The organism is Bacillus sp. AF62 (genome assembly GCF_050312695.1).
GTDB lineage: Bacteria > Bacillota > Bacilli > Bacillales > Bacillaceae_G > Bacillus_A > Bacillus_A cereus.
On sequence record NZ_JBNPJZ010000052.1, the window covers coordinates 1 to 55,386 of the forward strand.

Consider the following 55,386-nt stretch of genomic DNA (forward strand, 5'->3'; position numbering starts at 1 on the left):
TTGCCCCCTGTACAATACAGAGTTCAATCCTTATTAGCTGCTTAAATATGTGTCCAACTTTTTGGGTCCAGTTCAAAATTGTAATAAACTATTAGAGGTTTTTAGGAAGAATACTCAAGATTTGAGGATTGAGTTTAAAACATATGAATCTTAGGTAGTTTGAATTGGAGATGTAAAATGAAAGCGAATAAAGTATTTGAGCGCGTATGTAATCTAATATCTGAAAAGTATTTAGATAATGGTTGGAAATATTCTAAGTCGGGTCATTGGATGAGTAAAAAAGATAAAAATTTCATTTATAAGGTATTCTTTTATACAAGTTGGAATAATATATCTGATAAAAATGTAGTATTTTATGGTGAATGCGCAATTCTTCCTTTAAAATCTAAAGATAAAATATTTCATATTAATACACGTCAGTGCAATGTACCAAGCAATCAGTTATATTGGAACATAGCAAATGAGGAAGAGTGGGAGCGGACAGTTAACGAATTCACCAATTGGTTAAATAGTGTATTTATGCCAATTGTAGAAAGGTGCACGAATGATTTGAACAACTTTGTAAAAGAGGTTGTTGAAAGGGGTTTTTATCCTCAAAAGGGTTATATGGTAGATATTAATTTTATATTAAAGCACGGGTCACGTGAATTGGCAGAGGAAGCTATCAAAAGATACTATGACAGTTTGGAAGAGTCAATAAAAAAAGAATTTAAAGATAACTATGAAAGTATGGTGTATGGTAATGAAGCAGTTAGTGCATATGGTAATAACATGATGAGAAATTACACCAATTTTAGAACTATCATAGATAATAAAATACGTGTTACTTTATAGTACATCAAATGGTTTGACTTAGTAAGCGATAATTGGTAATCCAATTATCGCTTTTGGTTTTAAATAAGGGTACGGGTAATAATTCTTCGAGTAAGGATGTTTATGGACCTTATTATGATGAGGCAAAAAAATTACACGAAACTAACCCTGATTGGTATCCTAATCCTGATGAATCTACCCTAGTAAAGGGTAAAGGGTAAAGAACTAAAGGAAACAAGAGCAGACTATCAAGCGTTGGTTAGAAGAGGGGAACTTGAAAAAGGTCACCATGTACAAGGTTTATCTTTTGGGGAAGAGAATGTAAGTTCAAATATAAAGAATACAGGAGAATCGACTATTCGTCGAGAGCAAATTGATGATTTGAATTTGAATTTTTATCATGAAATGGGTTATGGTAAAGAAAATGCTAAGGTACTAAAAATACATGAGAATGAAAAGGGGATTATTGTATTTGGTAATAATCCACAACATACTGAGGTTACTGTTTTTCAAAATAAAGTTCTGAAATGGCAACGAGAAAATGGAAAGAGATAATTTAATGAAAGTAGGTGCATTTATGGGAGAAACGAGAAATCTTATGAATAGTATATGGTTTGGAGAAAAAACAATTTTAGCTAAATCGGAAATAAAAGAAAAAATTTTAAAATCTTTAACAGAAACGGAAGTTTTATTTAACTTAATAGAATTATTTAAAACGGGGGATTTTACTCAAAAACCACTATTAGTTCAATTAATGAATCAGACTAAAGATGAAGCGGTTCTGAATTTATGTATTAGAGTATTTTTATCTGTCGCAACACATGAAGACTTAAGGGATTCAAATAATCTCCGTTTTCTTAGTGAGGTAACTGAAGAAACAGTAGACACTTTTGCATCAGCAGCCACAACCTCACTTTCTCTTGAGGTAATTCCATATTTATTGGCTTTACTTGAAGAGTGGGAGGAATTCAGTGATACACCTACTATTATAAGAGATTCAATTGATTCCTTTATTAATTTTGAAGATCAAATTGGTGAAGATGCAACTATAGATGAAATTGGAAATTTTTATTTTAAGTATTGTCAGGAGAAGGATACAAATAGTTATTATTTTCAACAGAATTTAGCTTTTCCTGAAGACTTAGCTAAAAAATTGATTCAGCGGGTTATGATTGCTGCTGATAATGAGGAGCAATTAAAAATGGAATTAATACCATCTTTATTATCAATTTGGACTGGTGAAAGAGTACCTGCGGATTACAACACTATTATTAGTGCAAGTAATTATAAAGATTTTATTGACTATATAAACGAACTTTCAAGTGAAAACTGGGAAAAGGGACAAAAATATTTTTATGGATATAAGCTTTAACTATAATAACCTATGAAAAACAAAGTATATGTGAAGTGGATAGGAAAAAATAATAGGGTGTTTGAAAATACATACTCTATGATGGTTGTACCATCATAGAGTATTATGTGCAATGATAGAATAGAAAACGAAGTACGAGCTTAGGTGAGATGATATTTTACTGGGCAATGAATATAAACACACGGTATGTATACTAAACTAACAAAATCGTACAAACTCGTAAGTTTTTACATAGTAGTTGTCACGGCATATAAAAGGTGCCATACTGTTTACTGCAAAACTTACAAATACATGTTACTTAAAAACATTTGAACTTAAAGCACTTGATTGTCAACTAAAGGAAACAAGTGCTTTTTTGCGTTTTAGGATAGAAATAGGTAGACACATTATAATTTTATAAGTGCACGAAGTATTAAATTTTTATAGATTGTAGTGGCGTTGTACAGTGTATAACGAGAGTGGAAGAAAAAATAAAGGGTTGTATTATTTTTTGAAGTCATCGTAAAGTACGTTTTAACGGAAGGACAAGTACGTGATGGACTACAAGCGCTATTGTCCGATATGGCGAAAGTATTAATACAACGAGAACTAAAGAAATATGAAGTAGATGTGAAGGCGATTGAACAATCTATAGTATTTACACATGATCCAAATGACTTTTTGGTGAATGGCATGTTAGAGCTATTAGACCAATATTAACGTCTTGAGAAATCTTTTTCGACAAAAAAATAATATATCCCTTGACAGTTACAAATATAACCGATATACTTCATATTAATTTCAAAAGAAAATATATTCTAAATATTAAAATGTGTTGAATAGGAGTAGTAAGGTCATGTATTTGTACAGAGAGCTATGGGTTGGTGCGACATAGTCAAATGACATCCTGAACTCGCCTAGGAGCAGTAAGGTGGAACGGAATCACATTCTTAGTAAATCTTAACGGTTAACCTTCGATATTAGGTTTGTAATCAAACGATTACTACTAAGGTGGATTCATAATGGAATCAATAAGGGTGGTACCGCGTTAAGTAAATGGCTTAGCGTCTCTTTAAATAGAGATGCTAGGCCATTTTTTTATTATATGGAAGAAGAAATGGAGGGTTTATTTGGATAGGTCTATAAAATTTATTTATTTATATAAAAAGATTTAATTAGGAGGAAAATGAGATGAAACAGACGGAGCAATGGACTTCGAAATTAGGTTTTATAATGGCAGCAGCCGGATCAGCAATTGGACTTGGTGCGATATGGAAGTTTCCTTATATCGCTGGGAAGAGTGGGGGAGGAGCGTTCTTTTTAATCTTTATATTATTTACTGTTTTAATTAGACTACCGCTACTTATAGCTGAATTTATGATTGGACGCAGTACGCAGAAACAAGCAGTTGGAGCATTTAAAAGCATCGCACCAAATACAGGATGGCACTGGATCGGACGCCTTGGCGTTGGAACGTGTTTTATACTACTTTCGTTTTATAGTGTTGTAGGTGGATGGGTATTAATTTATTTATTCAGAGGAATAACTGGACAACTGATTACTCCAGGACAAAATTACGGTGCGTTATTTACTGAAACAATTGGGAATCCCACTTGGGCTATTATGGGACATTTCGCTTTTATGTTCATTACGATATGGGTTGTATCAAAGGGTGTACAAAACGGAATTGAAAAAGCAAGTAAATATATGTTGCCAGTATTGTTCGTTTTATTTGTCGCTCTTATTATTCGTTCGTTAACACTTGATGATGCAATGAAAGGTGTGAAGTTTTTCTTACAACCAGATTTCTCAAAGATTACTTCGGAAAGTATTTTGTTCGCAATGGGGCAATCATTCTTTGCAATTAGTATCGGGATTTCAATTATGGTTACGTATAGTTCCTATTTAAATAAAAAAGAAAGTTTACCAAAATCAGCAATAACAATTGTTGGATTGAATTTATTTGTTTCTTTATTTGCGGGTCTTGCCATTTTTCCGGCCGTATTTTCATTAGGAATGGAGCCGACAGAAGGACCTGGATTACTATTTATCGTATTACCATCTGTATTTAGTCAAATCCCATTCGGTGGATTTTTCTTAACAGTATTCCTTGCACTATTTACATTTGCGACATTAACATCGGCATTTTCTCTACTAGAAACTGTTGTTTCAGCATTAGCAAATGGTGAACAAGAAAGAAGAACGAAACTATCATGGATCATTGGTTTCTGTATTTTCTTAGTAGGTATACCATCTGCGTTATCATTTGGAGTATGGAGTGATATTACGATTTTTGGAAAGAATATTTTTGATGCGGTAGACTTTTTATCTAGTAATATATTAATGCCACTTGGAGCACTATTTATTAGTATTTTCGTTTCATTCAAAATGGAGAAGAAGGTACTAGAAGCAGAGTTTTTTGTAGGTGGTAATTATGGAAAGAAAGTATTTACTTGTTGGGCATTTTTACTTCGATTTGTAGCGCCACTTGCAATAATTATCGTCTTCTTAAATGTAATAGGGATTATTTAACATTAAATGTTATAATATTCAGTAAAAAAGGGGAGGTGATGATCATAAAGGCAAATTTGATAGAAGCAGGGAGATACATGAATATTAGAGGGAAAAAGCTATACGTTGAAACGCATGGAAATCCTAAAGATAAACCAGTCTTATATTTGCATGGTGGACCAGGAGAGAGTTGTTATGATTTTTCATTTCATCAAGCGGAACGTTTAAAAGATTCTCTATATGTAATTATGATAGATCAAAGAGGTGTTTGTCGTTCAGAAAAAATTACTGAGGACGAAGCTTTTGGATTAAATGATTTGATTGAAGACTGTGAGGAATTAAAAAAAGTATTACAAATTGAGAAGTGGTCTATAATTGGACATTCTTTCGGTGGATATGTAGCATTGCTTTATGCGTCGATATATCCAAGTTCAATAGAGAAAATAATATTTGAAGGACCAACTTTTGATTTTGCATTAACAAGTAGAGCTTTGTTGCAAAAGACAGGGCATTTATTAAAAAAATATGGAAAAGAAGAAGTAGCAGAAGAGTCTCTTGCTTATTCATCTAGCAATGCTAGTTCAAAAGAGTTGTTAGAAGCTTATATAAGACTAAGCAATGAATTAGAAGAAAAAAGAATGGAGATTTACAATAATAAGGAAGATAGGACAGATGAGAGTTTATACAGTGATGAAGAGTGGGAAATATTTTCAAATCGTTCTCAAATTCATTTTAATAGATTAAAATTAGAGGGTGCATGTCATAAATCATTATTATATAAAATAAAAGAAGTACAGAATCCAATGTTATTAATTGTAGGAAAACATGATGTAGTAACGTGTGAAAAACAAATTGAAACATTTAATAAAGATGCTCAAAACGGTAAGTGTATCGTATTTGAAGAGAGTGGTCATTCACCTCACTATGAGGAAGCAGATAGATTCGCAGAAACAATTATTCATTTTTTGAAATGAAGAAAAGGGTGCTTCTATAAATGAGGGGCACCCTTTTTATATTTCTGGATAAGCGATTGTTATGTTAGGCCATTTAATTTGCCAATTCTTTTTTATAACTCTATTTTTGTACATATGTATACGTTCTTTTGTTTCAAGAAAATGAGCTGTTGGTTTCACTTGTAGTGAAAGTACATCTTCGATTCCGCATGGAGATGCTAATATAATATTGTTTTGGTCATCTAATGTAACTCCTAATGCCGTTGCTGTTTCAGGAAATTTAGAAATAGCATCAACAGAAGAAGAATATGGCGGCATGTTATTCATTACATGCATACGAGCTTGATTTTTTATTGACCAAGGGATAGTGGCATCCATATTCATTAGTTTCGTTTCTAATAACTTTTCATATGTTTCGTCTTTATGTAGACAATCGTAATAAATAACATCTACATCAGGCGTATCTGTTCTTATTTCGTAGTCGTGTAAAGTATCCCAAATTTTAGAACGAACAAAGCCGGCACAAACCCACCAATCAGGTAGCTCTAGTGATTTTGCCATTTGTAATACAGTCATCATCCATTCGTCGTTTTCTATTAAGCGAATGATATCTTGTTCTGTTTGTATAGTCATTTGTTATCTCACCTGCTTTTTTTAGAGTGTGGATTTAATTCATAAGCTTTATAATCCATGTGATCCAGTAAGCACCTGGTATGAATAACAGTTGAGCTAGTAATGTACCAAAAAGTCTAGAAATCATTAGCCAAGCATACATTTTACTCATTGCTTCAGCACCTTCTTCTGATTGAAGAGCTCGCTCTGTTAAAAGAGCAATACGTGGATCTAGTAGCACTGTTAATAAAATAGTAGCAAAACCATTAATAAGACCAGAAGCTGTAGTGGCTTTTGTTGCGAAAGCTGGAATTAAAAAAGAAGCATATAGTGCGGAAAGAACCCCCGCTGTATAAATTGCAGTAGCGAACATGTTAATAAGCATTATACGCTTTGGAATACCGCCGATACGCAATCTATGAATCATTTCTAACTTTGGAAAGCGGACATATTTTTTTGTGTACTTTAATTTTTGAATGTTATTCGTTTTCATCATTCGAATGAAAGAACCGTCTGTTTCAAAGTTTTGAATGACATATCCAAATAGTTTTGTCAAAGTTGGATACAGTATAATCGCAAGCAATGTACCGATAGAAGCAGATAATAGTACAAGACGTATAATATGCTCTAAATCAATAGAAGGATCTAGTTTTGCTTCGTCAACAATCCCGCCAAGTAAAAAGGCTTGTAGTAAGTTTGATGTTCTTGAAATGAGTAATACGATTCCTACGACGGATAATGCGACAGCAATCTTCTTTAAACGAACCCCGGCTAATCGAATACTATAAGAGCTTGTTTCAACTGCGTGGATCACAATTGTGAAAGCCATTATAAAAATTAACGTAATTGACATTTGTTTCACCAGTTTCTATTAAAATAATTGTAACTTTTTTACTGTATCATATCTATCGTATTTTGTAACTGAAAGTATGTGACATATGGAAATTGATTTTTCGAAAAAATAGATAATGATAGTATAATAGGGAGAAGTGGAAGAGATGTTAGCAGTTATTTATACAGCACATTAAGTGGAGGAATGAAACATGTATAAAACATTTCTATTTGATTTAGATGGAACTTTAACGGATCCGAAAGAAGGGATTGTAAACTCGGTTTTATATGCATTAAAAAAAGTAGGAATTGAAGAAGTACATGTAAGTGAGTTAGATTCATTTATAGGTCCTCCTATTCAGCAATCATTCATAGAGAGATATAATATGAGTGAAGGAGAGCTTGAACGTGCTGTTTTTTACTTCCGTGAGTATTTAAAGCAGCGTGGATTGTTTGAAAATAATGTATATGAGGGGATTCTGAAGCTCTTGCAACAATTAAAAAGTTCAGGGAATCGCATATTTGTAGCAACTTCAAAGCCCACTGTATTTGCGAAACAAGTTATAGAGCATTTTCAATTGACGAATTATTTCGAAGATATCATTGGAAGTAATTTAGATGGTACAAGAATAAAAAAAGATGAAATAATTGCTCATATTTTACAAACAAATGAAGAACTAAATAAAGAAGAAATGATAATGATCGGTGATAGAAAGCACGATATAATAGGTGCGAATCAAAATGGAATTGCTTCAATTGGTGTTTTATATGGCTATGGCTGTGAGAAAGAACTGACTGAAGTTAGTGCGACTTACATAGTGAAAGATGTTGAAGAACTGTATCATTTTTGTGTAGAAAAAAGTTTAATAAATTAGTAAATATAGATACTAGCAATCCCTTTTTAACGTATGATGAGGAATTCGTTTCTGTTTAAAGGGATTTTTCATATGTAATCGAATATTTATAATTAGACATTTTTAGCATGAAAAAATTGTATGAATAAGAGGAGGGATGTCAGAATTAAAAGATTAGTAGAAGTTTATCAATAAATTTTAGAATATTCTGTTTAATGGAGGGGTAAAATTGGAGTTAGTTATTATATTATTAGCACTAAGTTTACTTATGTTCGTAGCATACAGAGGCTTTTCTGTTATTTTATTCGCACCGATATTTGCATTATTTGCAGTATTTTTGACAGAACCTAGTTATGTATTACCTTTCTTTTCTAATATCTTTATGGAGAAAATGGTTGGTTTTATAAAGCTATATTTTCCTGTGTTTTTATTAGGAGCAATATTTGGAAAAGTAGTGGAAATGTCAGGAATTGCGGATTCTATTGCAAAAACGATTATTGAGTTAGTCGGTGAAAAACGTACTATATTAGCGATTGTATTAATGGGGGCTATTTTAACGTATAGTGGTGTTAGTGTGTATGTAGTAGTGTTTGCTGTTTATCCGTTCGCAGCTAAGTTGTTTCGACAAGCTAATATTCCAAAACGTTTAATCCCTGGAACGATTGTTCTTGGAGCAGTAACGTTTACAATGGATGCACTACCTGGATCACCACAAATTCAAAATGTAATACCTACAACATTTTTTAAAACGGATATTTATGCTGCACCGATACTTGGGATTGTAGGAGCAATTTTTGTTCTTACATTAGGTTTACTATATTTAGAGAGTAGACGTAAGAAGGCAAAAGCGGTAGGTGAAGGATATTTTGATTTTAATGACGGAAATACTGAAATGGCAGCATCTTTGCAATTAGAACAAAAAAATATGCCATTAATTAATAACATTGAAATCACAAGAGCACAACAACTTATTGCATTTATACCACTTATTTTAGTAGGTGTAATGAATAAAGTGTTTACTATTATGATACCGAAGTGGTATCCAAGCGGTTTTGATTTTTCTGCAATTGGTATGAAAGCATTTGGAAAAGTAGAATTAAGTGCAGTAGTAGGAATTTGGTCTGTAGAATTGGCACTTTTTATAGGGATCTTAACAACGTTATTATTATATTGGAAGCGAGTAGTAACAGGTTTCCAAGCTGGATTGAATACAAGTATTGGTGGAGCGCTACTTGCAACGATGAATACAGGAGCTGAGTTTGGATTCGGTGGTGTCATTGCAGCACTTCCAGGCTTCGCAATTATGAGAGATGGTATCTCTGCTACTTTCACAAATCCGTTAGTGAATGGTGCAGTAACGACGAATATTTTAGCTGGAATTACAGGCTCTGCATCAGGAGGTATGGGAATAGTATTAAGCGCAATGGGAGATAAATTTATTGCAGCGGCCAATCAATTTGATATTCCATTAGAAGTTATGCACCGTATCGTATCAATGGCATCAGGAGGAATGGATACACTACCGCATAACGGGGCTATTATTACTATTCTTACAGTAACAGGATTAACACATAAACAGTCCTATAAAGATATATTTGCTATCACAATTTTGAAAACGGTTGCTGTATTTTTAGTTATCGCGTTCTATACTTTAACAGGACTCTATTAAAAATTCGAATCGTAAAGATTCATCAAATCGATAATTTATATCATAAAATATTAATTAGGATAAGAAGGGGTGGAGTACTTGCAAGAAGTTTCTGAGTTTCGTATGCCAAAGTCGGTATTATATGGAAGGAATTCGCTTGAAAAACTGGGGGAACAATCAAAAAAGTTAGGGAAAAGAGCTTTTATAGTTACTGATACAATTATGGAGAAATTAGGATATGTTGAAAAGTGTATACAACAACTAAATAAGAAAAGTATTACTGTTAGTACATATAATAAAGTAGATGCTGAGCCTACAAATATACACGTGTTAGAAGCGTTATCTCTTTGTAAAGAGGAAAAGTGTGATTTTATTATCGGTATTGGTGGTGGAAGTTGTATTGATGCTGCGAAAGCAGTAGCGGTTTTATATACAAATGGTGGAGAAGTTGAGGATTATGTCCAAAAGGATATTGAAATAGAAAACAATCCACTACCACTTATTGCAATTCCAACAACTTCTGGTACTGGATCGGAAGTTACAAGTGTAGCAGTAATAACGAATAAAAAAACAGATGTAAAAATGATGATGAAGCATCCTAGTTTTATACCGAAAGTAGCAATTATAGATCCAGTTTTGACAAGTTCATTACCAACACAAATTACGGCAGCAACAGGAATAGATGCATTATGTCATGCGATTGAAGCGTATATTTCTAAAGTTTCACAACCACTTACAGATGTACTTGCTCTTTCAGCTATTGAAAGTATTATGAAATATTTACGTATAGCATATGAAGATGGACGTAATATGGAGGCAAGAGAAGCGATGATGATTGCTTCCTTACAAGCTGGAATTGCATTTTCTAATGCATCAGTTACATTAGTTCATGGAATGTCAAGGCCAGTGGGAGCATTATTTCATGTACCGCATGGAATATCAAATGCCATACTATTACCTACAGTGTTAGAGTTTACAAAAACAAGTGCAATGAAAAGGTTAGCAAAAATTGGACGTAGTTTAAATAAGGATTTGTATTCGAATTCTGATGAGGAAGTAGCAGACTACACGCTTGGTGAAATAAAAAAACTTTGCTTTGATCTTCGTATTCCAAATTTAAAAGAATACGGAATCGATGAAATTGAATTTGAAAATGCTATTTCTAAAATGGCATCAGATGCAATTGAAAGTGGTAGCCCAGCTAATAACCCACGTGTTCCATCATATGATGAAATCAAAGAGCTGTATCGAGAGTGTTTTAATTATAAGTATAAAGAATTCATAAAAAAATCAGATTATTAATTTCGGAATATTCTATAAAAATTCCCTTGGAAATGAAAGTAGAATTATTCTTTATTATTTCCGTATTTTCCGTTAAAACAAGACTTTATATTCCAAACTTAAAGTCTTGTTTTATTATGTATAATATACATAATAAAACATTGTTATTAGTTTTATAAAAATAGTTTAGGTAGGTGTTTGTATGAAAACGATAGGTCTTATAGGTGGTATGAGTTGGGAATCAACTTCTGAATATTATCGAATTATTAATGAAGAAATAAAAGAGAGATTAGGAGGGCTACATTCAGCAAAATGTTTGATTAATAGTGTGGACTTTGAAGAGATTGAAAGATTCCAGTCTAGAGGAGATTGGAATGGAGCAGGTGAAGTTTTAGCGAATGCGGCGTATTCATTACAGAAGGGAGGAGCAGACTTTATAATCATTTGTACAAATACAATGCATAAGGTAGTTGGAAAAATAAAGGAGAAAATTGATATTCCAGTCTTACATATTGCCGATGCAACTGCAAAAGAAATTAAAAGAAAAGACATTCAAAAGGTTGGTCTGCTTGGAACTAAATATACAATGGAGCAAGATTTCTATAAGTCACGTATTGAAGAGCATGATATAAAAGTAATAGTACCATCAGAAAAAAATAGAAAAGAAATAAATAAAGTAATATATACAGAATTATGTTTAGGAAAAATAGTATCTCAATCTAGAGAATATTATAAAAGAGTCATCGAAGAGTTAGTGCAAAAAGGAGCACAGGGAATCATATTAGGTTGTACAGAAATAGGGTTATTAATAAAGCAAGAAAACGTATCTGTCCCGATATTTGATACGACTCATATACATGCAATTGAAGCAGTCAAGATAGCTCTAGATAAATAGATTATAATTATATTATGTAAACTTAATTCATATATCTGGAAAACATTCAGAAAATATTTTATAATGTAAGTGGTTACATTTAAGGGGGAATGCGTATGTTTTCAGTTCAACCAATCGCATTTGTACATAATGAAAGAAAGGAAATAAAAGATGATGAGTGGGGAGAAGTAAGATCCCGTATAACTTTAACTGAAATGTATGCAGAAGAAAGTATACAAGGGATTGAAGATTTTTCCCATATTGAAGTTGTTTTTTATTTTCATAAAGTAACTGACGAGCAAATTCAGTATTTTGCTAGACATCCTAGAAATAATAAAGATTATCCTGAAGTAGGTATTTTTGCACAGCGCGGAAAAAATCGCCCGAATCGCATAGGTGTAACAATTGTAAAGGTGATCAAAAGAGAAGGTAAATCAATTATTGTTGAGGGATTAGATGCTATTAATGGTACTCCTATATTGGATATAAAACCAATAATGAAAGAGTTTATGCCGAAAGAAGAAATACACCAGCCTAAATGGGCAACGGATATAATGAGACTGTATTGGAAGGGGAATGGAGTAAAATGAGAATATATGAGGCAACAATTGCAGATTTAGATGGACTAGCATCAGTTTTTAATAACTATCGCATGTTTTATAGGCAGGATTCTGATTTAGAAGGTGCAAAAGTATTTTTACGAAATCGAATTGAGAGAAAAGAGTCCGTTATTTTCGTAGCAGTTGAAGACGGCGAATATATTGGGTTCACACAACTATATCCATCATTTTCTTCCATTTCAATGAAAGAATTATGGATTTTAAATGATTTATTTGTACAAGCGGCGAAGCGTGGAGCCGGAACAGGTAAAAAATTATTAGAAGCTGCTAAAGAATACGCATTAGAGAATGGAGCAAAAGGTGTAAAATTGCAAACAGAGATTGATAATTTATCAGCACAACGATTATATGCTGAAAATGGTTATTTGAGAGATAATCGTTATTTCCATTACGAATTAACGTTTTAAAAAATTAAGTTGAAAGAGACATTTTCAAGAAAAAGAATTTCTTTGTAATGAGAAATTCTTTTTTATTTTTGCCTAAATTAAACATGACGAAAACGATATTTATTTATTGTTAAACGATAAATAATATGATAAAATTATGTTATCATTAAAAAAATGAGGTATTGTAAATGAATCTTAAACGAAGTTCAACAACGTTCTTAAAAGTAATTATTTTTCTTGTTGGAATTGCAGTACTTGCTTTATGCATATTTTTAGTGCCGGAAATGGCGAATTTCGCAGCAAATTTGTATCCTAATATTGCTCCGATGAAATATCTTGTTTTCATTGTGATGTATGGAGCAGCTGTGCCTTTTTACGTTGCTCTTTATCAGGCTTTCAATCTTTTACAGTACATTGATGAGAACACAGCGTTCTCGGAATTATCTGTAAAGGCGTTAAAGAATATAAAGCGCTGTGCAATTACAATCAGTGGTTTGTATGTATTAAGTTTGCCACTTTTTCATTTTATAGCGAAAAAAATGGACCCTCCTATTGGGTTAGTGGGACTTATTATCGTTTTTGCTTCGCTCGTTATCGCTGTTTTTGCTGCTATTCTTCAACGCCTTCTACAAGAAGCAATTAACATAAAATCAGAAAATGATTTGACGGTCTGAGGTGGCGGATATGACAATTATTATTAATATTGACGTCATGTTAGCAAAACGAAAGATGAGTGTAACGGAACTTTCGGAGAAGGTTGGAATTACGATGGCGAATCTTTCTATTTTGAAAAATGGGAAAGCAAAAGCGGTTCGTTTTTCAACATTAGAAGCGATATGTAAAGCTTTGGAGTGTCAGCCAGGGGATATTTTGGAGTATAAAAACGATGAGAATACTCAATAAAAAAAGATAACAAATGTAAATAATAGAAGTCAATAAAGAAGGGATAGCCACTAAGCTATTCCTTCTTTACGTTAATTGCTGTTACTAATAAAAAATAAAATTTGAATTGCAATGTTTGCTTATCAAAAGGGAACTTGCTACCTTTTGAGGTAATCCGTTTTGTGGAAGACAATTATTTGCCAAAAAGGCTATTTTAACTATGTTTTAAATTATTTTGAGTGCATCAAAATCTTCATTTGTATTATAGTTGATTTAAAACCCAGTTTGTTGCATCTTCAAAGTTATCTGCAATGTAGTTTGGTTCAATATGTGCCCATTTGTCTCGGTACGTATGCAAAGCATCATACCCAGCGCCTGTTCGGACTAGAATCGTAGTTGCATTTACTTTTGCTCCTGCAACAATATCAGTCCAGCGATCACCAACTACAGCACATTGTGTTAAATCAAGCCCATGTTTTTTTGCTGCTTTAAGCAGCATGCCTGTACTTGGTTTACGGCATTCACAACCATCACCGTGTTTATGAGGACATACATAAATATCATCAAAACCGAAGCCTTCTAATTCTTGTACAAAATCGGCTACAGTTGCTATTCCATCTGCGATACCAGGTTGATTTGTGAAAGAGAAAATTTTTATATTTTTAGCTTTTAGTTTTTGCAAGGATGTTTTTGTGAATGGAAATAATGTAAAAGATCCTGGATAATGTATTGTAGTGTCACCACCAATTGTACCGTCACGATCAATGAAAATTGCTTTAATGTTTGTCATAGTTATAGTCCCTTCAATTATAAGTAGTTTAAAAATGTTTTACAAATCGGTAGCCATTTACTGCATATCCTAATTTTTTGTAAAAAGGATGAGCTTCTACTCTTTTTGTTCCACTAACTAGCCATGTGCCAATGCAATTATGTTTCTTTGCTAATTGCTCTGCATAATCCATCAATACTTGTCCAATGCCTTTCCGTCGTATGTTAGAATCGACGCTAATAATTGAAATCTCTCCATAACGTGTTACATCTTCTAAATTTTCACGTATACGAAATCCAAGTAATCCAAATATAGCTTCTTCTTCCTCGTAAACATATAAAAAATCAAACGGACTCATTTGTACGAATTGTAATCGATTGTTCATATCTTCATAGGAAATAGAGGAACCTTTTAATTCTTTCGTTAAAGAACAAAGTGCGTCTATATCATCTATCGTTGCTTCACGAATTTGAAAAGACATATTATCCACCCAAATAAAATGTAATCAAACATTTAATATTCTGTTAAAAAATGTTTTTTCCTGCTATGAAAATAAATATTTTATAATGATATATAGATAGTTATATGTTATTCTTTTCCTTGATTGTATTGGAAATGGAAAGAGGGGAAATGCATGTTAGAAGTAAATATCCGCTCAGCCGGATATGAAATAGGCGAAAAAATAATTCATGATATAGCTTTTTCTATCGAAAAAGGTGAACTAGTTGCTCTTATTGGAGCAAATGGTGCTGGGAAGAGTACGACGATAAAAACGATGCTCGGATTACTTGTAAATATGGACGGTGAAATATCATTCGGTGAAAAGAAAAATCCGTATGCATACGTGCCAGAACATCCAACATACTATGATTACTTGACGCTCTGGGAACATATTGAATTATTAATGGCTGCTCGTGGAAGTGAAATGGGAAGCTGGGAAGAACGAGCGGAACAATTATTACATACTTTTCGAATGGATAAGCATAAACATGAGTATTTATCAAAGTTTTCAAAAGGTATGAAACAAAAATCGATGCTAATATTGGCGTTTTTAACTGAGCCAGATTTTTATATCATTGATGAACCCTTTATCGGTTTAGATCCAGTAGCTACGAAAGAGTTTTTAAGTTATTTATATAAAGAAAAAGAGCGCGGAGCAGGAATTTTACTTTGTACGCACGTATTGGATACTGCTGAAAAAATTTGTGAAAGATTTTTACTCATTTCACAAGGTACATTAGTCGCAGATGGACATTTAGAATCTATTCAAATGTTAGCGGAAATGCCGGGTAGCTCATTACTAGACTGCTTTGATGTAATCGTAAGGCGTGAACAACATGATTAAACAACAATTTTATAAAAGATTACGCCATGAGCTTCAGCGGAAGTGGAAGTCTATACGTTCGGTAACAGATTGGACAGTCGCATTATATATTATTATACCAGCACTTATATTTATGGGAATCTATTATAGGTCACTATGGATAAATGAATTATCAACGGAAGAGACGATTTATTTCGGATTAGGATTACTCGCATTTTATCTAGTAACATATCCGAGAGGAGTTCGTTCATTTTTTGAGCAAGCGGATAGTTTATTTTTAATTTCGTATGCAACACATATGCAAAAATTAGTCCAGTATGGCATGATGTACACATTTGTTCGAATAGCGATAACGAATATAATATTAGTCGTTATTATGTTACCGGTGTTGATGAAAAGTATCGGAGTAACAGAGATACAAGTCCTATTATTTTGGGTATTCTTTACTATATTTCGATTTATGATGTCGTTGTTAACGAGATTTATTCATGTACATGCGGAGAAACGATGGGTTTTATGGATTGTAAAAAATGTAGTATTTTCTATGAGTGTGTCCTTTTTTGGAATTAGTTTATTTTTTATTTATAAAAATCCATTTTATTCAATTCTATTTATCGGTTTAGTAATTTTCTTAAGTAGTGTATTAGTAAAAGCGAAAATGAATTATAAAAAGTTCTTTTTTAAAGAAATTGAGAAAGAAAAGGAGGAAAGCATGCGCTGGACGAGCGGAATTATGCAAGTTGGTGGTCATGCGGCTAAACCGAGTAGTTCGAATAAAAAACCGTGGATGTTTCCGTACTCTAAAAGACTTTTAGGAAAAAAAGCTGATTCTCGTATTGTCGAATCTTTTTTGAAAGAATTTTTCCGTACAAGTACTGCACGAATATTTTATATTCAAATTGTATGTATCAGTACTGCAAGTATAATTATGACTCCTAGGTGGATTGCAGCTATTGTTCTCGTATTTGCTGTAGTTGCAATTTCTCGCTATGCACGTGATTATTGGAATGAATTTACGAATAAGATGTTTCTTCATTTATATTGTGATGAAGGGAACTTACTTTTGTTAAGATGGAAGGCAAATCGTTATTTACTACTACCAGCAATACTTTTGTATGGAATAGTTATACTTGCCCAGTTTTATTTATTGCCAGCTGTGATTGGTGGCATTATTTTTATTTTATTAATTGTATGGATTGTATTTTTACCATTAAAAAAGAGCCATTGACGGCTCTTTTTCTAGTCTGTAACACATTGATAAATAAAATATACTAAAACGAGTATGCTTACGGCGGAATACATGACATCTAAAGTCATCTGATCGCCTCCTTATTATTGTTGTATTTTTATTGTATGAAACCTTACAATTTCATATTCAAGTGAAAAATATGTGAACGTTAACAAAATTGTAAAGTGCAAAAATTACAATCATTTTGTATAATAGAAGAAACCACCGTTATATAAAAAAATAATGAGTGAAAGGGAAGGGAACATAAATGCCAAATTGGTTTAGAAAAACCTTAGTCGCATTAATTACCGTATTTACATTTGGTTTAGTGACGCCTCCTTCCATATTACTTGATAATGCCAAAGCTGCGGACAAGCCTACGAGCACAGCTGGGCAACAAAGTTTGGAGAGCACGTCCTATACATATGAAGAAACGAATGACAGGTTAACCACCGATACTTTTATTACTTATGCAATGCAAGAAGCAGAAAAGCAGTCGATGCAAAAGTTTGGTACTAAAATTGGTCCAGTAATTGAAGATGAGTTTAAAGATGTAATATTACCGAAAATTGAAGAGGCAATTGCTGAGCTTGCTAGTGATGTACCAGAAGATTCACTACAATCATTAGCGATTTCTCAAAAACCAGCTGGTGGAAATAATGAAAAGATTTTTCACGTCTACGATACGAAATCAGGAAATGATTTATTGCGTTTCCATGTAAGAAGAGATCATCCGCCGCAAGATGGTTATTATTTTAATTTCCATTATCACCGTTTTGATGATGGATACTCTGGACATCATGAGTTAGGAAATATTTATTGGAATACGAATGTACCGCCGAAATGGTTGTCTTAAAAAGAACAAGAGAAAATCTTGTTCTTTTTTATTTTTATAGAAGGGACAGACAACTATGTTGTTGAATAACATAGGTTTAGAAAAAAGAAGCAAAAGGAGTATGGAGATGCAAAAATATATTGTTTTTGACTTTGATGGCACATTAGTAGATTCACAAAATATATTTGTACCGATTTATAATCAACTTGCTGAAAAACATGGGTATAAAGCAGTAAAGGAAGACGAAATTGAACATTTACGTAAATTAACGATGACAGAGAGATGTAAACAACTCGATGTACCACTGTATAAATTACCGATATTAGCTTTGGAATTTTATAAATTGTATCAGCCTGCTATAAAAAATCTTGTTTTATTTCATGGGATGAAGGATGTATTAGATGAACTACATAAAACAGGATACGGTATTGCGGTCATATCATCTAACTCAGAAGAGCATATTCGGGCGTTTTTGCACAATAATGGTATCGAAAATATTCAAGAAGTGTATTGTTCTAAAAATTTGTTTGGTAAAGATAAAATGATAAAAAGATTTTTAAAATCGGAAAAGATAACAGAGCAAGATATGTTATACATTGGTGATGAACAGCGAGATGTAGCAGCTTGTAAAAAGGCTGGGGTGAATGTAATTTGGGTATCTTGGGGATATGATGTTATTGAAACAGTGAAAAAAGACGCACCCGATTATATGGTTCATAAGCCGATGGAAATTGTGCAAGTAGTACAAGGAGTGTATTCATCATATTGAATTTTGAGTAGCAAATTTAGAGGAATCCATTTCTTTTTATAGTAAGCTGTTTTCAATAATTGGATGGAGAAGATTAAATGAAGTAGCATATAGCACGGGAGAAAGTGAAATATAATTTAAAGAAGTAGATGAGGAAATCGTAAGGACGTTAGGTCCTAGACATATTTGTTATCAAGCTATTCATAGAGAAGTAGTTGATGAAGTAGTAGATTTTCTTTCTAGTACGAAAGTGAAGGTAATACGTAGTCTAATTGAAATGAATCATTATTCAGAAGGGTACTATACGATTGATTTTTACGATCCGAATGGATTTATTGTAGAAGTAGCCTATACACCAAATGCAGAAATATAAGGGGAATAGATATGAAGATAATTACAGCACGGCAAAACAATATACAAATTGTAAAAGATGCAGCGAATATTGAAGAAATTTCTAAAGGTTTCTCTCCAGATAAGAAATATGTAATTACGAATGCAAATAATGAAAAATATTTATTTCGGACAGGAGATATAAAAGAGTATGAAAGAAAGAAAATAGAGTTTCAAATTTTAAATGAAATGGTAAAACGTAACGTACAGGTACAAAGGCCAATTGAAATAGGTATATTGGAAGAAGGTGTATGCTATAGTATTTTTTCATATTTAGAAGGGGAAGATGCGAAGAAGCTATTGCCTACGTATTCACCAAAAGAACAATATGATATTGGCATAGAGGCAGGAAAAGATTTAGCAAAAATGCATACATATGAAGCTCCTAATGATATACTTCCATGGCATGAAAGAGCAATGAAAAAACATAGTAAATATGTAGAAGCATACAAAACATGCGGAATAAAAATAAAAAATGATGATAAGATTATTAAGTTTATAGATGAAAATGAAATGTATGTAAAGGATCGCCCAAATCAATTTCAACACGATGATTTTCATTTAGAAAATATAATTGTACGGGATGGGAAATATGTAGGTGTAGTTGATTTTAATGGTTATGACTGGGGCGATCCACTGCATGATTTCGTGAAAATTGCACTATTTGCAAGGGACATTAGTATTCCGTATTCAATCGGACAAATAGAAGGATACTTTAATAGGAGAATACCAGAGGAGTTCTGGAAATTATATGCGGTGTACGTTGGCATGACAGTTTTCTCATCAGTTGTCTGGACATTAAGAGCAGCACCACATATGTTGGATGATATGTTAGAGCGTCTTCATATTGTATTGGAAGATCATAAAAACTTTGAGTTATCAAAACCAAGTTGGTTTCAACCAGATAAGATTGATATGAAATAGAAAAGGTAGGTGTGATTCGCACCTACCTTTATTTTTTACCATCAAAATACTTATTTAATTTTCTTAAATGTAAGTGGCTGAGTACTTAATGTGGCTGGTACATGTAACTGAAGGGATGGGAATTCACCTCTTATATTCATTTCATAAGCGAATAATAAACTCATTTTCATTTGGAATAAGTCAACTTTTGCAGAGAAGATGTCGTAATGATGACGCCCTAATTGAATATCCATTTCCATAAATTGTACATATAACGAATCATCGCGTTTGTATACTTGTAATGTTCCATATGCAGGATGTTCAAAAGTACCAGTATAGTCCTCTAACTTGTGCGAAGGTGTAGTCCCTTTAATTTGTTCAGGGAGGGATTCAGTTGCTTCTTTCATCATTTCCTTCATTTTTTCAGTATCTTCTACAGCACGTTTATGCCAATCAATGGATTCAAATTCAAGTAATTCATCATAAATTTGATTAGCCAGATAAGTAGGAAGTAATGTTCCTCCAGCATTCGTTAAAATGACAAGGCCTATGTTTTCTGTTGGTATGAATGAAACAAGCGCTGAAAATCCATCGATATTACCGCCATGATGAATCACTTTTTTACCACGATAAGCGCTAATAAACCAACCAAGGCCGTAACTATTTAATGGAGATTCAGGGAGTGATAAAACCGGTTGGTCTGGAATTGAATTGTGTGGTGTATACATTTGTTGTAATAATTCAGAGGAGATTAATTCATGATCTCCAAATTTTCCTTCATTTAAGTGGAGAAGTACCCAATTTGCCATATCTTCAATTGTAGAATTAATACACCCAGCAGCGCCGACTGTATCGATGTTGCGGAATGGAACTGCTTTTATTTCACCGTCATTTTCAATGTAAGGTAAAGCATAATCATCTGTAGTTTGTGAATCGTTAACAGAGAAGTTTGTATGTCTCATATTTAAAGGTTCTAAAATATGTTCTGTAGTGTATTGCTCCCACGTTTGATTTGTAATGTTTTCAACAATGTAGCTAATTGTTGCATACATTAAGTTGTTATATAGAAATGCAGTCCGGAACGGTGCATCAAGTGGTAAATGTTTTATTTTTTCAACGAGATCTTTTCGAGATAACGAAGAACTGTACCAAAGAGCCTCATGACGACTCACTCCAGTTCGATGAGAAGCTAAATCTCGTCCTGTAACTTGTGAGCTAGCAAGTAGTTCAGATAAAGTAAAGTTAGGTATATAAGACTGGATAGGGGTATCCCAATTAAACTTTTTTTGCTGTGCTAACAAGCTTAATGAAAGTGTGCCAAACGCTTTCGTTGAGGAACCGATTGCGAATCGAGTATTCGGTGTAACAGCCTCTTTTGTTTCTATATTACGATAGCCGAAACCTTCTGAAATAATAACTTCACCGTCTTTTATAACAGCTACAGCAGCACCAGGAACATTTAAATCCTTCATCATTTTTTCAACCGCTGTTTGTAAAGAAGTCATAACAGGCGTTTCAATTTTAGACATACTTCTAACCTCCAAATATAAATTTTGTTCTACCGCACTATACTTTCGGTAATAGAAAATGAAAACCTTTTTAAATTTGGAAAGTTAATAATTTTGTAAGAATTAGCGGAAGAAATTTTATTAATTAGGATTATTAAATTTACCATTTTTCATGTTATGATAAATTGCATATACGATTGAAAGAAGGTTTTCCTACATATGAAACATGCTGAAAATGAATACTTAAATTTATGCCGCCATGTAATGGAACATGGTACGAAGAAAGAAGATCGTACAGGGACAGGAACTGTATCTGTATTTGGATATCAAATGCGTTTTGATTTGAGTAAAGGATTTCCTTTATTAACGACAAAAAGAGTACCATTTCGCCTTGTAGCAAGTGAACTACTTTGGTTTATGAAAGGTGATACAAATATTCGCTATTTATTGCAGCATAATAATAATATTTGGAATGAATGGGCGTTTAAGAGCTGGGTAGAAAGTGATGAGTATACTGGTCCTGACATGACGGATTTTGGTCTTCGCTCACAACAAGATGAAGAATTTAAAGTACAGTACGATGAGCAGATGGAATTGTTTAAAAAGAACGTTTTAGAAGATGATGATTTCTCAAATAAATATGGTTATTTAGGAGACGTTTACGGTAAACAGTGGCGAGCTTGGAAAACGACAGCTGGTGAGACACTTGATCAATTAAAAGATGTAATTGAAATGATTAAAAAAACACCAGACTCACGTCGTTTAATCGTTTCTGCTTGGAATCCTGAAGACGTACCAAGTATGGCATTACCCCCTTGTCATACATTATTCCAGTTTTATGTAGCGGACGGAAAGCTTTCTTGTCAGCTATATCAAAGAAGTGGTGACATATTCCTTGGAATACCATTTAACATCGCAAGTTATTCACTACTAACACATTTAATTGCACACGAATGTGGTCTTGAAGTAGGGGAATTTGTTCATACAATTGGTGATGCACACATTTATACAAATCATTTTGAACAAGTAGAAAAGCAATTGGCACGTGAACCACGTCCGTTCCCGAAACTTACATTAAATCCAGATGTGAAATCTGTTTTCGATTTTGAAATGGAAGATTTAACGATTGAAGGATACGATCCGCATCCAGCAATTAAAGCACCGGTTGCAGTATAATTGTAGAGGAGATGAAAAAATGATTGTTTCATTTATGGTCGCAATGGACGAAAATAGAGTAATTGGTAAAGATAATAATTTACCTTGGCGTTTACCGAGTGAATTACAATACGTGAAGAAAACAACGATGGGTCACCCGCTTATTATGGGAAGAAAGAACTATGAAGCGATTGGTAGACCGCTGCCTGGAAGACGTAATATTATTGTAACACGTAATGAAGGATATCACGTTGAAGGATGTGAAGTTGTTCATTCTGTAGAAGAAGTATTCGAACTATGTAAAAATGAAGAAGAGATTTTTATTTTTGGCGGAGCGCAAATTTACGATCTCTTTTTACCATACGTAGACAAGTTGTATATAACAAAAATTCATTATGCATTTGAAGGAGATACATTCTTCCCAGAAATGGATATGACAAATTGGAAAGAGATTTTTGTAGAAAAAGGTTTAACAGATGAAAAAAACCCGTATACGTATTATTACCACGTATATGAGAAACAATAATAAAGAAGATTGATGTGAGAATTCGCATCAATCTTCTTTATTTATATTCACCAATATAAGTTTATAGATGAGATTCGATAGTGCTATAATGATAGGTAGCATGTAAAAATGCTAAAATTTTCAAAAGTACTATTATATAAAGAGGAGGAGAATCGATTGAGAAAGATATGGGGGATTCTTTTTCTTTGCTTAACATTCATGTTAGTTGGATGTGGTAAAGAAGAAAAACCACAAGAAGCGTTTGATACATATGTAAAAGCGTGGAATAAACAAAAATTTGCAGATATGTATGATCAACTATCAAAAAATGCAAAAAAAGATATTTCAAAGAAAGAATTTACTGAGAAATATGAAAAAATTTATTCTGGTATCGAAGTGAAAGACTTAAAGGTAGAAACAGGGGAAGTAAAAGAAGATAAAAAAGATGAAGGCCCTGTTCCTTTTAAAGTAAGCATGGATACAGTTGGTGGTAAAATTACTTTTGGCCATGAAGCAAAAATGGTGAAAGAAAAAGATGGAGATAAAGAATCTTGGAAAATAGATTGGACTCCTGATTTTATTTTCCCTGGCATGACGAAAGATAGTAAAGTGCGTATGCAGACAACACAGCCAAAACGTGGTGAAATATACGATCGTAATGGAAAAGGTCTTGCAACAAATGGGAAAGCTTCTGAAATCGGATTGATTCCTGAAAAGTTAGGCGATACTGCTCCGCAAACGAAAGAAACAGTAGCGAAGTTATTAAATATGTCTGTAGAAGAAATTGATCAAAAATTAGCTGCTAAATGGGTAAAACCAGGGTATCTCGTACCAATTGGAATTTTGCCTGAAGGGGCAACGCAAAATACGTACATTGATTTACCAGGTGTTTCAACAAAACCTGTAAATGTTCGTACATATCCGTTAGGGGAAGCGGCAGCTCATCTGACTGGTTATATTGGAAAGGTAAATGCTGAAGATTTAAAAACGCTACAAAAGAAAGGCTATCAAGCTGATGACCCAGTTGGTAAAGCTGGTTTAGAGCAAGTATTAGAGGAAAAGCTACGCGGTAAAAAAGGTGGCCGTGTCTTTGTAGAAGATGCGCAAGGAAAAGAAATTAAAAACTTGGCAAAAACAGATGCTGTTGATGGAGAAAATGTAACTTTAACTATTGATAGTGCTGTTCAAGAAAAAACGTATAATGAAATGAAGGGCGAAGCTGGTTCAAGTGCAGCAATCAATCCGAAAAGTGGAGAAACAATTGCACTAGTAAGTAGTCCAGCATATGATCCTAATTTAATTGCACGAGGAACATCGAAAGCGCAACGCGAAGCTTGGAATAATGATCCGAAAAAACCGATGACGAATCGCTTTACACAATTATCGGTACCAGGTTCTGTATTTAAACCAATTACAGCTGCAATTGGTCTTGAAACGAAAACAATCGATCCAAAAGAAGAGTTGAAAATTGAAGGATTAAAATGGACAAAAGATTCTTCTTGGGGTAATTATTATGTAACGCGTGTGAAAGATGCAAATCCGATTGATTTTGATAAGGCGATGAAATACTCGGATAATATTTACTTCGCACAAGAAGCTTTGAAAATCGGAAAAGACAAGTTTATGAGTGAAGCGAAAAAATTCGGATTCGATGAGAAACTACCAATTGAATATGGATTCCCTGCTTCTAAAATTGCAAATGACGGTATTAAAAATGATATTCAAATGGCAGATACAGGATATGGACAAGGACAAGTATTAATGACTCCTCTTCATTTAGCTTTAACGTATGCGCCAATTGTAAATGATGGAACGATTCCATCACCGTATATTATTAAAACAGATAAACAACCAAAAGCTTGGAAAGAAAATGTAATTTCTAAAGGAAATCAGGATATATTAAAAACTGCTATGACGAAAGTAATTAATGATCCGGATGGTACAGGGAAAATTGCTAAGATTGATGGAATGACTCTTGCTGGAAAAACAGGTACAGCGGAATTAAAAGTATCTAAAGAAGCCGAAGGAAAAGAACTAGGCTGGTTCGCTGCATTTGATTTGAATTCGCCAGATATGGTCATTACAATGATGATTGAAGATGTAAAAGGTAGAGGTGGAAGTAACATTCCAGCTGAAAAAGTAAAACATGTTTTTCAAAAATAATATGTAATAAAAGGCTATCTCTATAATTTATAGAGGTAGCCTTTTTGTATGAGAAGTCTTAATATCTGTATACTAAATTTTAGAGAAACAAAATAAATCATTAACTTACGAAAAAAAAGTAGCTATTTTTTATTGACATTGAATAAAACTTTTTGTATTATACTTACATAAGGTAAGTTATTAACTTTTAAAAAACAAATCTTGAATTGAAGATAAAAAGAAAAAAGGGAGAGAATACAATGACAAAAGTACTATTTATCACAGCAAATCCAAATTCAGCAGAAGGTTCTTTCGGAATGGCAGTAGGGGAAGCTTTCATCGAGGCTTATAAAAACGAGCATCCACAAGACGAAGTTGTAACAATTGATCTATTCAATACTACTGTACCAGCAATCGATGCAGATGTATTTGCTGCTTGGGGTAAATTTGCAGCAGGTGAAGGCTTTGAAACTTTAACGGAAGCTCAACAACAAAAAGTAGCAGCAATGAACACAAACTTAGAAACATTTATGCATGCAGATCGTTATGTATTCGTAACTCCAATGTGGAACTTTAGCTATCCACCAGTAGTAAAAGCATACTTAGATAACGTAGCAATCGCAGGTAAAACATTCAAATATACTGAAAATGGTCCAGTCGGCTTATTAGAAGGTAAAAAAGCACTTCACATTCAAGCAACAGGTGGCGTATATTCTGAAGGAGCATACGCAGCTGTAGACTTCGGACGCAATCATTTAAAAACTGTATTAGGATTTGTCGGTGTAAATGATACTGATTATATTGCAGTTGAGGGTATGAATGCAAACCCTGAAAAAGCACAAGAAATTAAAGAAGCGGCAATTGCTAATGCTCGTGAATTAGCAAAACGTTTCTAATATAGAATGCTTAAAAAGTCCAAACACTTGCTGTTTGGACTTTTTTTCTTCTTTTTCCTTCGTTTGTCTAGTATAATGAAGGTCGGAATGATAATAGGTGGGGGTTCTGTATGATTCAAACGTTTTTTAAAATCTTTTATTTAATTTTAATTGTAATTGCGATTACACCGAGAATGTGGCGTCTTAAAAGACAAGTAAATACGATGGCGCCAAAAGAAAAAGATAATGCTGTGTATAAAACGACAAATTGGTTTGGTAAGAAAATGGTACGTGTAGCTGGAGGGACAGTAGAAGTGAAAGGGCTTGAAAATGTTCCGAAAGACAAGCCGGTACTAGTTGTAAGTAATCACCAAAGTAATATGGATATCCCTGTTTTACTAGGTTACTTAAATAAACCAATTGGATTCGTGTCAAAGGCAGAGATTAAAAAGTTCCCAGTTGTACCAACTTGGATGGAACTTATGAATTGTGTATTTATGGATCGTAGCGATCGTCGTCAATCTCTTAAAGCAATTAAAGATGGAATCGAACTATTAAAGAATGGACATTCTATCGTAATTTTCCCAGAAGGAACGAGAAGTAAAGGTGGCGAAGTTGGAGAGTTTAAGGCTGGTAGTTTCCATCTTGCAGTAAAATCAGGTGTAGCAATTTTACCTGTAACGTTAGATGGTACATATAAGATGTTTGAAGCGAATGGAAATCGTATGAAGTCAGCTCATGCAACAGTAACAATTTCTAAGCCGATTACACCTGAAGAGTATGCGAATATGGATATTAAAGAATTAACGAAGCATACACAGGAAGTTATCGCATCACAATTACATAAGTAATAAAAAAGGTTTCAGCTTATAGTAAGCTGAAACCTTTTTTATTATGCTGTAGGTAAGACATAAAAGAGTACACAGAAGAACATCATCGTACTACCACCTAAAACGAACAGGTGCCATATGGCATGGTTGAAAGGTAGCTTTTCCCAAAGGAAGAATATAGCTCCGACAGAATATAAAATTCCACCTGCTAAAAGTAGTGAAAAACCATGTCCAGTTAGATTTTCATAAAGTGGTTTAATAGCAACGATTATGAGCCAGCCCATAATGATGTAACATAAAGTTGATGCCTTTATAAAGCGACGTACAAAGAAGATTTTGAAGACGATACCTCCGATTGCAAGTGTCCAAATTATAGCAAGCAACGTCCATCCTAATGGGCCACGAAGTGTAATAAGTAGAAAAGGAGTATACGTGCCAGCAATCAATAAGTAAATGGCTGAATGATCTAAAATAGTAAATATTTTTTCTACTTTAGGATGATGAATGCTATGTAGCAATGTTGAAAACAAGTACAGTAAGAACATGCTTACACCATAAACAGTAAATGCGACTACAGCTGATGCGGTACCGTGCTTAGAAGCATGAATAATCAATATGATTAAGGCAGGGATGCTTAAAATGGCACCGATACCATGTGTAATTGCATTTGCAATTTCTTCTTTTACAAATTGGGTCATTCGTGTCATTTTTTCAGTCATAATGCAAATCCTTTCTACTATCATAAAATAATATGTCATTTCCCTTACCATATCATACACAAGAGCATTAGAAAATGAAATTTGTATAATTGATTATATTTTTGAATTTTTTTGACAAAAGGCAATGGATTTGTTGACGTTTTCAAACTTTTTTGACAAAATAAAATTATGTAATAGTAGGACAAGGAAACTACTAATAAAGGGGATGGGGAAATGTTTTCAAATATTGGCTTTCCAGGGTTAATTTTAATTTTAGTAGCAGTACTCATTTTATTTGGACCTAAAAAATTGCCGGAAATCGGGAAGGCTTTAGGGGAAACGTTAAAAGAGTTTAAAAAATCAACGAAAGAATTGACAGATGACGCATTTCAAGAAAAGGAAAAGAAAGAAAAACTGTAATGTATTTTCCTTGTAATGGATAAATAAAGTGTGGTGAACGAGATGGAAGATCGGGAAATGAGCGTAGTAGAACATATTGTTGAGCTTCGAAAAAGAGTAATATATACGGTGTTATCCTTTGTACTATTTTTAATTATTGGATTTACTTTTACAAAGGATATTTATTTTTGGCTTGTAAAAGATTTACCAATGAAATTAACTGTTCTCGGTCCAAGTGATGTATTGTGGATTTTTTTCTCGATTGCTACAGTATTTGCTATCGTTTGTACAATTCCTTTTGCTGCTATACAAATTTGGTTATTTGTAAAACCGGGTTTACATCCAAATGAACAAAAGATGACAATAATGTATATACCGGTATTGTCTATATTATTTATCGCAGGTTTATGTTTTGGATACTTTATTGTAATGCCGTTTCTATTTCACTTTTTAACTACTATAGGTAATGAAATGTTTAATACGATGTTTACGACAGAAAAGTATTTTCATTTTGTACTTAATTTAACAGTTCCATTTGCTGTGATTTTTGAATTGCCAGTCGTTGTAATGTTTTTAACTAGTATTGGAATACTTACGGCGGAATTTTTAATAACAATAAGAAGGTATGCTTACGTAGCGTTGATTATCATTGCATCTTGCATATCACCGCCTGACTTTTTATCTCATAGTTTAGTTGCGGTGCCGCTTATTTGTATTTATGAAGTAAGTATTGCTTTATCAAAGGTTGTTAGTAAGAGAAAAAAGAAAAGAGAAGAAATGCAGTCGAAAAGTGCCTCGTTATAAAGGCACTTTTTTATTTATTTGTTATACTATAGCTATAAACGTATACAATATATAGAAGAAAAAAATTATAGAATCTCCAAAATTTAGACAAACTTTGCGCTTTTATAAGCTTATACTAAATGTATTAAACAATTGATGGGTAATGAGGTTCCCGTCTCAGGGATATTTAGGACGGGAAGATGGATTAGGTGGAGATGAATAGAGTATAAATCTTCTAGCCATAAGGGCTACAGAAATCATATAAGTCTGATTTTACTCCACTTTAAACAACGTCTTACAGCGCAAAGTAGAGGAAGTTCAAAAATCCAATGAAAAAGAGGATTGATATTGTGATTACGAAAAGTTTTTATTTCACTCATTCAACAGGGGATTGTATTAAAATATTTGAAATCCCTGTCCTACAGGCACAGCATCCATTATCGTTTCTAATTCAGTCTCGTCTTCAATTATTTATTGCAAAAATTCAAAAACAAAAACATCCAAGATTTTCATATTCTTTCCGTGAATATTTACAAAATTGTTTGAAGTGGAATGATTATTTAAATGTATATAAAACAAATACTCTTGAAAAAAATGCATGATATAGAGTAGAGACAGGGTTAGGAGCTCTGTCTTTTTCATTTTAGATATAAAAATATAATTAATTTGATGAAATTTCGTTCCAAATTGTTGAAAGCAATGGGAATACTAGTATAATAACAAGGAGAGCGTATTGGAAAGGGAAGAATATAATATGCAAAAAATTAAAATTGTAACAGATTCAACAGCAGATTTATCACAAGAGGTAATCGAGAAGTATGACATTCATGTTCTACCATTATCAATCTCTGTAAATGGACAAACATATTTAGATCGCGTTGATCTACAACCAGATGAATTTATTGAAGAAATGCTTAAATCAGAGGAACTACCAAAAACATCACAACCAGCAATGGGTACATTTGTAGAAATGTATGACAAGTTAGGTGAAGATGGAAGCGAAGTACTTTCCATTCATATGACAAGTGGAATGAGTGGTACTGTAGCAACTGCAAATAGTGCTGCATCAATGACCGATACAAAAGTAACAGTTGTTGATTCTCAATTTATTACACATGCTTTAGCATATCAAGTAATTGAAGCTGCAAAAATGGCAAATGAAGGACGCTCACTAGAAGAAATTTTAAAACGTGTAGATGAAGTAAGAAAGAATACTCGTTTATATGTAGTAGTAGATACATTAGAAAACTTAGTGAAGGGTGGACGTATCGGTAAAGGAAAAGCGTTTATCGGTTCGCTACTTAATATAAAGCCAATTGCTAGTCTTGAAGACGGTGTTTATAATCCTGTAACGAAAGTTCGTAGCCAAGGCCAAATTGTAAAAACATTAGCTAAGTTATTTGAGCAAGATACAGCTGGAAAAGTTGTAAAGGCTGTTGCAATTCCGCATGCGAAAGCAATTCCTTTAGCTGAAAGTATGAAAGCGGCGGTTGAAAAAGTGAGTGGGTTTGCTCAATCAGAAATTTTCTATACTACGCCTATAATTAGTACTCATACAGGTCCAGGTGCAATCGGATTTATGTATTTAGCAGAGTAATAAAAAAGCTACTTGAAAATATATTTCAAGTAGCTTTTTTATGTAAATAGAAAGTAAGAAATAAGAAGAGCTATACAGGCACTACCGCTAATGATATAGCGAGTCTGTAAATATTCATTCATAGATAACACCCTTTATCCTGCTATTTGCGGACAGTAAAACTCCCACCTCAAAATTTAGCTGGAGCAAAGAGGTTAGGTGGCGGGCTGTCCGTAAAAGCCCGATTGGTGAAGGTTAATAATCAGTGGGGATAAAGAAACTCCCACTGATTAAAGTTTCATTATAGGATTTTCTATATTATATGTTGGATATAGAAAATCAGTCGTTACGTTACACATGTAAAGTTTCAATTTTTTCATTTACTTGCTTATCATTTGTTGCGTTACTATAAATAAAAGTTTGGCCTAAAAAGAGTACATGCAGTTGTTCCCATGGTAACATGCGCAAATTCCAATTATTTCGAAGTCTAGTTATTGCTTCACGAGGTGTTTCATCGGCGAGTGCAAAAGCTCCGTAATGCATCGGTATAAAATGCGTAGCGTTTAAATCTAAATAAGCTTGCACAGCTTCTTCGGGTGAAACATGAGATACTTTCATAAACCATTCTGGTTCATAAGCGCCAATGGGCATAAGAGCAATATCAATTAAAAAGCGTTCACCGATTTCTTTGAAACCTTGGAAATAGCCACTGTCGCCACAAAAATATATGGTTTCCATAGTCGTTTCATTATCAATAATCCATCCGCCCCAGTGAGACGTATTCATATCAAATAAGAATCTTCTCGTCCAGTGCTGAGCAGGTACGAAGTGAAAAGAAACTTCGTTAATTATCGTACTTTCCCACCATTTATACTCTTCTACATGTTTAAATTTCTTACGAGTAAATAATTTTTTTAATCCGATAGGTACAAGATATAGAACATCATCATTCAACTGACGAAGAGTTGAAAAATCTAAATGATCATAATGACCATGTGAAATAAGGACAATATCAATTTTAGGCAGTGCTTCTATAGAGAGTCCAGGTTCTGTAAGTCTTGTAACTAGCTTTAATTTATTGGCCCATACTGGATCTGTTAATATATTAAGTCCATTCGTTTGGATAAGAAAAGTAGAATGCCCAATCCATGTGACAGTCGTTTTTTTTACATTACTTTGCAAAAATGCACTTTGTTTAACGGGTGATTGTTCTACTAAGAAAGAAAAATCTTTTTTGTTTTGCTTTCGTTCTTTACGCCAGCGTAAAAAAGAGCGAATTGATTTTTTTGTACTAACATTATCCATATTTTCATAGCGCTTTGCCATGAACATCACCTCATTTACAATCGTTGTATTTGTATTGTACCGAAATGTTGTTAAGGAATACAGTGTAAAACATGGATTAATGTTTAAGGAATTGTTAAAAAATAGGGAGAGGTATTTACAAAAGTAACAATAAAATTAGTTTTATCAATTCTATTTATAGAAATAATAGTAAAAAATATATTTTGTCTAGTAATTCGCTTGAAATAAAGAAGTAACATACGTAAATTCGTACGATTTCGTGAACAAATGTAGTAAACAATTTTCTCGTAGTGTTAACTTTTGTTATTATAAACATAACCTATTTAAATTTAGGATAGAGAAAAGAGGTTTATAAATGAAGCGTTATCAAAAAATAATTGGTCTTATGGTTGTATTTTGTCTCTTTGTACTTGCTGGATGTAGTGAATCAGGTTCAAAGCTTCGTAAACCATTAAATTGGGATTTAGAAACTTTCCAATTTACAAATCAAGATGGAAAGCAATTTGGTACAAAAGATTTAAAAGGGAAAGTTTGGGTTGCAGATTTTATGTTCACAAATTGTCAAACAGTTTGTCCACCAATGACTGCAAATATGGCCAAGCTGCAAAAGATGGCAAAAGAAGAGAAGATAGACGTTCAGTTTGTTTCATTTAGTGTAGATCCAGACCTTGATAAGCCGGAAAATCTGAAAGCTTTTATTCAAAAGTTTACAGAGGATACTAGTAACTGGAATTTATTAACGGGATATTCGTTAGAAGATATTACGAAGTTTTCAAAAGATAATTTCCAATCACTTGTAGATAAGCCGGAGAATGGTCAGGTCATGCATGGTACATCATTTTATTTAATTGATCAAAACGGAAAAGTAATGAAAAAGTATAGTGGAATTAGTAATACGCCATATGAAGACATTATACGTGATATGAAGCGATTAGTGGATTAAAAATAAGGGTGCTATGCACCCTTATTTTTTTTTGCATTAGTCTATGGATAAAATGTCATGTTGTTGGGGAAGTTTCGGCGCCCGAATTTCTAATACGCCGTTTTGATAAGAAGCTTTTGCTGCTTTTTTATTAATTGAATACGGCAACTTAATCAATCTTGATGCTTCTGAAATGGAACGTTCCCGGCGATAATAGTTATGGGATGTTTCTTCTTCTTCTTCGAGTATCTCTTCTTTTACAGAGACTTTTAAGTATTCACTTTGTATTTCAATTTGAATTTGCTCTTTTTGTATACCTGGTAGTTCAGCTGTAACAACGAGTTCTTCACCAACTTCATATAAATCTACAGGGAATGTTAATAAACGGTTTCCTTTTTGGAAAAAATGATTTAAATCAGCGATTACATTGCGAAGAGGTGTTTGCTCGAAGAAATCATCAATTTGCTTTAAGTAATTACGAACCGGTGGGCGAGAAGAATCTTTTTTTTCTTCACTCATGGTATTCCCTCCTAGAAATCAATTTGCAATATCATATGACAAAAGCGGAGAAAGGTGAGTGCCTAGTTTTCATGTTTTCATAAAAAATTGTTAAAAATGTGAAATGGAGTGATTTTTTTATAGTTTTTGGTCGCCATATTCAGTTGATTATGCTAGTATAAATAGGGTTGATATAGTAGTATAGAAACAGAATGAAAACCGAAAGAGGGTAAGAAGTATGTGTGGTTTTGTAGGATGTTTATGTGAAAACCCTAGAGAGTTTTCAGAAACAGAAAAACATCAATTTGAAAATATGAACACGATGATTTTCCACCGTGGTCCAGATGACGAAGGATATTTTCGTGATGAACATGTACAATTTGGCTTCCGCCGTTTAAGTATCATTGACTTAGAGGCAGGACATCAGCCGCTAACTTATGAAAATGATCGATATGTAATTATTTTTAATGGTGAAATTTACAACTATGTAGAATTACGTGAAATGTTACTTGAAAAAGGTGCAACGTTTGCAACACAATCTGATACAGAAGTTATCATTGCATTGTATGCACATATGAAAGAAAAATGTGTAGACTATCTTCGTGGTATGTTTGCATTTATGATTTGGGATCGTGAAGAGAAGAAACTTTTCGGTGCACGTGACCACTTCGGTATTAAACCTTTATACGTCGCACAACAAGGTGATACTACATTCTTCGCATCTGAGAAGAAAAGTATTATGCATGTGATGGAAGATAAAGGAGTTAATCCAACGTCACTACAACATTACTTTACGTACCAATATGGTCCAGAGCCAGAAACATTAACAATTGATGTTAATAAAATTGAGCCTGGTCATTATTTCGTAAAAGAAATCGGTAAAGAGATGGAGATCCATCGCTACTGGAAACCTTATTTCAATGCTTCAAGCGCAACGAAAGAGGAGCATATCCAAGCAATTCGTGATGTGTTATACGATTCAGTAAAAGTGCATATGCGCAGTGATGTACCAGTAGGTTCATTCTTATCTGGTGGTATCGATTCATCTATTATCGCTTCTATCGCAAGAGAAATGAATCCAAATCTTTTAACATTCTCTATTGGTTTTGAACAACGTGGTTTCAGTGAAGTTGATGTTGCCAAAGAAACTGCTGAGAAATTAGGCGTTAAAAACCATAACGTATTCATTTCAGCGAAAGAGTTTATGGATGAGTTCCCAAAAATCATTTGGCATATGGATGATCCTTTAGCAGATCCAGCAGCTGTACCATTGTACTTCGTTGCAAAAGAAGCACGTAAGCATGTAACAGTTGTTCTTTCAGGTGAAGGTGCAGACGAGCTATTTGGTGGTTATAACATTTATCGTGAGCCAAACTCACTAAAAATGTTCTCTTACATTCCTAGCCCAGGTAAGAGCGTTCTAAAAGCATTAAGTGGTGCTCTTAAAGAAGGATTTAAAGGTAAGAGCTTCCTAGAGCGTGGATGTACGCCAATTGAAGAGCGTTACTATGGAAACGCGAAAATCTTCCGTGAAGAAGAAAAAGTTGAATTAATGAAGTATTACAATGAAAGTGTTAACTATATGGATATCACGAAACCATTGTATAACGAGATTAAAGATTATGATGATGTAAGCAAAATGCAGTACATTGACATGTTCACATGGTTACGTGGTGACATTTTATTAAAAGCTGATAAAATGACAATGGCAAACTCATTAGAACTTCGTGTACCGTTCTTAGATAAAGAAGTATTCGATGTTGCATCTAAAATTCCAACTGAATTTAAGATTGCTAACGGAACTACGAAAGCTATTTTACGTGAAGCAGCACGCGGAATCGTTCCAGATCACGTATTAGATCGTAAAAAACTTGGATTCCCAGTACCAATTCGTCACTGGTTAAAAGACGAAATGCATGATTGGGCTATCAATATTATAAACGAGAGTAAAACAGAGCATTTAATCGACAAACAGTATGTATTAAACTTACTGGAAGCACATTGTGCAGATAAAGGCGATTATAGCCGTAAAATTTGGACTGTCCTTGCGTTTATGGTATGGCACCAAATTTATGTTGAGCATAAATACGATACGAATAAGTTCCATGAAGAAACAAAACGTGCGTATAGCTTAGTTTAATTAGAAAAACCTTAAGATCGCATACGGTCTTAAGGTTTTTTTCATAAATAGGAAGTATTATTGATACAATAATAGTAAAAGGATGGACAACATATGATTACGTTTGAGAAAGTTACCGTAGAAAATGAAAGCGTTGTTAAAGAAATGTTTAAATCGCATAGTTTAGGTGAGAAAAAGGTACAGTACTGTGTGAAAGTTGATGATACATATATTGGTGTAATAGATTATAGTGTTCAAGAGGAACGAGCTGTTTTATCACAGCTAATTATTCATTTTGATTACCAAGGTTACGGTTATGGTGCAAATACGTATTTTACATTTGAAGAAATGATGAAACAAAGAAATGTGAAAGAAATAAAAGTGCTACAAGAGGAATTAACAGAAAAGGCGAAGTCTTTCATAGAGAGTTTTGGTTTTACTTCAGAAGATGAAGAGTATGTAAAAAAAATATAACGATGATTACTTATGCGATAAAATAAATATAAGGCAGGTGGATGTATGACGATGACTTCTGGTCTTGTATTAATTGGAGGGTGCTTTATAGTAGCAGAATTATGTCATATACTCATTCGGAAAAGAATGAGTAAGAAAAAAAAGCCGTATGAATTACAATACGTCCCTGTCTTTTTCATTATGTTTTGTATGCTTAGTACATTACAAAATCTAATGAACTTTCCACCACTTGTGAATGTTTTTTTAAAGTTCGGTTTACTTTATAGTGGTGCTGGAATAATACTTTTATTTATTTTATTTTGCATACGTTATGCTCACTATCAATCGTATATATTTATTTTAAATTGGTTAAAGCAAGATGATAGAAAACGCCTTACATAAGGCGTTTTTTTTATTTGTAATTGTAACAGAACTTGTACATTTCACATAAAATAGGACGAGTAGCAATGCAAACATATTACAAGAAAGGGGCGGGGCAATAAAATGAAACTTGTTATAGACGCAGGGCACGGTGGATATGATTCTGGTGCTGTTGGTAATGGTTTAGTAGAAAAAAACTTAACACTTCAAATTGCTAGACGCGTTCGAGACATTTTAACGGTAAATTACCCAATTACAATTAAAATGACACGTGATAGTGATGTGTTTATTTCTTTATCGGAACGTGCTAATATTGCCAATGCTTTTGGTGCGGATTATTTTATTTCATTTCATATTAATAGCGGCGGGGGTACAGGTTTTGAAAGCTATATTTATAATGCGTTATCCAACAGCAGCACTGCATATGCAAAGCAACAAAAGATGCATACAGCAGTAAATCCTGTATTAACAAAATACGGTCTTCGTGATCGAGGAGCAAAAAAAGAAAATTATGCGGTATTAAGAGAAACCGCAATGGATGCAATTTTAACTGAGACTGCCTTTATTGATACAACGTTTGATGCAAATTTATTAAAAAATCCACAATTTATTGAAGATCTAAGTCAAGCGTATGCGAATGGAATAGCGGCTATTTTTGGAGTAGCTCCAAATCCACAACCTCCTAACCCACAACCGACACCTCAAACGAAGGGAATCGCTTATATCCTTGGGAAAAATGTAAATTTAAGAAATGGTCCATCAACTTCTTCCTCAGTTATTCGTCAATTAAATTCTCCAGAATCTTACGTTGTATATCAGGAAAGTAACGGATGGTTAGATTTGGGGAATGGACAATGGGTGTATAATGATCCTTCTTACATTAATTTTGTAAAGACAAGTAATAGTGATGGAAGTCCGATTGGGGTTGCATATATACAAGGGATGAATGTAAATTTAAGAAGTGGTCCAACAACTACATCTGCAGTTATCCGCCAATTAAATTCTCCAGAATCTTATTTAGTATATATAAATGAAAATGGTTGGTTAAACCTTGGTGGAAATCAGTGGGTATATAATGATCCATCGTATATTAAGTATACTCAATATTAGCAATTAAAATGATAATGCAATATGGATGCGTATCTTTGTTATGTATAACAAAGATACGCATTTTAATAACAACATTTATTTTCATACTTATGCACTATGTTTTAAAAAGAAACATTAGAAAAGCGGATAGAATCTAAACAGTATATATTAAAAAAGTTTTCTGATATACATTGACAATGTATGTAGGATACATTAATCTTTAATTGTTAATGATAATCGATTTCATCTAGGGAGGACATATGATACATACTAAAAAACTAATTATGTTCTGCATTATGATACTCATGGTTGTAATTGCAGGATGTAGTAAAGAAGAGAAAAAGGAAAATGATATATCAGCGAAAGCAAAAGATTCATATACGGTAAAGCATGCAATGGGCGAAACGACAGTAAATGGTACACCTAAAAAAGTTGTTGTTTTAACAAATGAAGGTGCAGAGGCTCTTCTAGCTGTGGGCGTAACGCCAGTGGGGACTACGAAACCACGTGCTGGTGATGAATGGTATCCTCATGTAGCGAAAGAGTTAAAAAATACGGAAGTTGTAGGAACTGAACGTGATATTAATTTAGAAGCAGTAATGAAGCTTAAGCCAGATTTAATTATCGGAAATAAAATGCGTCACGAAAAAATATATAATCAGCTAAAAGAAATCGCACCAACTGTTTATGCAGAAACATTACGCGGTGATTGGAAAGAAAACTTTACGCTTTATACAAAAGCTGTAAATAAAGAAAAAGAAGGGCAAAAAGCTCTTGATGATTATAAAAAACGTATTGAAGGAATGAAAGAGAAGTTAGGCGATAAATTGAATTCTAAAGTTTCTATTATTCGTTTCGTGCCAGGTGATGTTCGTATTTATCAAAAAAACTCATTCTCGGGAGTTGTTTTAAATGATATTGGATTTAAACGACCACCATTACAAGATAAAGATGATTTTGCGATAAAAGGAATTACAAAAGAGCAAATTCCAAATATGGACGGAGACTACTTATTCTATTTCACGTCTGATAAAGATGCAGATAAGAATAATGAAGGAAATTCGTTAGCAAAGGAATGGACAGAAGATCCGCTCTTTAAGCAACTACAGGCTTCTAAAAATAATAAAGTATTCCAAGTAGATGAGGTAATCTGGAATACAGCAGGCGGTATTAAAGCTGCGAACCTTATGTTAGATGATATTGAAAAATATTTCCTTAAATAAATGATAAAATACATCACTTTTACGAAGTGATGTATTTTTTTGTGAAAATACAGAAAATTCCTTCTTTCGAGGTGACATAAGTTGTACAATAAAATCAATCATGTGATAAAGGAGTGGGGAAGAATGAAAGCTACTCATAAAGATTGGATCTTGTTTAATGGGAGAATGATTAATACGAAGGAAGAACAGCCGATGGTCGCATTAGAAGAGCGCGGTTTCCAATTTGGTGATGGTATTTATGAAGTATTTAGACTATACGATGGCAAGCCTCATTTATTAGATTTACATTTAGAACGATTCTTTAACTCTATGGCAGAAATAAAACTAATTCCACCATTTACGAAGGAAGAATTAGTAGAAGAGTTATATCAAATGATTGAAAAAAATCAATTTCAAGAAGATGGGAATGTATATTTACAAATATCAAGAGGTGCACAACCGCGCAATCATGTATATGAATCAGATTTACAACCGACATATTTTGCAAATCTTGTTTCGTTTCCAAGACCAGTTGCTTCAATGGAGGCAGGGATTAAGGTAACAGTAGAAGAGGACATCAGGTGGAAGTTTTGCCATATAAAATCTTTAAATTTGCTTCCTAATATTATGATCAAAAACAAAATAAATGAACAAGGATATCAAGAAGCAATATTAGTACGGGATGGCATTGTGACTGAAGGGTGTCATTCCAATTTCTTTATTGTGAAAAATAATAAGTTAATTACACATCCAGCGGATCATTTCATTTTACATGGTATTACACGTCACTACGTGATTACATTAGCGACAGAGTTACATATCGAAGTAGAAGAACGAGAGTTTTCATTACAAGAAGTATATGAAGCTGATGAGTGCTTCTTTACAGCGACGCCACTTGAAATATTCCCAGTCGTTCAAATTGGTGATGAACAGTTTGGAGCTGGTGAAAGAGGACCAATTACGAAAAAATTACAAGCTGCATATGAAGAGAGTATTCGTTTGTTTAAAGTGACAAATTAATCATGAAGAAAAAAGCTGGTATTCTTCCGGCTTTTTTTCATGATATAATTCAAGCATAGGACAAGTTTTGAAAACGCTGTAAAAAGGGGATTTAATATATGAATTATGAAGATTTTAAAGAAGTAATTCACGGAAGACGAAGTGTTAGAAAGTTTAAAGATCAAGAAGTATCTACTAATGATATAAAAGAAATAATTGATTGTGCGCGTTACGCACCGAGTGATACGAATTCACAAACGTGGGAATTCTTAGTTATCATGAATCGAGAGAAGATTAAAGAAATTGAACAAATGACATGGGATGCATTACATAAACTTGCGGCAAAAGCAGCAGAAAATGGAGAAGAGAAAGCAGGGAAATTACTTACACGTTCTTTCGGACCATATGCAACAGCTTTCTCGGAGGCACCAGTATTAATCGTAAGTTTGGCAACACCATATGAATCAAAGTTCCGTGAAAAGATATTTGATCCAATTGCTTTTGTTCCAGATTCAGTTTGGGAAGAAGAAGGGATTAAGAGTAGCTGTTTAGCGGCACAAAACTTAATGTTAGCTGCACATGCAAAGGGACTTGGTACTTGTCCAATGACAGGGCCAGTATTGCTAGCTCAAGATGAACTGCGCCAATATTTACAAATTGAGCCTGAAAAACAAATAAATATGGTTATTTCACTAGGATTTCCGAAAGATAAGCCAAAAAAACTTCCAAGAAAAGAAGTAGAAGAAATCACAACATTTGTTTTTTAAAGTGCTACATAGAAAAGACATTGGACATATCAATGTCTTTTTATTTTTGAGGGGGTATTATATCGATTTGTTGGGCTAAAATGATAAATAAGAAGGAATTACTATTTATTTCATAAAAAAAATTAATGTTCTATTAAGGAAAGTATGATACATTAATCGTGAGCAAGCTTCTATATGTTCATAAAAGTTTTAAAAGTTGTCTTAAAATTTAAAAGTTATTTTTGTATAATAAATTATAATCAAATGACAGGGGGGATGAATTTTGAAAAAATTCATAATCACTGGATTGTCTGTATTGTTATTAGTAGGTTGCGGTGCTCCACAGGAAAAAGAGAACGCGCAATCAAAACAGGAAGAACAAGTTGTAAACGCAAGTGATGAGAATATGGTTGTATTTCCTGAAGGTGCAATGTCAATTGGAGAAGGGAAAGTAAAAGTTATTACTCCAGATGGTACTTCTGAAAATGGCAATATACCGACTGTATTCATTAAAAAGGATACTTTAATTCAGCAAGTTGAATTAGAACTTTCTAATTTTCAAAGTGATAAAGAAACCTTCATATTTGTAGATCAAATGTATACAGATAGACATCAAGTAACTAGTACAACGCAGACAACAGTACAATTAAAAGAAAAGACGCTTGAAACAGGTAGTCATACGATTACTGCAGTTCAGTATGAAAACAATGACCCGAAAGGAAAGGTTATTAGTTTTAATCAAGCAACATTTGAGACAAAGCCTGCGTCTTAATAAGAATAAAAAGTACATTACTTAAAAAAGTAGTGTGCTTTTTTATTTGGACTAGAGTGTGCAAGAGTGAATAACTTGTTTCGTTTTCTAATACGATTAAATAGGAAGAAATCACTTGCTACTACTATGACAGAGAAAGAGGTTGAAGATGTGAATCGGTGTATTCGTATCGTCTTGATTAGTATAATGATGGCAGTAATTTGGTTTACGATACAAGAGGTGATTCAAATTACGTTTAATTACCAAATTCATGACTTAGTAATAGGAGCTAGTTGTTTTACCATTGTGTATCTATTATATCCCGCATTAATGGGCAGTAAGACCTCGCCTTAAAAATCGGTATATGTGAGGAGATTAGGTGGGAGATCAACTGTCCGATTGGTTTAACTAATAATCATTGGAGATGAACAAACTCTCCAATGATTAAAGTTTCACTTTATGATAAACTCGAATTAAGGTGAGTTTTACAAGAAAAATGTAGGTATTTCATTTGAAATGTCGAATAGTACATACGATGTCGTAATAACAAATTTTCTATTGTTTACTGTGAAACAGAAGAAGGAGAGATAGTAGTTATGAAACGAGCTCTTATTAATATTGATTATACATATGATTTTGTAGCGGAAAAAGGTGCTTTAACTTGCGGAAAACCAGGTCAAGAAATTGAGAAGGAAATTGTACATATAACGACGCAATATATTGAAAATGGAGATTACGTTGTCTTTGCGATTGATAAACATGAAAAAAATGATGTATATCATCCAGAATCAAAATTATTCCCACCCCATAATATAGCTGGTACAAGTGGAAGAGATTTGTTTGGGGAATTACAAGATGTATACGAAACATATAAAAATGCTGAAAATGTATATTACATGGATAAAACACGATATAGTGCATTTGCAGGAACCGACTTAGAAATGAAGTTAAGAGAAAGAGGAATAGAAGAAGTTCATCTTGTAGGTGTTTGTACTGATATTTGTGTTCTTCACACAGCAGTAGACGCTTATAATAAAGGATTTAAAATTGTTGTTTATGAAAAGGCAGTTGCATCTTTTAATGCGCAAGGGCATGAATTTGCACTTGGACATTTTAAATCTTGTTTACATGCAGAAGTGAAATAAAAGAGGCCTTTAAAAAGGTCTCTTTTTTGCGTTTAAACTGAGACGACATTTTGTTCAATTAATTTTTTTATGAATGGGCTAATATTTTGTGGTAGCTCATTTAAATTAAAAAATTGTACATGTAATGATTCGACTCCATCAGCTTTTAGCAAGCCACCTGTAATATCTTTGCAAAGGTAAGCAATTGTTATAGGGTAAAATTCATCTCCGTTCGTTAATTTCACAAAAAATTATTTACCTGAAAATACAGTTACTAGCTGAAGTGTACCAATTTCGATTCCGGTTTCTTCAAGTACTTCTCGTTTTCCAGCTGCTTCTATAGATTCACCAAGTTCTACAAAACCTCCTGGAACGCCCCACATGCCATTTCGCCTTTGTTGTAGTTAGTATTTGTCCTTGTTCATTGAAAACAGCTACCGCAACGCCTGCTAAATTAAGCGGTCTTGATCCAACAACGTCTCTTAGTTCTTCAATATATCCCATTGCTTGCAACCTCCGTGAGTAATAATATTTTCAAATGAACTATTCGATATTATGTAAATGTTTTCCTTTTATTTGGATGGGTAGTGTAGTCTTAAAGTAAAGTCATAAAAAAATTCAATTGTCAGCTCCCTTTAGGTTATGAAAAAGGGTATATTTATAGAAGAATGTCTAATGAATTTTAAAAATATAGCAGCTTTGTATAGAATTTTTATTAGTTAAGGAAGTGGATGAATGAGCTTATTAACGTATACTGAAGAATTTTTTAATTATGTAAGGGAGTTTTTACTTTTAAGATTTTTACTATTTGCTTTAGTTTTAATCATTATTTCATTTGTAATAAATCGTATTATTGATTGGTTTTTTAGGAAATCAAGCTTTTTTGATGAAGAGGTAGAGCAGACGATTCAAAGTGTAATTCGATCTATTTTTAGATATATCATTATCATCAGTCTTATCATATATTTAATTAGCCAATTTGTAGATATAAAAAGTATTATTGCAGGTGCAGGGATAGCTGGAGTTGTCATCGGTTTTGCAGCACAACAGATGCTAAAAGATGTTATATTAGGCTTTGCAAGATTAGCGGACAAAGAGTTCCGAGTTGGTGATTTTGTAACTTTTAACGGAACAAATTCAGGAACTATTGAAGAGATTAGTATTCGTTTTATGCAAATACGTGAATGGTCAGGAAAACTACTTACCATCCCGCACGGAGAGATTAGAACGATACAAAATTTTAATAAAGGATGGATGCGTGTAATTGAACGCATCACGGTAAGTTATCAGGAAGATCCAACAAGAGTGAAGGAATTGTTAGAAGAAGTATGTGTTATATGCAATGAAAAATTGAATCAAACTCTTTATAGAGTAGAGGATGACGCTGTTGAACCATTTAAATACGTCGGTGTTACAGACTTAAATCCTAACTTGAAATATGTTGGCTATGAATTTTGTATTACAGGTTTAATAAAGCCAGAAGATTATTTTGAAACTTCTAGACAAGTAAGATTTGAATTAATGTCTATGTTTCATAAGAATCAAGTGCAAATGCCAGCAGCGAATATGGTTGTTACTACTGAAGGTTTACAGCATATCCATGGTGGACAATCTTTATCGGAAAGCTAAAGTAGAATCGTTTGTTAACAAAAATTCTGATTCCAACATTGGATAGAATAACAATAATAAAATGATTGATATAAAGAAAGGGCTGAAGGGATTCGGTTCTTTTTTTATTTATAGAATTTAGAAATTTCTTAATGTTATAATTGTAGTTGGTGATGAGAATGAACTTTGAAGAAAAAGAGATGCATCGTTTAGAAGCATTAAAAGAAATTGCTGAATTATTAAATGAAGCAACAAACTTACAGGATATGTTAGAAAAAGTGTTGCATACATTGTTACAAGTAATGAATTTACAAACAGGGTGGATATTCTTTATTGATGAAAGTGGAAAGCATAGCATGCTTGTAGACGAAAATTTACCAGAGGCTCTTACGTGGCAAGAGAAGAAGCCGATGTGTGAAGGAAACTGTTGGTGTGTAGAACGTTTTGTGAATGGGAGATTAGAAAAAGCGACTAATATTATTGAATGTAAGCGAATAGAAGATGCAATTGAATGTAATTGGGGAGAGACAGAAGATGTTACGCATCATGCGACAATTCCGCTTAGGTCTGGATCTGAAAAATTTGGTCTACTAAATGTGGCTGCGCCTCATAAGACTCATTTTTCAGAGGAAGAGTTAGCATTATTAGAATCAATTGCATTTCAAATTGGAACAACAATACAACGTATTCAGTTAGTTGAGAAAGAACGTAAATATGTAGTGGTAGCGGAAAGAAATCGACTTGCACGTGATTTACATGATTCAGTAAAACAATTGTTATTTTCTATTATGCTAACAGCGAAAGGTACTTTGAATATGACGCAAGATAGAGAATTGCAAGAGATGTTAAGTTATATTGGAGAATTATCACAAGAAGCATTACAAGAGATGACTCTATTAATTTGGCAATTAAGACCTGAAGGATTAGAGAAAGGGTTAGCAGAAGCAATTCAAAATTACGGGAAGTTATTAGGAGTTCAAGTGGAAGTTCGAATTGATGGGATGGTTTCAATTGGGGATGAAATAGAAGAAGTTTTATGGCGTATTAGCCAAGAGGCGCTACATAATTGTAAAAAGCATGCTTCGTGTGAAAAGGTACATGTTCTTTTGAAAATAGAAAATAACCAGTTACATTTTTACATAGAAGATAATGGAATAGGATTTATACAAGAGCAAGTAAGGGAGTCAGCACTTGGCCTGAAAAGTATGAAGGAACGTATTCAGTTAATGAAGGGGTCGTTTCAAATTATAACAGAGCTGAGAAAGGGTACAAAAATAGAAATTCAATTGCCGATTTGAAGGGGAGAATAAGATTGAAGATTAAATTGCTACTAGTTGAGGATCATCATATCGTTCGGAGAGGACTTGTATTCTTTTTGAAAACGAGAGAAGAATTTGAAATTATTGGGGAAGCGGATAATGGCGAAGAGGCATTACATTTCGTGCAAAAAGAAAGACCGGATGTCGTACTAATGGATGTATCGATGCCGAAAATGGATGGAATTGAGGCAACAAAACGTCTAAAGCAATACGATGAGACGATAAAGGTACTTATATTAAGTAGTTTTTCAGAGCAAGATTATGTTATACCAGCACTTGAAGCTGGAGCAGATGGTTATCAATTAAAAGAAGTACAACCTGAGCAACTTGTCGCTTCTATTATTGCAGTACATCAAGGAAATGCGAATTTTCACCCGAAAGTAACACCTGCATTAATGGGGCGTACCGCAGTAAAGAAGGAAATAGAAAATCTTTTTTCAATGTTAACGAAAAGAGAGCAAGAGGTACTTCGCGAAATTGCGAAAGGAAGAAGCAACAAGGAGATTGCAGCAGAACTTCATATTACAGAACAAACTGTGAAAACACACGTTTCAAACGTTTTAGCTAAATTGGAAGTGGATGATCGTACGCAAGCCGCATTATACGCAGTGAAACATGGGGAGGATTATTCATAAGCATGAATAATTCTGTTATATCGTATGACAGAATACATAGGAGCAATTAAAATTTATAGTAATCCCTAATATAGGTTTTTCTTCTTTCAATAATTAGGTACAATAAAGTTAAACTAATCGGTTTTTACAGGATAAAGCTACGATAGAAGAGGAGGATATGCTATGCCTGGTACAAGGAGTGGGATTGGAAAGATTCAGGCTTCGTTAAATGGTTTATCACCGAAATTGCGAAGTATTGCCGAACATATTTTGAAACATCCACAAGATGTTGTACATAAATCTATTACAGAATTAGCTGAAGTTACGAGTAGTTCCGAAGCGACGATATTCCGCTTATGTAAACACCTTGGTTTGCAAGGTTTTCAAGATTTAAAGATTACATTAGCTCGTGAAATTGTACATACACCGATGCAAAATATTCATGAAGAGGTATCAGCAGAAGATAGTATGGTAACTGTTGCTAAAAAAGTTTTTCATTCGCATATTACAGGACTGCAAGATACTTTACATTTGCTAAATGAAACAGCACTTGAGCAGGCTGTACGAGCTTTGCAAGAAGCAAGTCGAATTGAGTTTTATGGAAATGGTGGCTCTGGTATTATTGCGATGGATGCGTATCATAAGTTTATGAGAACGGGTATTTCTTGTATCGCTCATACTGATTCGCATTTTCAAATTATGGGAGCAGGTTTACTCTCGGAAAATTCAGTTGTTATTGGCATTTCTCATTCTGGTAGCAATAAAGGATTACTTGAAGCGTTAGAAGTAGCGAAAGCAAGAGGGGCCAAAATTATTGCGATTACGAGCTATAAGAAATCAGCATTAAGTCAACTTGCTGATATTACGTTATATACATCAACACGTGAGACTGAGTTCCGCACAGAAGCAAGTTCATCACGATTAGCACAGTTAAGCTTATTAGATACTTTGTATGTAGGGTTGTCGTTGCAGCGACAAGAGGAAACGCTAAAAAATTTACAAAGTATACGTGAAACGATTTCGATGAAGCGAATATAAAAAAAGCTCTTCAAATGAAGTGCTTTCAGACTGTAGACAAACTATTTTTGGAGAGTTCAAATGCTAAAAAAAATAGTTTGTCTCTTGTTTTATTGATAATTTATCCAATTATATTTATATATAGTGATTATTATATTGAAATTTGCTATAGGCGAGGAAGGTGTCTTATGAAAATATCTGTTTATGTTGCAAGTGCATTTAGCAAGGATCATAAAGGCGGAAATAAAGCGGGAGTGGTATTTATTGAGAATACATTGACCACTACTCAAAAAATGGAAATAGCCAAACAACTGGGCTATGCGGAAACCGCATTTATATCAGAATCTGAAATTGCTGATTATAAATTTGAGTATTTTACACCAAAAGAAGAAGTTGATTTATGTGGTCATGCCACAATCGGATCTTTCACGATACTGATGCATTTAAATGAAAATTTCAAGAATCGCTATACGATTGAAACGAACAGCGGTGTTCTTACTATTACTATAAAAGATGACATCATATTCATGGAACAAAACAAACCGATATTCTATGATGTTGTATCTCCAAACGAGTTCATCGACTGTTTTGACATTAAAGATATAGACAATAATTACCCAATTCAAATTGTCTCCACGGGCTTAAAAGATATTTTAATTCCTATAAAAAGCGAAACACAATTACATGCGCTACAACCTAATTTTGAAAAAATTAAAGAAATCAGCAAGTATTATAATGTTGTCGGGATGCATCTATATACTTTTAATGACAATCGAATTATATGCAGAAATTTTGCTCCACTATACGACATTAATGAAGAAGCAGCGACTCGAACTTCAAACGGTGCATTAGCTTGCTACCTTTATGAACAGCACTACTTGCAAAAAGAAGTCTATGTATTTGAACAAGGTTATTCATTACACTTGCCTTCTGAAATATTAGTTAAATTAGCAACCAATAGCAAAAATAAAATAGAAAAAGTTTATGTTGGCGGTAAAGGCTATTACTGTGAAACTAAGTGTTTAAATATAGAAAATATTGAGTGAAGAGCTTTTTTATCGATGAGAAGTTTGTTACTTTATTTTCTTTTAGAAATGTATGACTTACTTATAGTCAGTGATAAACTCTCATTTTTAAAAATTTAAAATAAAGACCGATTTGTGTAATAATTCAAATATTGTTCATAATTTCACAAGCTGTTTATGAAGTGTCATGTTATGATGAAGATGTAATGATGATTGAACACTTAAATTTGGTACAATAACTAGCCAAAGTAGTGAGGAAAGTAGTTGTGAGATAAACTCATTAAAACGCTAAAACACTAAAGGGGAGATCACATATGAAAGCAGTAGTGGTTAATAAAAACAGCAAAGCAAACATCGAAGTGATTGAAAAAGAATTACGTCCGTTACGCTCAGGCGAAGCGTTAGTAGATGTAGAGTATTGTGGAGTTTGCCACACTGATTTACACGTTGCGAATCATGATTTTGGTAACACTGATGGCCGTATTCTTGGTCATGAGGGTGTAGGTATTGTTACGAAAATAGCTGATGATGTTAATTCGCTAAAGATAGGTGACCGTGTAAGTATTGCATGGATGTTCCAATCTTGTGGACGTTGTGAATATTGCGTAACTGGTAGAGAAACATTTTGCCGTGAAGTTAAAAACGCAGGTTATTCAGTAGATGGTGGTATGGCTGAACAATGTATCGTTACTGCTGATTATGCGGTAAAAGTACCAGAAGGATTAGATCCTGCTCAAGCATCATCAATTACATGTGCTGGTGTAACTACATATAAAGCTATTAAAGTATCAGATATTAAACCTGGTCAACCTATTGTAATCTATGGCTGCGGTGGATTAGGTAACTTAGCTATCCAATATGCTAAAAATGTATTTGGTGCAAAGGTAATCGCAGTAGACATTAATGACGACAAATTAGCCTTAGCGAAAGAAGTTGGTGCTGATATGACTATCAATCCAATTTCTCAAGGTCCTGCTGATAAAATTGTTCAAGAGGAGCTTGGTGGCGCTTATGCTGCGGTAGTAACAGCAGTCTCTAAAGTAGCCTTTAACTCAGCAGTTGATGCAGTACGTGCTTGCGGTAAAGTAGTTGCAGTAGGGCTACCAGTAGAAACAATGGACTTAAACATCCCGCGACTTGTACTGGATGGAATTGAAGTAGTTGGTTCTCTAGTGGGTACTCGTAAAGATTTGGAAGAGGCGTTTATGTTTGGGGCAGAAGGAAAAGTAGTGCCGGTTGTTCAAACTTGTTCGCTAGATAAAGTACAAAATGTATTCGAAGAAATGGAACAAGGTAGAATTCAAGGGCGTATGGTAATTGATTTTAAAAAACATAATTGTGATTGCAAATAATTCACTTTAAATATAAAAAGCATGAGTCTAGCAAAGGACATGTAAAAAAGTTAGACAGCATAAGAAGATGATTCCTGTATTTAATAGGGATCATCTTCTTTATTTTCTACTAATATCGATGCCAATTAATACTTGATTAATGAGAAATGATTAAAGGTTTACTTTATTTGCAAACGAAAAGGAATCTTTATGTTTAACAAATTTTTTATGATCTGGAACGTTTTGAATTGCTACAATTTGCGAATCTCTTGCTTTCAGTGCATCTTGAATCCCGATGGTCATAAGCTTAATAAATAGAATCGTAATAAAGAATGAAGCGAGAGTATAAAAAATAATCCACCATGAAAGATTCATTTCATTACGATTTAATCCAATAAGACCTGCCCAATCATTAGATAGAGAAACAGGTTTGAGCACTCCGTCATAGAGTTCACGCATTTGTATGCCGCCAATTACAATGTTAAGCAACGCTAAATGGATAACGAGTATGAGTGTTTGGACGATATGTTCCATAAATAATACAAATAAGCGGTCAAGTAATAAGACTCGTAAGTGTTTTTTAATAATATGAAAACGACTAGCCCCCAGTAATTGTGAACTTAAGATGTAATCTTGTTTCATAAATTCATCAACCTCTGAGGATATGTATAAAGAAAGTGTAGGCAGAGCGACGAAAATAAGTACGAGTACTTGATAAAACGTAAATGAAATATTTGGATCTACCCCATCAGCATTTGATGTGATTATAATATTAACGGGCGTGATGAGTATGAATGCGATAAATAGAGTTGGAATATAATAAAAAACTTCTGAGCATGACTGGAAAAATCTCTTGAGTTTTGGAGCATATAAACTTAAGAGGATTCCTATACATGTTCCGCATAAAATTCGAAAGAAGCTAATTGCTACGGCTAATAAAATAGTGAATTTTGCTCCTTCTACAATTTGTAAGAAAACAGACTCTCCAAAACGATCAGATCCAAAAGGTGGAATTAACGATGGCGGAAAGGGGGCCTTTCCAAGTAATTCGTTATTGTCATTGTAAAGTAACTGAGGAGGTTTTGGGATGTTATCTTTAAAGAACCAACTATAAATAAAACTAGCTGAAATAAGTATGAATAGATAAGTAAAGCCGATTAAAAAGCGTTTTGATTTCCAAATAGATTTCATAATGATACTCCTTTCAATTGCTTTTTCCATCTATTCATCATGAATGAGACTATTTGGAAAATGGCATAAAACGGTAAAATAATCATAACAAGTATGATAAATGCAGCGGGAGGTGAAACAAACGCCTTATTAAATAGAAATTGAATAATGCCTTCCATATTAAAAACAAATTCTAAAATGAATAAATTAGAAAGTAAGAAAACAAAAATCGTTTTTAAATGGTGAAAGAAGTGGATAGATATATTTTTGAATAAATGAATGCAGAGTATATAACTTGATGAAAGGCCTTTTCCATATGCAACCTCTACGTAATGTTTTCCTTCTTCTTCTTTTATGTATAACACCATCATCCGAAACATTTGTAATGTAGGTAAGACAGCTAATGATAAAATAGGGAGTAAATAAGCTCGATTTTCATTAAAAGAAATAATAGTGACAGGAGATTCCCCGAATTTTTGAAGTACCCATATGAAGAATATTTGCAAACAAATCATCATCATCATATCAGGGACAGCTTCTAATATGAAAACAATTCGGTTTATCCATTTTTTTATATAATCTTTCGCTAAAAAATAAAAAAATGCCATGCTAGATGATAGAAAGAGAGCAAGAAAAAAGGCTAAAAATAATATAGTGAATGAATATAGGTAAGGTTCTAAAACAGTTGGAAATAATGATGTTTTTTTGAAATGGCCAAACTTCGGGTCTGATCCTATAATCACTAATGATTCAGGGGAGAAGACCTGTTTTAACATGGTAACGATCTGATTAAAAAAATAAATTGGTTGAAAGGTAAACCCTTGTTGAGTGATAAATAAATAAGGTAAATTTAATAATAGTAAGAGTGATAAAAGAATTGATGAAAGCTTAATTGTGAATTGAGATATTTTATTTAACATTAAATCCCTCCGACATCTTTTTACAACATTATACAATAAATTCTACATTATTGTTTTATTTTTCTGAAAAATAAAAATACTATTAAATTTTATAGTATGTAAGATATATTTACAAGATAAAAAAGTGATAGCAGGGGGGCCGCGCTCTATGTTTATCAAGATAAAAGGACTAGTGAATCTAAAGCAATAAACAAGAGCAAAATGCACAGAATTCTCATTCTGCGGGTAGTTACTTTTCTTGGCTTGATGGTTATGTAACGTGATCCCTAAAAATGAATATTGCTTTTCAACGCTTTTTCATGCAAATGAGTAGAACGTATGGAGGACTATGTATGTGTTGTTAATGAGAGGAAAGAGTGTATTGCGTAAAGAATATAACGTAATTTTACCGCACGGAAAAGCTAAATTTAGTATATAAGTGAAATGGAATGAGGGGATTTACTTTTTGTTGTGAAAAAAATTTTCTTTTTATAAATTGATAAATGAAAAAATATTTTATATACTAATTCATGTAAACGGTTTACTAAATCGTATTTTGCTAGAAATGAAGGGAAGATTCGCATGGAAACAAGGGGGAGAGTAATCGGGATTGATATCGGTACCACAAGTACAAAAACGGTTGTGTTCACAGAAAAAGGAAAAGTCATTGCATCACATGCAATCGATTACCCAATTATTCAACCGAATGTAGGATGGGCTGAGCAAGATCCTGATGTAATATGTGCCGCTGTATACAAAAGTGTAAGCGTTGCCATTGAAAAAGGTAATGTATTACCAGAAGATATTTCTTCAATCGGTATTAGTACAGCTATGCACGCATTAATTGCAGTAGATGAAAATGGTGCGCCATTAACGCGTTCTATCATTTGGGCAGATAATCGAAGTACGAAGCAATCAGAAAAATTATTACAACAAATGAATGGGCATGAAATTTATAGACGTACAGGTACACCGATTCATCCGATGTCACCACTTTCTAAATTGTTATGGATGAAAGAAGAGGAACCAGAGTTATATACAAGTGCCTATAAATTCATTTCCATTAAAGAGTATGTGATTTACCAATTATTTTCACGCTACGTAGTTGATTATTCGATTGCTTCTGCTACAGGGTTATTTAATTTAGAAACATTAAACTGGGATAAAGATGTTTTGACTATGTTACATATGTCACCAGAACAATTATCAAGCCCTGTACCCACTACATATATTTTATCAGGTATGAAGCCAGAATTAGCACAGAAGATGGGGATAAGTGCAGAAACACCAATTGTCATCGGAGCAAGTGATGGGGTTCTTGCAAATGTAGGAGTTGGTGCGATATCACCGGGTGCGGCTGCAATTACGATTGGAACGAGTGGTGCGGTTCGAACAATCTCATCAAATATAAATACAGATGAGAAAGGGAGAACGTTTTGTTACGCATTAACAGATGAGCACTGGGTAATCGGTGGTCCAACGAATAACGGCGGAATATTACTGAGATGGTTACGTGATGAATTTGGTAGTCCAGAGCAAGAAGTAGCAAGAAAGCTCGGCATTGATCCTTATGATTTATTAATTAAATATGCAGAAAGCGTACCAGCTGGAGCGGATGGGCTATTGTTCTTACCTTTCTTATCTGGAGAACGCGCACCTTACTGGAATGCAAACGCTCGTGGTACATTCTTTGGAATCAATCTTCAACATAAACGAGAACATTTTATACGTGCAGTGATGGAAGGTGTTTGTATGAGTGTATATTCAGTAGCACTCGCAATCAGGGATTGTACAGGGCCACTTACTGAAATACGAGTTTCAGGAGGGTTTGCAAAATCTGCATTTTGGAGACAAATGTTGTCCGATATGATGGGAAAAGAATTGTTTGTACCTGAAAGTCATGAAGCATCTGCGCTTGGGGCAGCGGCAGTTGCTTTATATGCTGTAGGAAAAATTGATTCTCTTGAAGAGGTAAAGGATTGGATTGATATTGTCCATCACCATGTACCGAATAAAGAAAATACGGCTATATATTTAGAAATGTTTTATATGTATGAACGACTTTACAATCGCTTGAAAGAAGAATTTGATTGTATAGCTGCTTTCCAACGTAAACAATAGGGGGATTGGGAGAAATGGTAGTTGGGATCGTACTAGCGGCAGTTGTCATACTACTTTTACTTATTACGGTAGTAAAATGACATCCATTTGTCGCATTAATTTTAACAGCAATTGGTGTAGGTTTAGCAATGGGAATGCCTTTAATTGGAACTTCACCAAAAGATCCAGGGATTATTGATTCTATTAAACTAGGGCTTGGTAATACGTTAGGCTTTTTAGCGATAGTTTTAGCACTAGGAACGATGCTTGGAAAAATGATGGCCGAATCTGGCGGTGCTGAACGTATCGCTAACACATTAATTAATCGTTTTGGGAAGAAACGAGTTCACTGGGCGATGATGTTCGTTGCATTTTTAGTAGGGATTCCGGTATTTTTCCAAGTTGGATTCGTCCTATTAATTCCGTTAGTATTTACAATTGCGTTAGAAACTGGGGTATCACTTATTACAATCGGTATTCCGCTAGTAGCAGGACTGTCAGTCGTACACGGACTTGTCCCACCGCATCCAGCGGCAATGGCGGCAGTGGGTATTTTTAAAGCAGATGTAGGGAAGACAATTTTATATGCGTTAATTGTCGGACTTCCAACTGCAATTATTTCAGGTCCACTTTACGGGAAATGGATTGGTGCTCGTATACATAAGGAAGTACCATTAGATATAGCGGAGCAATTTATTGAAAGAGATAAGAAGAAAGAACTTCCTAGCTTCGGAAATACATTGTTTACTATTTTACTTCCAGTATTTCTTATGCTTGGTGCATCCATTGCTGAAGTAGCGTTACATAAAACGAGTCAACTTGCACAAGTGTTACACTTTATTGGAGATCCAATAGTCGCTTTATTAATTGCAACGATTTATTCTTTCTTTAGCCTTGGTTATGCAAAAGGATTTTCTAAAGATAAAGTATTACAATTTACAAATGATTGCCTTGGGCCAATTGCAAACATACTGTTAGTAATTGGTGCTGGTGGTGCATTTAATAAGGTATTATTAGATTCTGGAATTGGTACTACAATTGCTGAAATGGCGAAAGAATCACATATTTCACCAATATTACTTGGATGGGGAATTGCTGCACTTATCCGAGTTGCGACAGGATCGGCAACTGTTTCTATGATGACAGCAGCTGGTATTGTTGCGCCGATTGCAGCAAGTACACCAGGTGTAAATGTTGAATTATTAGCACTTGCAACAGGTGCAGGGTCATTAATTTTATCACACGTGAATGATTCAGGATTTTGGATGATTAAAGAGTATTTCGGAATGACTGTGAAAGAAACGTTATTAACATGGACTGCAATGGAGACTATATTATCTGTAGTAGCACTTGGGCTAATTTCGATATTAAATATATTTGTATAGAATAGGAGATTGATTAATATGAAACTAGGATTAATTGGATTAGGAAAAATGGGATTCCCATTAGCTGAACACTTACATGAAGACAAGCATGAAGTAGTTGTATACGATGTAAATAAAGAGCTTGTAGAAAAGGCAGGAAAACTAGGAATTACTGCACGTCATACATTAAAAGAAATGATCGCTGAATTAGAAGCTCCTCGTACGATCTGGGTAATGGTGCCTGCAGGAGAAGTTGTAGAGTCAGTATTAAAAGATGTGTATCCGTTATTAGATGAAGGTGATATCGTTATTGAAGGTGGAAATTCATTCTATAAAGATACGTTACGCCGTGCTGAAGAAGCAAAAAGCTTCGGATTACATTATGTAGATATCGGTACATCTGGCGGTGTAGAAGGAGCTAGATCCGGTGCTTGTTTAATGGTTGGTGGAGAAAAAGAAATTTACGACCAATTAGAACCTTTATTTAAAGATTTAGCAGTAGAAAATGGCTATTCTTATGCTGGCCGCGTTGGTAGTGGTCATTTCTTAAAAATGGTTCATAACGGTATTGAATACGGCATGATGCAAGCAATTGCTGAAGGATTTGAAGTACTAGATAAGAGTGACTTTGATTTCAATTATGAAGATGTTGCAAAAGTATGGGCGAACGGATCAGTAATCCGCGGTTGGTTAATGGACTTAACTGAAAAAGCATTTGCAGATGATCCTAAACTTGATGGCATTAAAGGTGTAATGAACTCTTCAGGAGAAGGGAAATGGACTGTTGAAACTGCGCTTGAGTTACAAGCAGCGGCACCAGTAATCGCGATGTCATTATTTATGCGCTATCGTTCTCAGGAAGATGATACATTCCATGGAAAAGTAGTTTCAGCACTACGTAATCAGTTCGGTGGACATGAAGTTGTAAAAAAATAAGGATGTTTTTGAAAAGAAACTTGTGCATAAGCGCAAGTTTCTTTTTTATAGTTTAAGAACCTGTTTAGAATCTATGGTATAATCTGTACAAAAAAGGATATTTTCTATGATACATAATTATACAAGTAAC

56 protein-coding genes, 4 pseudogenes and 1 other annotated feature are annotated in these 55,386 nt (G+C 33.7%); of the genes and pseudogenes, 49 read left to right on the forward strand and 11 right to left on the reverse strand.

Going from position 1 to position 55,386, the window contains the following annotated elements; genetic code table 11:
- The first annotated feature begins 177 nt into the window (after window positions 1–177).
- The 6 genes and pseudogenes from ACQRBL_RS10570 to ACQRBL_RS10595 all read left to right on the forward strand — a co-directional run bounded on the left by ACQRBL_RS10570 (window position 178) and on the right by ACQRBL_RS10595 (window position 5,649).
- Entirely contained in the window at window positions 178–834 is a 657-nt protein-coding gene (locus tag ACQRBL_RS10570) for a hypothetical protein (protein WP_023521819.1), read from the forward strand.
- Window positions 835–1,068: 234 nt separating this feature from the next.
- Window positions 1,069–1,368, forward strand: a complete 300-nt coding sequence (locus ACQRBL_RS10575) for a hypothetical protein (protein ID WP_043924650.1) — start codon at window positions 1,069–1,071, stop codon at window positions 1,366–1,368.
- A gap of 4 nt (window positions 1,369–1,372) precedes the next feature.
- Entirely contained in the window at window positions 1,373–2,185 is an 813-nt protein-coding gene (gene imm47 / locus ACQRBL_RS10580) for an Imm47 family immunity protein (RefSeq protein ID WP_043924651.1), read from the forward strand.
- Window positions 2,186–2,716: 531 nt separating this feature from the next.
- Window positions 2,717–2,881: pseudogene (locus ACQRBL_RS10585) on the forward strand (recombinase family protein); the annotation flags it as partial.
- Between the two features lie 109 nt (window positions 2,882–2,990).
- Window positions 2,991–3,239 (forward strand) — a binding site (T-box leader).
- Window positions 3,240–3,355: 116 nt separating this feature from the next.
- The gene (locus tag ACQRBL_RS10590; RefSeq protein ID WP_411996424.1) at window positions 3,356–4,696 is read left to right on the forward strand and encodes a sodium-dependent transporter; all 1,341 of its coding nucleotides are present in this window, start codon (window positions 3,356–3,358) and stop codon (window positions 4,694–4,696) included.
- Window positions 4,697–4,734: 38 nt separating this feature from the next.
- Entirely contained in the window at window positions 4,735–5,649 is a 915-nt protein-coding gene (locus ACQRBL_RS10595) for an alpha/beta fold hydrolase (protein WP_094194508.1), read from the forward strand.
- 36 nt (window positions 5,650–5,685) lie between these two features.
- Here ACQRBL_RS10595 and ACQRBL_RS10600 read toward each other — a convergent pair whose 3' ends face one another.
- Together ACQRBL_RS10600 and ACQRBL_RS10605 are read right to left on the reverse strand one after the other, a co-directional pair.
- Window positions 5,686–6,261, reverse strand: a complete 576-nt coding sequence (locus tag ACQRBL_RS10600) for a nucleotidyltransferase family protein (RefSeq protein ID WP_065483400.1) — start codon at window positions 6,259–6,261, stop codon at window positions 5,686–5,688.
- A 34-nt stretch (window positions 6,262–6,295) separates the two neighbouring features.
- Window positions 6,296–7,093: a lipid II flippase Amj family protein gene (locus tag ACQRBL_RS10605; protein WP_000028911.1), complete on the reverse strand. Its 798-nt coding sequence runs from the start codon at window positions 7,091–7,093 to the stop codon at window positions 6,296–6,298.
- 190 nt (window positions 7,094–7,283) lie between these two features.
- On the opposite strand from ACQRBL_RS10605, the gene ACQRBL_RS10610 reads away from it, so the two are divergent.
- The 8 genes from ACQRBL_RS10610 (at window position 7,284) to ACQRBL_RS10645 (ending at window position 13,637) form a co-directional block, all read left to right on the forward strand.
- A complete protein-coding gene (locus ACQRBL_RS10610; RefSeq protein WP_000278491.1) occupies window positions 7,284–7,946 on the forward strand; it encodes an HAD family hydrolase in 663 nt (220 codons plus the stop codon).
- A gap of 208 nt (window positions 7,947–8,154) precedes the next feature.
- Complete coding sequence (locus tag ACQRBL_RS10615; protein WP_411996423.1) at window positions 8,155–9,594, forward strand: GntP family permease; 1,440 nt, start codon at window positions 8,155–8,157, stop codon at window positions 9,592–9,594.
- Window positions 9,595–9,672: 78 nt separating this feature from the next.
- Window positions 9,673–10,875: an iron-containing alcohol dehydrogenase gene (locus tag ACQRBL_RS10620; RefSeq protein ID WP_001158667.1), complete on the forward strand. Its 1,203-nt coding sequence runs from the start codon at window positions 9,673–9,675 to the stop codon at window positions 10,873–10,875.
- Window positions 10,876–11,056: 181 nt separating this feature from the next.
- Entirely contained in the window at window positions 11,057–11,749 is a 693-nt protein-coding gene (locus ACQRBL_RS10625; RefSeq protein ID WP_000848576.1) for an aspartate/glutamate racemase family protein, read from the forward strand.
- Window positions 11,750–11,844: 95 nt separating this feature from the next.
- Window positions 11,845–12,318 (forward strand): SAM-dependent methyltransferase, encoded by a 474-nt coding sequence (locus ACQRBL_RS10630; protein ID WP_411996422.1) that lies wholly within the window; start codon window positions 11,845–11,847, stop codon window positions 12,316–12,318.
- Window positions 12,315–12,755: a GNAT family N-acetyltransferase gene (locus tag ACQRBL_RS10635; protein WP_023521824.1), complete on the forward strand. Its 441-nt coding sequence runs from the start codon at window positions 12,315–12,317 to the stop codon at window positions 12,753–12,755. Before ACQRBL_RS10630 ends, ACQRBL_RS10635 begins: the two co-directional genes overlap by 4 nt.
- Before the next feature lie 167 nt (window positions 12,756–12,922).
- Window positions 12,923–13,408, forward strand: coding sequence for a DUF2975 domain-containing protein (locus ACQRBL_RS10640; protein WP_023521825.1), 486 nt, complete (start codon window positions 12,923–12,925; stop codon window positions 13,406–13,408).
- A gap of 10 nt (window positions 13,409–13,418) precedes the next feature.
- Complete coding sequence (locus tag ACQRBL_RS10645) at window positions 13,419–13,637, forward strand: helix-turn-helix domain-containing protein (RefSeq protein WP_000152534.1); 219 nt, start codon at window positions 13,419–13,421, stop codon at window positions 13,635–13,637.
- Between the two features lie 241 nt (window positions 13,638–13,878).
- On the opposite strand, the gene ACQRBL_RS10650 is transcribed toward ACQRBL_RS10645, so the two are convergent.
- Together ACQRBL_RS10650 and ACQRBL_RS10655 are read right to left on the reverse strand one after the other, a co-directional pair.
- On the reverse strand, window positions 13,879–14,406 hold the full coding sequence (locus ACQRBL_RS10650; protein ID WP_000181782.1) for an HAD-IIIA family hydrolase: 528 nt from the start codon (window positions 14,404–14,406) through the stop codon (window positions 13,879–13,881).
- Between the two features lie 28 nt (window positions 14,407–14,434).
- The gene (locus ACQRBL_RS10655; RefSeq protein ID WP_000009775.1) at window positions 14,435–14,866 is read right to left on the reverse strand and encodes a GNAT family N-acetyltransferase; all 432 of its coding nucleotides are present in this window, start codon (window positions 14,864–14,866) and stop codon (window positions 14,435–14,437) included.
- Between the two features lie 153 nt (window positions 14,867–15,019).
- Between ACQRBL_RS10655 and ACQRBL_RS10660 the strand changes: the two genes are divergently transcribed.
- The 6 genes and pseudogenes from ACQRBL_RS10660 to ACQRBL_RS10685 all read left to right on the forward strand — a co-directional run bounded on the left by ACQRBL_RS10660 (window position 15,020) and on the right by ACQRBL_RS10685 (window position 19,834).
- Complete coding sequence (locus ACQRBL_RS10660) at window positions 15,020–15,730, forward strand: ABC transporter ATP-binding protein (RefSeq protein ID WP_098256947.1); 711 nt, start codon at window positions 15,020–15,022, stop codon at window positions 15,728–15,730.
- Window positions 15,723–16,937 (forward strand): ABC transporter permease, encoded by a 1,215-nt coding sequence (locus ACQRBL_RS10665; RefSeq protein WP_000595455.1) that lies wholly within the window; start codon window positions 15,723–15,725, stop codon window positions 16,935–16,937. Before ACQRBL_RS10660 ends, ACQRBL_RS10665 begins: the two co-directional genes overlap by 8 nt.
- A gap of 268 nt (window positions 16,938–17,205) precedes the next feature.
- Window positions 17,206–17,793, forward strand: coding sequence for a YpjP family protein (locus ACQRBL_RS10670; RefSeq protein ID WP_001134421.1), 588 nt, complete (start codon window positions 17,206–17,208; stop codon window positions 17,791–17,793).
- Between the two features lie 106 nt (window positions 17,794–17,899).
- A complete protein-coding gene (locus ACQRBL_RS10675; RefSeq protein ID WP_411996421.1) occupies window positions 17,900–18,541 on the forward strand; it encodes an HAD family hydrolase in 642 nt (213 codons plus the stop codon).
- 28 nt (window positions 18,542–18,569) lie between these two features.
- Window positions 18,570–18,893 (forward strand): annotated as a pseudogene (locus tag ACQRBL_RS10680) (topoisomerase IV).
- Window positions 18,894–18,904: 11 nt separating this feature from the next.
- Entirely contained in the window at window positions 18,905–19,834 is a 930-nt protein-coding gene (locus ACQRBL_RS10685; RefSeq protein WP_411996420.1) for an aminoglycoside phosphotransferase family protein, read from the forward strand.
- A gap of 50 nt (window positions 19,835–19,884) precedes the next feature.
- Here the strand turns inward: ACQRBL_RS10685 and ACQRBL_RS10690 are convergent, their stop codons facing one another.
- Complete coding sequence (locus tag ACQRBL_RS10690) at window positions 19,885–21,342, reverse strand: serine hydrolase (protein WP_411996419.1); 1,458 nt, start codon at window positions 21,340–21,342, stop codon at window positions 19,885–19,887.
- A gap of 198 nt (window positions 21,343–21,540) precedes the next feature.
- On the opposite strand from ACQRBL_RS10690, the gene ACQRBL_RS10695 reads away from it, so the two are divergent.
- The 5 genes from ACQRBL_RS10695 to ACQRBL_RS10715 all read left to right on the forward strand — a co-directional run bounded on the left by ACQRBL_RS10695 (window position 21,541) and on the right by ACQRBL_RS10715 (window position 26,849).
- On the forward strand, window positions 21,541–22,497 hold the full coding sequence (locus ACQRBL_RS10695; protein ID WP_000679600.1) for a thymidylate synthase: 957 nt from the start codon (window positions 21,541–21,543) through the stop codon (window positions 22,495–22,497).
- A gap of 19 nt (window positions 22,498–22,516) precedes the next feature.
- A complete protein-coding gene (locus ACQRBL_RS10700) occupies window positions 22,517–23,002 on the forward strand; it encodes a dihydrofolate reductase (protein WP_098256945.1) in 486 nt (161 codons plus the stop codon).
- Window positions 23,003–23,158: 156 nt separating this feature from the next.
- A complete protein-coding gene (pbpC, locus tag ACQRBL_RS10705; protein ID WP_016098466.1) occupies window positions 23,159–25,144 on the forward strand; it encodes a penicillin-binding protein 3 in 1,986 nt (661 codons plus the stop codon).
- Between the two features lie 239 nt (window positions 25,145–25,383).
- A complete protein-coding gene (locus tag ACQRBL_RS10710) occupies window positions 25,384–26,019 on the forward strand; it encodes an FMN-dependent NADH-azoreductase (RefSeq protein WP_000170028.1) in 636 nt (211 codons plus the stop codon).
- 110 nt (window positions 26,020–26,129) lie between these two features.
- Window positions 26,130–26,849, forward strand: a complete 720-nt coding sequence (locus tag ACQRBL_RS10715; protein WP_000616582.1) for a lysophospholipid acyltransferase family protein — start codon at window positions 26,130–26,132, stop codon at window positions 26,847–26,849.
- 41 nt (window positions 26,850–26,890) lie between these two features.
- Here ACQRBL_RS10715 and trhA read toward each other — a convergent pair whose 3' ends face one another.
- Window positions 26,891–27,547, reverse strand: a complete 657-nt coding sequence (gene trhA, locus ACQRBL_RS10720; protein ID WP_000136890.1) for a PAQR family membrane homeostasis protein TrhA — start codon at window positions 27,545–27,547, stop codon at window positions 26,891–26,893.
- A 213-nt stretch (window positions 27,548–27,760) separates the two neighbouring features.
- On the opposite strand from trhA, the gene ACQRBL_RS10725 reads away from it, so the two are divergent.
- The 4 genes from ACQRBL_RS10725 to ACQRBL_RS10740 all read left to right on the forward strand — a co-directional run bounded on the left by ACQRBL_RS10725 (window position 27,761) and on the right by ACQRBL_RS10740 (window position 30,305).
- Window positions 27,761–27,946 (forward strand): twin-arginine translocase TatA/TatE family subunit, encoded by a 186-nt coding sequence (locus tag ACQRBL_RS10725; protein ID WP_000492442.1) that lies wholly within the window; start codon window positions 27,761–27,763, stop codon window positions 27,944–27,946.
- A 42-nt stretch (window positions 27,947–27,988) separates the two neighbouring features.
- Complete coding sequence (gene tatC, locus ACQRBL_RS10730; protein ID WP_023521829.1) at window positions 27,989–28,729, forward strand: twin-arginine translocase subunit TatC; 741 nt, start codon at window positions 27,989–27,991, stop codon at window positions 28,727–28,729.
- 329 nt (window positions 28,730–29,058) lie between these two features.
- Window positions 29,059–29,310 (forward strand): DUF2535 family protein, encoded by a 252-nt coding sequence (locus ACQRBL_RS10735; protein WP_000629012.1) that lies wholly within the window; start codon window positions 29,059–29,061, stop codon window positions 29,308–29,310.
- Window positions 29,311–29,462: 152 nt separating this feature from the next.
- Window positions 29,463–30,305: a DegV family protein gene (locus ACQRBL_RS10740; protein WP_021036079.1), complete on the forward strand. Its 843-nt coding sequence runs from the start codon at window positions 29,463–29,465 to the stop codon at window positions 30,303–30,305.
- Between the two features lie 330 nt (window positions 30,306–30,635).
- Here ACQRBL_RS10740 and ACQRBL_RS10745 read toward each other — a convergent pair whose 3' ends face one another.
- Entirely contained in the window at window positions 30,636–31,610 is a 975-nt protein-coding gene (locus tag ACQRBL_RS10745; RefSeq protein WP_001129640.1) for an MBL fold metallo-hydrolase, read from the reverse strand.
- Between the two features lie 334 nt (window positions 31,611–31,944).
- Between ACQRBL_RS10745 and ACQRBL_RS10750 the strand changes: the two genes are divergently transcribed.
- Window positions 31,945–32,532 carry an SCO family protein gene (locus ACQRBL_RS10750; protein ID WP_000833332.1) on the forward strand — a complete coding sequence of 196 codons (588 nt, stop codon included), beginning with the start codon at window positions 31,945–31,947 and terminating at the stop codon, window positions 32,530–32,532.
- A gap of 36 nt (window positions 32,533–32,568) precedes the next feature.
- Here ACQRBL_RS10750 and ACQRBL_RS10755 read toward each other — a convergent pair whose 3' ends face one another.
- Window positions 32,569–33,030 (reverse strand): Hsp20/alpha crystallin family protein, encoded by a 462-nt coding sequence (locus ACQRBL_RS10755; protein ID WP_001288086.1) that lies wholly within the window; start codon window positions 33,028–33,030, stop codon window positions 32,569–32,571.
- 217 nt (window positions 33,031–33,247) lie between these two features.
- Between ACQRBL_RS10755 and asnB the strand changes: the two genes are divergently transcribed.
- The 10 genes from asnB (at window position 33,248) to ACQRBL_RS10805 (ending at window position 41,894) form a co-directional block, all read left to right on the forward strand.
- Window positions 33,248–35,149, forward strand: coding sequence for an asparagine synthase (glutamine-hydrolyzing) (gene asnB, locus ACQRBL_RS10760; protein ID WP_000333826.1), 1,902 nt, complete (start codon window positions 33,248–33,250; stop codon window positions 35,147–35,149).
- Window positions 35,150–35,242: 93 nt separating this feature from the next.
- Window positions 35,243–35,602, forward strand: coding sequence for a GNAT family N-acetyltransferase (locus ACQRBL_RS10765; protein ID WP_000627519.1), 360 nt, complete (start codon window positions 35,243–35,245; stop codon window positions 35,600–35,602).
- 51 nt (window positions 35,603–35,653) lie between these two features.
- Window positions 35,654–35,983, forward strand: a complete 330-nt coding sequence (locus ACQRBL_RS10770; protein ID WP_043924652.1) for a hypothetical protein — start codon at window positions 35,654–35,656, stop codon at window positions 35,981–35,983.
- Between the two features lie 102 nt (window positions 35,984–36,085).
- Window positions 36,086–37,072, forward strand: a complete 987-nt coding sequence (locus ACQRBL_RS10775; RefSeq protein ID WP_411996418.1) for an N-acetylmuramoyl-L-alanine amidase — start codon at window positions 36,086–36,088, stop codon at window positions 37,070–37,072.
- A gap of 239 nt (window positions 37,073–37,311) precedes the next feature.
- Window positions 37,312–38,274, forward strand: coding sequence for an ABC transporter substrate-binding protein (locus tag ACQRBL_RS10780; RefSeq protein WP_023521835.1), 963 nt, complete (start codon window positions 37,312–37,314; stop codon window positions 38,272–38,274).
- 123 nt (window positions 38,275–38,397) lie between these two features.
- Window positions 38,398–39,273, forward strand: coding sequence for a D-amino-acid transaminase (gene dat / locus ACQRBL_RS10785; RefSeq protein ID WP_023521836.1), 876 nt, complete (start codon window positions 38,398–38,400; stop codon window positions 39,271–39,273).
- Between the two features lie 98 nt (window positions 39,274–39,371).
- Window positions 39,372–40,019 carry a nitroreductase family protein gene (locus tag ACQRBL_RS10790; RefSeq protein ID WP_411996417.1) on the forward strand — a complete coding sequence of 216 codons (648 nt, stop codon included), beginning with the start codon at window positions 39,372–39,374 and terminating at the stop codon, window positions 40,017–40,019.
- A 262-nt stretch (window positions 40,020–40,281) separates the two neighbouring features.
- A complete protein-coding gene (locus ACQRBL_RS10795; protein WP_411996416.1) occupies window positions 40,282–40,770 on the forward strand; it encodes a hypothetical protein in 489 nt (162 codons plus the stop codon).
- Window positions 40,771–40,836: 66 nt separating this feature from the next.
- On the forward strand, window positions 40,837–41,103 hold the full coding sequence (locus ACQRBL_RS10800; RefSeq protein ID WP_033667345.1) for a hypothetical protein: 267 nt from the start codon (window positions 40,837–40,839) through the stop codon (window positions 41,101–41,103).
- A 242-nt stretch (window positions 41,104–41,345) separates the two neighbouring features.
- On the forward strand, window positions 41,346–41,894 hold the full coding sequence (locus ACQRBL_RS10805; RefSeq protein ID WP_000816771.1) for a cysteine hydrolase family protein: 549 nt from the start codon (window positions 41,346–41,348) through the stop codon (window positions 41,892–41,894).
- 32 nt (window positions 41,895–41,926) lie between these two features.
- On the opposite strand, the pseudogene ACQRBL_RS10810 reads toward ACQRBL_RS10805, so the two are convergent.
- Window positions 41,927–42,377, reverse strand: a pseudogene (locus ACQRBL_RS10810) (NUDIX hydrolase).
- Between the two features lie 231 nt (window positions 42,378–42,608).
- Here ACQRBL_RS10810 and ACQRBL_RS10815 point away from each other — a divergent pair.
- The 6 genes from ACQRBL_RS10815 to adhP all read left to right on the forward strand — a co-directional run bounded on the left by ACQRBL_RS10815 (window position 42,609) and on the right by adhP (window position 48,808).
- A complete protein-coding gene (locus ACQRBL_RS10815) occupies window positions 42,609–43,502 on the forward strand; it encodes a mechanosensitive ion channel family protein (protein ID WP_000055430.1) in 894 nt (297 codons plus the stop codon).
- Between the two features lie 179 nt (window positions 43,503–43,681).
- A complete protein-coding gene (gene casK / locus ACQRBL_RS10820; RefSeq protein WP_170925745.1) occupies window positions 43,682–44,779 on the forward strand; it encodes a two-component system sensor histidine kinase CasK in 1,098 nt (365 codons plus the stop codon).
- 14 nt (window positions 44,780–44,793) lie between these two features.
- Window positions 44,794–45,435 (forward strand): two-component system response regulator CasR, encoded by a 642-nt coding sequence (gene casR, locus ACQRBL_RS10825; RefSeq protein WP_411996415.1) that lies wholly within the window; start codon window positions 44,794–44,796, stop codon window positions 45,433–45,435.
- 162 nt (window positions 45,436–45,597) lie between these two features.
- A complete protein-coding gene (locus ACQRBL_RS10830; protein WP_001119652.1) occupies window positions 45,598–46,452 on the forward strand; it encodes a MurR/RpiR family transcriptional regulator in 855 nt (284 codons plus the stop codon).
- A 167-nt stretch (window positions 46,453–46,619) separates the two neighbouring features.
- A complete protein-coding gene (locus ACQRBL_RS10835; RefSeq protein WP_411996414.1) occupies window positions 46,620–47,477 on the forward strand; it encodes a PhzF family phenazine biosynthesis protein in 858 nt (285 codons plus the stop codon).
- Between the two features lie 293 nt (window positions 47,478–47,770).
- Window positions 47,771–48,808 (forward strand): alcohol dehydrogenase AdhP, encoded by a 1,038-nt coding sequence (gene adhP / locus ACQRBL_RS10840; protein WP_000649129.1) that lies wholly within the window; start codon window positions 47,771–47,773, stop codon window positions 48,806–48,808.
- Between the two features lie 150 nt (window positions 48,809–48,958).
- On the opposite strand, the gene ACQRBL_RS10845 is transcribed toward adhP, so the two are convergent.
- Both ACQRBL_RS10845 and ACQRBL_RS10850 read right to left on the reverse strand, forming a co-directional pair.
- Window positions 48,959–49,978 (reverse strand): ABC transporter permease, encoded by a 1,020-nt coding sequence (locus tag ACQRBL_RS10845; protein WP_000836572.1) that lies wholly within the window; start codon window positions 49,976–49,978, stop codon window positions 48,959–48,961.
- Window positions 49,975–50,877, reverse strand: a complete 903-nt coding sequence (locus ACQRBL_RS10850; protein WP_411996413.1) for an ABC transporter permease subunit — start codon at window positions 50,875–50,877, stop codon at window positions 49,975–49,977. Before ACQRBL_RS10850 ends, ACQRBL_RS10845 begins: the two co-directional genes overlap by 4 nt.
- Before the next feature lie 561 nt (window positions 50,878–51,438).
- On the opposite strand from ACQRBL_RS10850, the gene gntK reads away from it, so the two are divergent.
- The 3 genes and pseudogenes from gntK (at window position 51,439) to gnd (ending at window position 55,256) form a co-directional block, all read left to right on the forward strand.
- Window positions 51,439–52,977: a gluconokinase gene (gene gntK, locus ACQRBL_RS10855; RefSeq protein ID WP_411996412.1), complete on the forward strand. Its 1,539-nt coding sequence runs from the start codon at window positions 51,439–51,441 to the stop codon at window positions 52,975–52,977.
- A gap of 14 nt (window positions 52,978–52,991) precedes the next feature.
- Window positions 52,992–54,341, forward strand: a pseudogene (locus ACQRBL_RS10860) (GntP family permease).
- An 18-nt stretch (window positions 54,342–54,359) separates the two neighbouring features.
- Window positions 54,360–55,256, forward strand: coding sequence for a phosphogluconate dehydrogenase (NAD(+)-dependent, decarboxylating) (gene gnd, locus ACQRBL_RS10865; RefSeq protein WP_411996411.1), 897 nt, complete (start codon window positions 54,360–54,362; stop codon window positions 55,254–55,256).
- Window positions 55,257–55,386: the final 130 nt, after the last annotated feature.

Bases quoted from the DNA above. Each gene is read 5' to 3' on its own strand.
- ACQRBL_RS10570 (WP_023521819.1), top strand. From the start codon at position 178: ATGAAAGCGAATAAAGTATTTGAGCGCGTATGTAATCTAATATCTGAA.
- imm47 (WP_043924651.1), top strand. From the start codon at position 1,373: ATGAAAGTAGGTGCATTTATGGGAGAAACGAGAAATCTTATGAATAGT.
- ACQRBL_RS10590 (WP_411996424.1), top strand. From the start codon at position 3,356: ATGAAACAGACGGAGCAATGGACTTCGAAATTAGGTTTTATAATGGCA.
- ACQRBL_RS10595 (WP_094194508.1), top strand. From the start codon at position 4,735: ATGATCATAAAGGCAAATTTGATAGAAGCAGGGAGATACATGAATATT.
- ACQRBL_RS10600 (WP_065483400.1), bottom strand. From the start codon at position 6,261: ATGACTATACAAACAGAACAAGATATCATTCGCTTAATAGAAAACGAC.
- ACQRBL_RS10605 (WP_000028911.1), bottom strand. From the start codon at position 7,093: ATGTCAATTACGTTAATTTTTATAATGGCTTTCACAATTGTGATCCAC.
- ACQRBL_RS10610 (WP_000278491.1), top strand. From the start codon at position 7,284: ATGTATAAAACATTTCTATTTGATTTAGATGGAACTTTAACGGATCCG.
- ACQRBL_RS10625 (WP_000848576.1), top strand. From the start codon at position 11,057: ATGAAAACGATAGGTCTTATAGGTGGTATGAGTTGGGAATCAACTTCT.
- ACQRBL_RS10630 (WP_411996422.1), top strand. From the start codon at position 11,845: ATGTTTTCAGTTCAACCAATCGCATTTGTACATAATGAAAGAAAGGAA.
- ACQRBL_RS10635 (WP_023521824.1), top strand. From the start codon at position 12,315: ATGAGAATATATGAGGCAACAATTGCAGATTTAGATGGACTAGCATCA.
- ACQRBL_RS10640 (WP_023521825.1), top strand. From the start codon at position 12,923: ATGAATCTTAAACGAAGTTCAACAACGTTCTTAAAAGTAATTATTTTT.
- ACQRBL_RS10645 (WP_000152534.1), top strand. From the start codon at position 13,419: ATGACAATTATTATTAATATTGACGTCATGTTAGCAAAACGAAAGATG.
- ACQRBL_RS10650 (WP_000181782.1), bottom strand. From the start codon at position 14,406: ATGACAAACATTAAAGCAATTTTCATTGATCGTGACGGTACAATTGGT.
- ACQRBL_RS10655 (WP_000009775.1), bottom strand. From the start codon at position 14,866: ATGTCTTTTCAAATTCGTGAAGCAACGATAGATGATATAGACGCACTT.
- ACQRBL_RS10660 (WP_098256947.1), top strand. From the start codon at position 15,020: ATGTTAGAAGTAAATATCCGCTCAGCCGGATATGAAATAGGCGAAAAA.
- ACQRBL_RS10665 (WP_000595455.1), top strand. From the start codon at position 15,723: ATGATTAAACAACAATTTTATAAAAGATTACGCCATGAGCTTCAGCGG.
- ACQRBL_RS10670 (WP_001134421.1), top strand. From the start codon at position 17,206: ATGCCAAATTGGTTTAGAAAAACCTTAGTCGCATTAATTACCGTATTT.
- ACQRBL_RS10675 (WP_411996421.1), top strand. From the start codon at position 17,900: ATGCAAAAATATATTGTTTTTGACTTTGATGGCACATTAGTAGATTCA.
- ACQRBL_RS10685 (WP_411996420.1), top strand. From the start codon at position 18,905: ATGAAGATAATTACAGCACGGCAAAACAATATACAAATTGTAAAAGAT.
- ACQRBL_RS10690 (WP_411996419.1), bottom strand. From the start codon at position 21,342: ATGTCTAAAATTGAAACGCCTGTTATGACTTCTTTACAAACAGCGGTT.
- ACQRBL_RS10695 (WP_000679600.1), top strand. From the start codon at position 21,541: ATGAAACATGCTGAAAATGAATACTTAAATTTATGCCGCCATGTAATG.
- ACQRBL_RS10700 (WP_098256945.1), top strand. From the start codon at position 22,517: ATGATTGTTTCATTTATGGTCGCAATGGACGAAAATAGAGTAATTGGT.
- ACQRBL_RS10710 (WP_000170028.1), top strand. From the start codon at position 25,384: ATGACAAAAGTACTATTTATCACAGCAAATCCAAATTCAGCAGAAGGT.
- ACQRBL_RS10715 (WP_000616582.1), top strand. From the start codon at position 26,130: ATGATTCAAACGTTTTTTAAAATCTTTTATTTAATTTTAATTGTAATT.
- trhA (WP_000136890.1), bottom strand. From the start codon at position 27,547: ATGACTGAAAAAATGACACGAATGACCCAATTTGTAAAAGAAGAAATT.
- ACQRBL_RS10725 (WP_000492442.1), top strand. From the start codon at position 27,761: ATGTTTTCAAATATTGGCTTTCCAGGGTTAATTTTAATTTTAGTAGCA.
- tatC (WP_023521829.1), top strand. From the start codon at position 27,989: ATGGAAGATCGGGAAATGAGCGTAGTAGAACATATTGTTGAGCTTCGA.
- ACQRBL_RS10740 (WP_021036079.1), top strand. From the start codon at position 29,463: ATGCAAAAAATTAAAATTGTAACAGATTCAACAGCAGATTTATCACAA.
- ACQRBL_RS10745 (WP_001129640.1), bottom strand. From the start codon at position 31,610: ATGGCAAAGCGCTATGAAAATATGGATAATGTTAGTACAAAAAAATCA.
- ACQRBL_RS10750 (WP_000833332.1), top strand. From the start codon at position 31,945: ATGAAGCGTTATCAAAAAATAATTGGTCTTATGGTTGTATTTTGTCTC.
- ACQRBL_RS10755 (WP_001288086.1), bottom strand. From the start codon at position 33,030: ATGAGTGAAGAAAAAAAAGATTCTTCTCGCCCACCGGTTCGTAATTAC.
- asnB (WP_000333826.1), top strand. From the start codon at position 33,248: ATGTGTGGTTTTGTAGGATGTTTATGTGAAAACCCTAGAGAGTTTTCA.
- ACQRBL_RS10765 (WP_000627519.1), top strand. From the start codon at position 35,243: ATGATTACGTTTGAGAAAGTTACCGTAGAAAATGAAAGCGTTGTTAAA.
- ACQRBL_RS10770 (WP_043924652.1), top strand. From the start codon at position 35,654: ATGACTTCTGGTCTTGTATTAATTGGAGGGTGCTTTATAGTAGCAGAA.
- ACQRBL_RS10775 (WP_411996418.1), top strand. From the start codon at position 36,086: ATGAAACTTGTTATAGACGCAGGGCACGGTGGATATGATTCTGGTGCT.
- ACQRBL_RS10780 (WP_023521835.1), top strand. From the start codon at position 37,312: ATGATACATACTAAAAAACTAATTATGTTCTGCATTATGATACTCATG.
- dat (WP_023521836.1), top strand. From the start codon at position 38,398: ATGAAAGCTACTCATAAAGATTGGATCTTGTTTAATGGGAGAATGATT.
- ACQRBL_RS10790 (WP_411996417.1), top strand. From the start codon at position 39,372: ATGAATTATGAAGATTTTAAAGAAGTAATTCACGGAAGACGAAGTGTT.
- ACQRBL_RS10805 (WP_000816771.1), top strand. From the start codon at position 41,346: ATGAAACGAGCTCTTATTAATATTGATTATACATATGATTTTGTAGCG.
- ACQRBL_RS10815 (WP_000055430.1), top strand. From the start codon at position 42,609: ATGAGCTTATTAACGTATACTGAAGAATTTTTTAATTATGTAAGGGAG.
- casK (WP_170925745.1), top strand. From the start codon at position 43,682: ATGCATCGTTTAGAAGCATTAAAAGAAATTGCTGAATTATTAAATGAA.
- ACQRBL_RS10830 (WP_001119652.1), top strand. From the start codon at position 45,598: ATGCCTGGTACAAGGAGTGGGATTGGAAAGATTCAGGCTTCGTTAAAT.
- ACQRBL_RS10835 (WP_411996414.1), top strand. From the start codon at position 46,620: ATGAAAATATCTGTTTATGTTGCAAGTGCATTTAGCAAGGATCATAAA.
- adhP (WP_000649129.1), top strand. From the start codon at position 47,771: ATGAAAGCAGTAGTGGTTAATAAAAACAGCAAAGCAAACATCGAAGTG.
- ACQRBL_RS10845 (WP_000836572.1), bottom strand. From the start codon at position 49,978: ATGAAATCTATTTGGAAATCAAAACGCTTTTTAATCGGCTTTACTTAT.
- ACQRBL_RS10850 (WP_411996413.1), bottom strand. From the start codon at position 50,877: ATGTTAAATAAAATATCTCAATTCACAATTAAGCTTTCATCAATTCTT.
- gntK (WP_411996412.1), top strand. From the start codon at position 51,439: ATGGAAACAAGGGGGAGAGTAATCGGGATTGATATCGGTACCACAAGT.
- gnd (WP_411996411.1), top strand. From the start codon at position 54,360: ATGAAACTAGGATTAATTGGATTAGGAAAAATGGGATTCCCATTAGCT.